This window comes from Bradyrhizobium sp. USDA 223, assembly GCF_044909005.1.
In the GTDB taxonomy this organism is placed as follows: Bacteria; Pseudomonadota; Alphaproteobacteria; order Rhizobiales; family Xanthobacteraceae; genus Bradyrhizobium; species Bradyrhizobium yuanmingense.
On sequence record NZ_JBIYDR010000001.1, the window covers coordinates 3,342,807 to 3,400,477 of the forward strand.

45 protein-coding genes (2 of these 45 cut by a window edge) are annotated in these 57,671 nt (G+C 63.9%); 13 read left to right on the forward strand and 32 right to left on the reverse strand.

Features of this window, described 5'->3' with window-relative positions; all coding sequences use genetic code 11:
* The 9 genes from ABIA40_RS15515 to ABIA40_RS15555 form a co-directional block, all read right to left on the reverse strand.
* Positions 1–8,541: the 5' portion of an amino acid adenylation domain-containing protein gene (locus ABIA40_RS15515; RefSeq protein WP_404541860.1), read on the reverse strand. 1,188 nt of this gene lie to the left of the window's left edge; 8,541 of the gene's 9,729 nt are visible here — the first part of the coding sequence; its start codon is at positions 8,539–8,541; its stop codon lies off the left edge, out of view.
* Between the two features lie 64 nt (positions 8,542–8,605).
* Complete coding sequence (locus ABIA40_RS15520) at positions 8,606–9,574, reverse strand: TauD/TfdA family dioxygenase (RefSeq protein ID WP_404541862.1); 969 nt, start codon at positions 9,572–9,574, stop codon at positions 8,606–8,608.
* Positions 9,543–10,298: a thioesterase II family protein gene (locus ABIA40_RS15525; protein ID WP_404541864.1), complete on the reverse strand. Its 756-nt coding sequence runs from the start codon at positions 10,296–10,298 to the stop codon at positions 9,543–9,545. Before ABIA40_RS15525 ends, ABIA40_RS15520 begins: the two co-directional genes overlap by 32 nt.
* Before the next feature lie 21 nt (positions 10,299–10,319).
* Complete coding sequence (locus tag ABIA40_RS15530) at positions 10,320–10,550, reverse strand: MbtH family protein (protein ID WP_128262328.1); 231 nt, start codon at positions 10,548–10,550, stop codon at positions 10,320–10,322.
* A gap of 376 nt (positions 10,551–10,926) precedes the next feature.
* Positions 10,927–13,266, reverse strand: coding sequence for a TonB-dependent receptor (locus tag ABIA40_RS15535; protein WP_404541866.1), 2,340 nt, complete (start codon positions 13,264–13,266; stop codon positions 10,927–10,929).
* Positions 13,267–13,516: 250 nt separating this feature from the next.
* Positions 13,517–14,665 carry an amidohydrolase gene (locus ABIA40_RS15540; protein ID WP_404541868.1) on the reverse strand — a complete coding sequence of 383 codons (1,149 nt, stop codon included), beginning with the start codon at positions 14,663–14,665 and terminating at the stop codon, positions 13,517–13,519.
* Between the two features lie 281 nt (positions 14,666–14,946).
* A complete protein-coding gene (locus tag ABIA40_RS15545; protein ID WP_404541870.1) occupies positions 14,947–15,378 on the reverse strand; it encodes a RidA family protein in 432 nt (143 codons plus the stop codon).
* A gap of 18 nt (positions 15,379–15,396) precedes the next feature.
* Positions 15,397–16,575, reverse strand: coding sequence for an acyl-CoA dehydrogenase family protein (locus ABIA40_RS15550; RefSeq protein WP_271540750.1), 1,179 nt, complete (start codon positions 16,573–16,575; stop codon positions 15,397–15,399).
* Positions 16,576–16,592: 17 nt separating this feature from the next.
* The gene (locus ABIA40_RS15555; RefSeq protein ID WP_271540751.1) at positions 16,593–18,911 is read right to left on the reverse strand and encodes a bifunctional salicylyl-CoA 5-hydroxylase/oxidoreductase; all 2,319 of its coding nucleotides are present in this window, start codon (positions 18,909–18,911) and stop codon (positions 16,593–16,595) included.
* Between the two features lie 281 nt (positions 18,912–19,192).
* Here ABIA40_RS15555 and ABIA40_RS15560 point away from each other — a divergent pair, with 281 nt between their 5' ends.
* On the forward strand, positions 19,193–19,699 hold the full coding sequence (locus ABIA40_RS15560) for a MarR family winged helix-turn-helix transcriptional regulator (RefSeq protein ID WP_128262334.1): 507 nt from the start codon (positions 19,193–19,195) through the stop codon (positions 19,697–19,699).
* A 12-nt stretch (positions 19,700–19,711) separates the two neighbouring features.
* Here ABIA40_RS15560 and ABIA40_RS15565 read toward each other — a convergent pair whose 3' ends face one another.
* Genes ABIA40_RS15565 through ABIA40_RS15595 form a run of 7 tightly spaced genes read right to left on the reverse strand, consistent with a single transcriptional unit; the run spans position 19,712 to position 27,099 of the window.
* A complete protein-coding gene (locus tag ABIA40_RS15565) occupies positions 19,712–21,367 on the reverse strand; it encodes an ATP-dependent acyl-CoA ligase (RefSeq protein ID WP_404541872.1) in 1,656 nt (551 codons plus the stop codon).
* 18 nt (positions 21,368–21,385) lie between these two features.
* Positions 21,386–22,543, reverse strand: coding sequence for an ABC transporter substrate-binding protein (locus tag ABIA40_RS15570; RefSeq protein ID WP_404541875.1), 1,158 nt, complete (start codon positions 22,541–22,543; stop codon positions 21,386–21,388).
* 57 nt (positions 22,544–22,600) lie between these two features.
* The gene (locus ABIA40_RS15575; RefSeq protein ID WP_404546251.1) at positions 22,601–23,383 is read right to left on the reverse strand and encodes a cyclase family protein; all 783 of its coding nucleotides are present in this window, start codon (positions 23,381–23,383) and stop codon (positions 22,601–22,603) included.
* 34 nt (positions 23,384–23,417) lie between these two features.
* On the reverse strand, positions 23,418–24,659 hold the full coding sequence (locus ABIA40_RS15580) for an SDR family NAD(P)-dependent oxidoreductase (protein ID WP_404541877.1): 1,242 nt from the start codon (positions 24,657–24,659) through the stop codon (positions 23,418–23,420).
* Complete coding sequence (locus ABIA40_RS15585; protein WP_271540754.1) at positions 24,656–25,834, reverse strand: thiolase family protein; 1,179 nt, start codon at positions 25,832–25,834, stop codon at positions 24,656–24,658. Before ABIA40_RS15585 ends, ABIA40_RS15580 begins: the two co-directional genes overlap by 4 nt.
* A gap of 22 nt (positions 25,835–25,856) precedes the next feature.
* Positions 25,857–26,285 (reverse strand): organic hydroperoxide resistance protein, encoded by a 429-nt coding sequence (locus tag ABIA40_RS15590; protein ID WP_333919222.1) that lies wholly within the window; start codon positions 26,283–26,285, stop codon positions 25,857–25,859.
* Between the two features lie 31 nt (positions 26,286–26,316).
* The gene (locus ABIA40_RS15595; protein ID WP_404541879.1) at positions 26,317–27,099 is read right to left on the reverse strand and encodes an aspartate/glutamate racemase family protein; all 783 of its coding nucleotides are present in this window, start codon (positions 27,097–27,099) and stop codon (positions 26,317–26,319) included.
* Between the two features lie 635 nt (positions 27,100–27,734).
* Here ABIA40_RS15595 and ABIA40_RS15600 point away from each other — a divergent pair.
* Genes ABIA40_RS15600 through ABIA40_RS15615 form a run of 4 tightly spaced genes read left to right on the forward strand, consistent with a single transcriptional unit; the run spans position 27,735 to position 32,446 of the window.
* The gene (locus ABIA40_RS15600) at positions 27,735–28,883 is read left to right on the forward strand and encodes an ABC transporter substrate-binding protein (RefSeq protein ID WP_271540755.1); all 1,149 of its coding nucleotides are present in this window, start codon (positions 27,735–27,737) and stop codon (positions 28,881–28,883) included.
* A 43-nt stretch (positions 28,884–28,926) separates the two neighbouring features.
* Positions 28,927–29,970 carry a branched-chain amino acid ABC transporter permease gene (locus tag ABIA40_RS15605; RefSeq protein WP_271540756.1) on the forward strand — a complete coding sequence of 348 codons (1,044 nt, stop codon included), beginning with the start codon at positions 28,927–28,929 and terminating at the stop codon, positions 29,968–29,970.
* Positions 29,967–31,736, forward strand: coding sequence for an ABC transporter permease subunit (locus ABIA40_RS15610; protein WP_271540757.1), 1,770 nt, complete (start codon positions 29,967–29,969; stop codon positions 31,734–31,736). The genes ABIA40_RS15605 and ABIA40_RS15610 overlap by 4 nt, the downstream gene beginning before the upstream one ends.
* Positions 31,733–32,446: an ABC transporter ATP-binding protein gene (locus tag ABIA40_RS15615; RefSeq protein WP_109144179.1), complete on the forward strand. Its 714-nt coding sequence runs from the start codon at positions 31,733–31,735 to the stop codon at positions 32,444–32,446. The genes ABIA40_RS15610 and ABIA40_RS15615 overlap by 4 nt, the downstream gene beginning before the upstream one ends.
* A gap of 245 nt (positions 32,447–32,691) precedes the next feature.
* On the opposite strand, the gene ABIA40_RS15620 is transcribed toward ABIA40_RS15615, so the two are convergent.
* The 10 genes from ABIA40_RS15620 to ABIA40_RS15665 form a co-directional block, all read right to left on the reverse strand.
* Positions 32,692–33,363 (reverse strand): ABC transporter ATP-binding protein, encoded by a 672-nt coding sequence (locus ABIA40_RS15620; RefSeq protein WP_404541884.1) that lies wholly within the window; start codon positions 33,361–33,363, stop codon positions 32,692–32,694.
* Positions 33,360–34,103, reverse strand: coding sequence for an ABC transporter ATP-binding protein (locus tag ABIA40_RS15625; RefSeq protein WP_128262344.1), 744 nt, complete (start codon positions 34,101–34,103; stop codon positions 33,360–33,362). Before ABIA40_RS15625 ends, ABIA40_RS15620 begins: the two co-directional genes overlap by 4 nt.
* On the reverse strand, positions 34,103–35,059 hold the full coding sequence (locus tag ABIA40_RS15630) for a branched-chain amino acid ABC transporter permease (RefSeq protein ID WP_225131369.1): 957 nt from the start codon (positions 35,057–35,059) through the stop codon (positions 34,103–34,105). The genes ABIA40_RS15625 and ABIA40_RS15630 overlap by 1 nt, the downstream gene beginning before the upstream one ends.
* Positions 35,059–35,958 (reverse strand): branched-chain amino acid ABC transporter permease, encoded by a 900-nt coding sequence (locus tag ABIA40_RS15635; protein ID WP_036013410.1) that lies wholly within the window; start codon positions 35,956–35,958, stop codon positions 35,059–35,061. Before ABIA40_RS15635 ends, ABIA40_RS15630 begins: the two co-directional genes overlap by 1 nt.
* 71 nt (positions 35,959–36,029) lie before the next feature.
* The gene (locus ABIA40_RS15640; RefSeq protein ID WP_404541887.1) at positions 36,030–37,475 is read right to left on the reverse strand and encodes an ABC transporter substrate-binding protein; all 1,446 of its coding nucleotides are present in this window, start codon (positions 37,473–37,475) and stop codon (positions 36,030–36,032) included.
* Positions 37,476–37,660: 185 nt separating this feature from the next.
* Positions 37,661–38,281 (reverse strand): hypothetical protein, encoded by a 621-nt coding sequence (locus tag ABIA40_RS15645; RefSeq protein WP_404541889.1) that lies wholly within the window; start codon positions 38,279–38,281, stop codon positions 37,661–37,663.
* 98 nt (positions 38,282–38,379) lie between these two features.
* The gene (locus tag ABIA40_RS15650) at positions 38,380–38,817 is read right to left on the reverse strand and encodes an acyl-CoA thioesterase (RefSeq protein ID WP_404541891.1); all 438 of its coding nucleotides are present in this window, start codon (positions 38,815–38,817) and stop codon (positions 38,380–38,382) included.
* A complete protein-coding gene (locus ABIA40_RS15655; protein ID WP_404541894.1) occupies positions 38,817–39,725 on the reverse strand; it encodes a fumarylacetoacetate hydrolase family protein in 909 nt (302 codons plus the stop codon). The genes ABIA40_RS15650 and ABIA40_RS15655 overlap by 1 nt, the downstream gene beginning before the upstream one ends.
* A 45-nt stretch (positions 39,726–39,770) precedes the next feature.
* On the reverse strand, positions 39,771–40,877 hold the full coding sequence (locus ABIA40_RS15660; protein WP_404541897.1) for a cupin domain-containing protein: 1,107 nt from the start codon (positions 40,875–40,877) through the stop codon (positions 39,771–39,773).
* Between the two features lie 271 nt (positions 40,878–41,148).
* On the reverse strand, positions 41,149–42,165 hold the full coding sequence (locus ABIA40_RS15665; RefSeq protein ID WP_271540765.1) for a carbon-nitrogen hydrolase family protein: 1,017 nt from the start codon (positions 42,163–42,165) through the stop codon (positions 41,149–41,151).
* Between the two features lie 127 nt (positions 42,166–42,292).
* Here ABIA40_RS15665 and ABIA40_RS15670 point away from each other — a divergent pair, with 127 nt between their 5' ends.
* The 4 genes from ABIA40_RS15670 (at position 42,293) to ABIA40_RS15685 (ending at position 47,147) form a co-directional block, all read left to right on the forward strand.
* Entirely contained in the window at positions 42,293–44,452 is a 2,160-nt protein-coding gene (locus tag ABIA40_RS15670; protein WP_404541900.1) for a thiamine pyrophosphate-dependent enzyme, read from the forward strand.
* Positions 44,449–46,014: an indolepyruvate oxidoreductase subunit beta family protein gene (locus ABIA40_RS15675; protein ID WP_404541902.1), complete on the forward strand. Its 1,566-nt coding sequence runs from the start codon at positions 44,449–44,451 to the stop codon at positions 46,012–46,014. The genes ABIA40_RS15670 and ABIA40_RS15675 overlap by 4 nt, the downstream gene beginning before the upstream one ends.
* Before the next feature lie 156 nt (positions 46,015–46,170).
* Complete coding sequence (locus ABIA40_RS15680; RefSeq protein ID WP_404541905.1) at positions 46,171–46,665, forward strand: MarR family winged helix-turn-helix transcriptional regulator; 495 nt, start codon at positions 46,171–46,173, stop codon at positions 46,663–46,665.
* A complete protein-coding gene (locus ABIA40_RS15685; protein WP_036013385.1) occupies positions 46,665–47,147 on the forward strand; it encodes a MarR family winged helix-turn-helix transcriptional regulator in 483 nt (160 codons plus the stop codon). Before ABIA40_RS15680 ends, ABIA40_RS15685 begins: the two co-directional genes overlap by 1 nt.
* Before the next feature lie 10 nt (positions 47,148–47,157).
* On the opposite strand, the gene ABIA40_RS15690 is transcribed toward ABIA40_RS15685, so the two are convergent.
* The 6 genes from ABIA40_RS15690 to ABIA40_RS15715 form a co-directional block, all read right to left on the reverse strand.
* Entirely contained in the window at positions 47,158–47,886 is a 729-nt protein-coding gene (locus tag ABIA40_RS15690) for an SDR family NAD(P)-dependent oxidoreductase (protein ID WP_271540769.1), read from the reverse strand.
* Between the two features lie 32 nt (positions 47,887–47,918).
* Positions 47,919–49,535 carry an ATP-dependent acyl-CoA ligase gene (locus tag ABIA40_RS15695; RefSeq protein ID WP_271540770.1) on the reverse strand — a complete coding sequence of 539 codons (1,617 nt, stop codon included), beginning with the start codon at positions 49,533–49,535 and terminating at the stop codon, positions 47,919–47,921.
* 7 nt (positions 49,536–49,542) lie between these two features.
* Positions 49,543–50,019, reverse strand: coding sequence for an aromatic-ring-hydroxylating dioxygenase subunit beta (locus ABIA40_RS15700; RefSeq protein WP_404541907.1), 477 nt, complete (start codon positions 50,017–50,019; stop codon positions 49,543–49,545).
* The gene (locus tag ABIA40_RS15705; protein ID WP_404541908.1) at positions 50,016–51,356 is read right to left on the reverse strand and encodes a Rieske 2Fe-2S domain-containing protein; all 1,341 of its coding nucleotides are present in this window, start codon (positions 51,354–51,356) and stop codon (positions 50,016–50,018) included. Before ABIA40_RS15705 ends, ABIA40_RS15700 begins: the two co-directional genes overlap by 4 nt.
* A 17-nt stretch (positions 51,357–51,373) precedes the next feature.
* Positions 51,374–52,324 carry a PDR/VanB family oxidoreductase gene (locus ABIA40_RS15710; protein ID WP_404541912.1) on the reverse strand — a complete coding sequence of 317 codons (951 nt, stop codon included), beginning with the start codon at positions 52,322–52,324 and terminating at the stop codon, positions 51,374–51,376.
* 268 nt (positions 52,325–52,592) lie between these two features.
* Positions 52,593–53,537 carry a LysR family transcriptional regulator gene (locus ABIA40_RS15715; protein ID WP_271540774.1) on the reverse strand — a complete coding sequence of 315 codons (945 nt, stop codon included), beginning with the start codon at positions 53,535–53,537 and terminating at the stop codon, positions 52,593–52,595.
* Between the two features lie 229 nt (positions 53,538–53,766).
* On the opposite strand from ABIA40_RS15715, the gene ABIA40_RS15720 reads away from it, so the two are divergent.
* The 4 genes from ABIA40_RS15720 to ABIA40_RS15735 all read left to right on the forward strand — a co-directional run.
* Positions 53,767–54,699, forward strand: a complete 933-nt coding sequence (locus tag ABIA40_RS15720; RefSeq protein ID WP_404546253.1) for an MBL fold metallo-hydrolase — start codon at positions 53,767–53,769, stop codon at positions 54,697–54,699.
* Positions 54,700–54,712: 13 nt separating this feature from the next.
* Positions 54,713–55,708 carry an alpha/beta hydrolase gene (locus tag ABIA40_RS15725; RefSeq protein WP_404541914.1) on the forward strand — a complete coding sequence of 332 codons (996 nt, stop codon included), beginning with the start codon at positions 54,713–54,715 and terminating at the stop codon, positions 55,706–55,708.
* A gap of 196 nt (positions 55,709–55,904) precedes the next feature.
* A complete protein-coding gene (locus tag ABIA40_RS15730) occupies positions 55,905–57,155 on the forward strand; it encodes an ABC transporter substrate-binding protein (protein ID WP_036013367.1) in 1,251 nt (416 codons plus the stop codon).
* Between the two features lie 124 nt (positions 57,156–57,279).
* Positions 57,280–57,671, forward strand: the 5' portion of a protein-coding gene (locus tag ABIA40_RS15735) for an AraC family transcriptional regulator (protein ID WP_157282395.1). 433 nt of this gene lie beyond the right edge of the window; 392 of the gene's 825 nt are visible here — the first part of the coding sequence; it begins with the start codon at positions 57,280–57,282; the stop codon falls past the right edge of the window.

Genomic DNA, 57,671 nt, shown 5'->3' on the forward strand with positions numbered 1-57,671 from the left:
CAGCGGCACCAGCCATCGCTCGTGGGCGATGTCGAAATTGATCGATGCCGTCTGGAACTCGCGGTCACGCGAGGTCATGCGGTACAGCCGGCCGATGGCTTCGCAATGCATCGCCAGCGGTCCGCGCGCGACCGCCACGCCTTTCGGCGCGCCGGTCGACCCGGACGTGTAGATGACATAGGCCAGGCTGTCCGGATGGATTTCGATGTCGAGGTTCCCGCCGTCCTCGCCGGCGCACGGCGATGGTTCCTCGATGCAGAGCGCCTCGACCCCGGCTTCGCGCAACACCGGTACAAGCGACTCGAGCAGCGCGCCTTGCGTCAGGACCAGCGCCGCGCCGCCGTCACGCAGCATGTAGGCAAGCCGCTCGGCCGGATAATCCGGATCGAGCGGCAAATAGGCGCCGCCCGCCTTCAAAACCGCGAGCAGCGCGATGATCATGTCCGGGCTTCGGCTCAAGGCAATGCCGACCAGCCGATCCGGACCGACGTTCCAGAGGCGAAGGCGTCGTGCGAGCGCGTTCGCACGCGCGTTCAACTCGCCATAGGAGATGCGCTGGTCGCCGCAGACGATGGCAATGGCAGACCGCGCCTGCGCGGCCTGCGCTTCGATATGCATCACGACGTCGGCGCAGGATGATGCGGAGGTCAGCCGCGCTGCGCCACTCCATTCGAGAGCTCGTCGCGCGTCCTGCTCGACTGCCGCAGAGAGAGCACCGAGCGCACGTTCCGCATTCGCCGCGATCCGTTCCAGCAGGCCGTGGAGAATGTCGCGGAGGCGCAGGATCGCCGCCTCGTCGAACCGGCACCGGTCATAGTTGAATTCAATGTTCAGCCGATCGCCTGCAGCGAACACCGCGACCGCCAGCGCATAGCTCGTCGGCGTCACATGCGCCACACGTCCCAGCCGCGGACCACCTTCGCCGCCTCGCAGCACCCCCTCGTCGATCGGATAGTTCTCGAACACCAGGATACTGTCGAACAGCGGCTGCCCGGCACGGCCGGCGAGACGCTGAATGTCGTAGAGCGGCGTCCAGCCATGCTCGCGCAGCGCCAAATTCTGTTCCTGCAACTGGCGCAGCCAATCGCCCACGATAGCTTGTGGGCTGGTCGCGTCGACGATGGGAAGCGTGTTGATAAAGAGACCCACCATCTCCTCTGAACCGGACAATTCGGCCGGACGACCCGAGATCGTCACGCCGAAAGAGACCGCCGACTGCCCTGAATGACGCCGCAGCAGCTGTGCCCACGCGCCCTGGATGAGCGTATTGAGCGTCACCCGTTCGCGCTTTGCAAAGGACTTCAGCCGCTCGGTCAGCGCTGCGTCCACCGCAAGCCCGACGCTGGCATGGCCTTCGGCCAGGGATGTCTTGGGGGGCGCCAATGTGTTTGCGAGCAATGTGGGCACCTCGAGCCCTGCCAAAGCCTCCCGCCAGAACCGCTCGGCGCTTTCGCGATCGCGATCCTGCAACCATGCAATGTAGTCGCGATAGCCGCCCTGCACGGCCGGCAGCGGGCGGCCGCTCACCTGCTGCAACACTTCCGCCACCAGCCGGGCCGAGCTCCAACCATCGACGAAGATGTGATGATGGGTCCAGATCAGCCAGTGCCTGTCGTCGCCGAGACGGATCAGACGGATACGCTGAAGCGGCGGCTGCGAAACATCGAAGCCCATCTCGCGCTCACGCCGGGATATCTCCGCCAGCGCGGCTTGCAGATCCGCAGGCGCGCTGCCGCGCCAATCCTCCTCGACGAACGGCACCGTCACATGACGATGCACCATCTGCTGCGCTGCGCCCGACAGGTTCTGCCAGACAAACCCCGTCCGCAGGGCCGCATGCCGGTCGCTGACCATCTGCCACGCGGCCTTCAGCTTGCCGGCATCGACGCTGAACAGCTCGAGCCCGACCTGATTCACATAGGCGTCGTTGGCACCATCGCGCAACGCATGAAACAGCATGCCCTGCTGCATCGGCGAGAGCGGATAGATGTCCTCAATGCCGCGAAGATCCAAGTTCGCAGCCAACCGATCGAGGTCGGCTTGACCGAGCCCAGACAGCGGGACATCCGATGGCGTGAGGCCGAACGTTCCATTGCAGCAATGGGCGATCAGTTCGCGCAGTGCGTCTTTGTAATGTGCGGCGAGCCGCTCGACCGTCGCGTGCCGGTAGCGCTTGCGTCCGTATCCGAGAGATAATTCCAATCGGCCTTCACGCACGAGGCCAGTGATGTTCAGCCAGCCGCGCATGGGTGCCGTGGCGCTACGCGAGGGACCAGCACTCTCCGCTGCGAAGGAGAAGTGTTGGTTGATCCCTATGTTGGCGTCGAAGCGGCCTAGATAGTTGAAGACGATCTGCGGCTCCGCCAATTGCGCCAGAGCATAGCGCTGCTGCTCGGAGCCGAGATGGCGCAGTACGCCATAGCCGATCCCGCGGTTCGGAATCGCGCGAAGCGTCTCCTTCACCGCCTTGATCAGCGACGCCTCGTCGCCTGCATCTTTCAGCCGGACCGGAAAGGCCGTCGTGAACCAGCCGACGGTGCGGGACACATCTGCATCCGGGAAGATCTCCTCGCGGCCGTGGCCTTCGAGCTCCACGGTGATCTCGTCGTGCTGGCTCCAGCGTGACACCGCACGCACGAGACCGGCGAGCAGGAGATCGTTGACCTGGGTCCGATAGGCAGCCGGCGCCTGTTCGAGCAGCTGTGACGTCAGGTCGGCATCCAACACCAAGGACACCTCGCCGCCATCACCGACGCGATCGACATCGCCATGGTCGTCGTTGCATGGCAGGCGCGCTCCGGCACCACGATCCAGCCAATACGGCAATTCGGCCGCGATCTCCACCGTTCCCGCATAAGCATGCAGCCGCTCGCTCCACGAGGCAAAGGAGTCGCTCTTCGGCGGCAGCGCGACGGGACTGCCACGCTGCAGCTGGTCATAGGCCAACGCCAGGTCTTCCAGCAGGATACGCCAGGACACGCCATCGACGACGAGATGATGGATCGCAAGCAGCAAGCGTTGGCTACCGTCCGCCAGGTCCATGCCGACCGCGCGCAGCAGCGGTCCGGAAGACAGTGAGAGGCTTTCCTGCGCGGCACCGGCGAGCGCCGTGACCTCCGTCGCGCCGCCAACGCCCGCGTGAATCCATAACAGTTCGGATGACCCCGGTGCCGGCCCCTGCTCCGCCCGCCAGGCGCCATCCACCTGCTTGAACCGCAAACGCAGCGCATCGTGATGGTCCGAGATGGCCGCAAGCGCGCGCCGCAGCGTCTCCCAATCGACCTGCATACGGGGCAGCAGCAGAACCGCCTGGTTCCAGTGATCCCGGTTGGCAATGTCCTCGGCGAAGAAGCGCGTCTGAATCGGCATCAGATGGGGCATGCCAGATGCGGTGTCGCCGACTAACGCCTTCGCCGCCGGTCTCTCCTTCTTGGTCGTCCCCTCCGATATCACGGCGACCGTCGCCAGCCCGGCAACCGTCTGCTGGCTGAAGATCTGCTTCGGAGTCAGCCGGATGCCGCGCTTGCGCAAGCGGGCGATGATCTGCAGGCTCAGAATCGAATCGCCGCCGAGTTCAAAGAAATTGTCATTGCGGCCGACGCGCTCGCGAACGAGCACCTCGCACCAGACCGCCGCGATCGCAATTTCAATATCCCCCGCAGGCGCGGCATAGCCGGCCGGCGCCCCCTGTTCGGCCGGTTCGGGCAAGGCGCGACGATCAATCTTTCCATTGGGCGTCAGCGGCAATTGCGCCAACATGACGATGTGTGACGGAACCATATAGTCCGGCGCGATTGCAGCCAGCTGTTGCTTGATCGCATCGGCCTGTGGAGCGGCGCCGCTCTCAGCCACGCAATAGGCGATCAGCTCCTGGCGTTCACCCGCACCGATTGGCCGTGAAACGGCCACTGCGTCACCGATCCCCTGCAGCGCCTTGATGACGCGCGCGACCTCGCCCAACTCGATGCGATAGCCGCGCAACTTGATCTGGTCATCAGAACGACCCAGGAATATCAGCCGACCCTGGCGGTCGCAGCGGACACGATCCCCGGTTCGGTAGAGGCGCTCGCCCGCGGCGCCGAACGGATCCGGCACGAAGCGTTCCGCGGTCAGGCCCGCCGCGCCGCGATAGCCCCGCGCCAGCCCAGCGCCGCCGACATAGAGCTCGCCAACGACACCGAGCGGCACCTCGTTCAAGGCGTCATCGAGGACATGGACGCGCAGATTGGCAAGAGGCAGACCGATCGGAACCTTACCGTCCCCGCGGCCTGCCGCGCACTCATGCGTCACCGCACCGACGGTCGTTTCCGTGGGCCCGTAATGATTCAGGATCCGGCATTCCGGCCGCAAACGCCGGACGTCGTCCAGCAGCGCGCCATCGCACGCCTCGCCGCCCAGGACGAGCGCATCGCGGGGGAGCAGATCGGCCGAGCGCGAGGCCTGAAGTAGCCCTCGCAGATGGCTCGGGACGATCTTGAGAATGTCGACCTCGCCCTCGCGCATCGCTTGCGCAAATGCATCGGCGTCGAACACGGCCTCCGGTGACAACAGATGCAGCGTGCCGCCGGATGCGAGCGCACCGAAGAGGACAGTGTGGCCGAGGTCGGCCGCCACCGTCGAAACCATCGCCATGCTCGCCGACGGCCGCGGCTTCAGGCGCTGCAGCAGAGCTTGCACGTAATTGGCCAAGGCCCCGTGCGAGACGCTGACGCCCTTAGGCGCGCCGGTCGATCCGGAGGTATAGATGACGTAAGCGGTCTGCGTTGGATGAATGGTCGTGTCGAGCGGCAGGCTCGACACCTCGGCGCGCGCCGCTTCCGCCTCCGCGTCGAGCACCAGGCAGCCCAGCTCGCGCGCATCCGCCAATTTGTCGCCCGCCGCAAGCATGATGTCGATGCCGCCGTCGGTCAGGATACGGCGGACGCGCTCCAACGGCCATTTCGGATCGAGCGGGACATAAGAGCCGCCCGCCTTCAGCACACCGAGCAAGGCGATGACAAAGGCCGGAGAGCGCTCGATCCACAGCGCAACCGGTGTCTCGCGTGCCACGCCCTTGGCGATGAGGGCGTGCGCGATACGGTTTGACCGCTGCTCGAGCGCCGCAAAGGTCAATTGTTCCCGGCCGCATCGAATGGCGATGGCGGTCTGTCGATCCGCGGTCGCCGCGCGATGAAGGCTCACCACATCGGCGAAGCCGAACGCCGCAGCCTCACGAGGCACGGTCTGCCGGTGTCCGTCGTCGATGACGAAGTCCGATATCCGCCGCTCGGCATTGTCGGCAATCTGGCGCAGCATCGAACCGAATTGCGTCGCCAATCGCGCGATAGTCGGACGATCGAACAGATCGGTGGCGTAGTTGAACGTGACCTTCATGCCGACGCCATCGATGACGTCGAGGGCGAGATCGAAATGCGAACCAGCGAGATCGACAATGTCGATGTCGGCAGCGAGCCCCTCTACACCGGAGAAACCGCCCGGCGCCGTCATGTAGTTGAATTTCGCCTGGAACAGGGGATTTTGCCCACCGCTGCGTTCGGACTTGAGGCCGTCGACCAGCATTTCGAACGGAAGATCCTGGTGCGCCAGCGCCTCGACCACCGACTCCCTGACCTGACGCAACAGGCTCGTGAAGCTCGCTTCGGCGGTCATCTCGGCCCGCAGCACCAACGTGTTGACGAAACATCCGATCAGTCGTTCGAGCTGCGTATGCCGACGCCCAGCGACCGGCACGCCGACACGCAAATCGCTCTGCCCGGTGTAGCGATGGAGCAGCGCGTAATATGCGCCGAGCAGTAGCATGAAGACGCTGACGCGCTGCTTGCCGGCGATCTCCCGGAGCCGGGACGCAAGCACGGCGTCGATGGCCAGACCGATCGTATCGCCGGCATGGCTCTGGATCGTCGGGCGCCGCCGATCATGCGGCAGCGCCAGCACCGGGTGAGCATCGCCGAGCTTGGCGCGCCAATAGGCGAGCTGCCGATCGCCCTCGCCGCCCGCAAGCCAGCTTCGCTGCCAGGCTGCGAAATCAGCATATTGAATTGACGGAACCGGCGGCACGCCTGCGCCTTGACCAGTACCGGCTCGATAGAGAGCGGCCAGCTCTTCGAGCAACACATCAAGCGACCTGCCATCGACGATGATGTGATGGGCCAGCAGCAGCAATTCATACGCATCGTCCGCGAATTGAAGCAGCACGGCGCGCAACAATGGCCCGTTCACGAGATCGAACGGCTTCCCGAGCTCGGATCGCCTGATCGTCTCCGCACGCTCGGAGCGCTCCCGCACAGAATAGGAGCGGAGATCCTCGTGCCAGACGCCGATGCTCATGACATCGTGGATGAGCTGCGTTCCGCGACCGTCCCTGGCGATGAATGTAGTCCGCAAAATCTCGTGACGACGGACGATCTCGCCGAGAGCGCGCGATAGTACGGCATGATCGAGCCGTCCCTTCAGACCGATTGTGCTCGCAACGGTATAGGCTGTCCCAGCAGGGTCCATGTTCCAGAGGAACCAGAGCCGCTCCTGCGCGTGCGACAGCATCGCGCGATCGGCCGCGACGGCCCATGGGATCGGCGGGAGCGCCCGGCCAGCCCCGGTGCCCGCCAAAACATCGATCCGGCCAGCGAAGGCCGCAAGCGCCGGCGCGTCAAAGAAGGTGCGCAGCTCTACTTCCACGTCTAGGCGGTCGCGGATCGCCGCGGCAACTTGGCCAGCCGCGATCGAGTTTCCGCCCAGCACAAAGAAATCGTCCTCGCGATGCACCGCCGCGACGCCAAGTGCGTCGCACCAGATCGAGGCGACGGCGCGCTCGGTATCAGTCGCCGGCACCGTCAGGGATGCAGTGCCGCGGCGACGCCCTCTCTCGAACACCGCGAAGCTGTCGAGCGTGTTGTCGGCGAGACGCGTTGCGCAGGCCGACCGCTGCAGCTTGCCGCTCGTGGTCAGCGGCATCGCTTGCGGGTTCAGCAGAACGATCACCGCCGGATATTCCTGAGCCTGCCGGAGGACGGCTTCGCCGATCGCATGTGCGAGCGCTTCCGGGTTGCTGCGCTTGAGCACGGCGCGGCTGAACTCCGCCGCCACTCCGATGGCCTCACGCCCATCGACCTCGACGGGAAAGGCGGCAACCCGTCCGCTGCGGACGGATTCGACCTCGGCTTCGACCGCCTGCTCCACGTCCGTCGGATAGACGTTCTGCCCGCGAACGATCAGCAGGTCCTTGAGACGACCGGCCACCACGAGCGCACCGTCGCGAATGAAACCGATGTCTCCGGTCCGAAGCCAACGCGCGCCATCTCGCTCCACGAAGGCTTGATGTGTGGCCTGGGCATTGTTCCAATATCCATGCGCGACGCTGGGACCCGCGGCCCAGATCTCGCCTACCTCATTCGCCTCGGCCTCGGCGGAGCCGTCGATACGCATGATGCGCACGGCGTGACCAGCGGCAGTTCGACCGCATGCCACGAGGTCCGTGCCTTCGCTGGCGCTCGCGATGCGGCCGGCAGCGAGTTCCGCGGTGTCGAGCGTATAGCTGACGGTCTCGGCGGTGATATCGCCGGCCGTGACCAGCAGCGTCGCCTCCGCAAGGCCATAGCAAGCCGTCAACGCCCGTCGATCGAACCCGGCCCGCGCAAACCGATTGCCGAACTTCTCGAGGGTCGTCCGGCGGACAAACTCCGAGCCCGAGAACGCAAACTTCCACCGGCTTAGATCCAGCCGACTGATGGTCTCATCCGAAATGCGGTCGGCGCAGAGCGAGTACGCGAAGTCGGGACCCCCGCTCATCGTGCCGCCGTGGCGGTCGATGGCCTCGAGCCAACGTCGTGGCCGCTCGAGGAAATTCCGCGGCGACATCAGGACGCCGGTAAAGCCCGTGAACAACGGATTCAGGAGCCCGCCGATCAGTCCCATGTCGTGATAGAGCGGCAGCCAGCTCACGAAGACATCGTCCAGCGTTCCGCCAGCGGCCGCTTCAATGGCGCGCTCGTTGGCCGCCAGATTGCCATGAGAGACGCAAACGCCCTTCGGCTGCGAGGTCGAGCCGGATGTGTACTGGAGGAACGCGATCGCATCGGCGGCAGGCCTCGTCTCGCACCAGTCCGCCGCGCGATCGGGCGAAATCGTGTCCACCGCAACGATCTGCACGTCGGCGAGCTCGGGCAATGCCGCGTCGAGACCGCGCAGCCCGGTCTCCACCAGGATGAAGCGAGGCGCGGCATCCCGCAGGATACTGTTGAGTCGTCCTGCATAGCGCTCGGGACCGCCCTCAGGCGGAAAGGCCGGAACGGCGATCACGCCCGAATACAGGCAGGCATAGAATGCGACGGCATAGTTGATTCCGCTCGGAAGCAGAATCACCGCCCGTTCGCCCGCCCCGCCCACCTGCTGAAACCACGCCGCAAGTGCCCTGATCCGAGCGTCGAGCGCAGCGAACGTCAGCTCGCCGGCGACGTCGTCGCCTTCGAGGAACCGCAACGCCACCTGCTCCGGTCGCAAGGCAGCGTGCTCGCGCAAGCGTTCGACGAGGTTGGATCTGTCCATGTTCTCGAATTCCTGTCCGGCCGCGTGCCGGAAATACCCGCCGCCGAATGAGACCTGCCGCCGATCACCCTTGCCGATGAGCTTCGGCCATAGCGACGATCACCTTGCGCGGCCCCTTGAACGGGGCCCGCGCGTGCGCGGTCAGCATGTTGTCGAGCATCACGACGTCGCCGGCCTGCCAGGGAAAGCTGATCTTGTGCTTCTCGAGAACGGTCCGGACCGTTGACAGCGTCTCATCCTCGATCGTCGAACCGTCGCCGTAGAACACGTTGCGCGGCAGATCGGCTTCGTCCTCGACCACGTCGAGCAGACTCTCGCGCACCTCCGGCTCGAGATTGGAGACGTGGAACAAATGCGCCTGGTTGAACCAGACCCAGTCACCGGTGATCGGGTGCTGCGCCGTGCCCTGACAGATCTGGCGCGTGCGGAGCTCGCCGTCTTCCTTCCACTCGCATTCGATGTCGTGGCGAGCGCAGTAAGCCTCCACCTCCGATCTGGAGTCGGTGCCGAACACCTGCTGCCAGTCGACGTCGAGCCCGTTGCCGTAGTTCCGCACATACATCACGCCCTTCTCGGCGAACCGCTCGCGAATGGCCGGCGGCATGTCGCGATAGATGGCGCGGCTGTCGGCGATCGGCGTCTCGCCGCCTTCCAGCGCCGGCTGCATGCAGTAGAACCAGATCTTCATCGGCCAATCGCGGGTATAGGCCTGCTCGTTATGCAGCGGGATATGCTGGTGCGGCGGATACTCCGTGGACGTGTAGACGCCTGAGGTCACCTGCGAACGCGGCGTCGACCCGAACTCGTAGGTCAGCAGCGGATGACCGAAATCGGCCGCGAAGGCCCGAAACGCATCGGGACCATCGAGTGAGAAATCGCGAAACACGATGCCGCCACTGTCGGTCAGGTACCGGTCGATCGTCGCACGCAGCACGGGAAGAGCTTCGCCGAGCGGCCGCCCGGCCTCACCTGCCCTAAGCAGCATGGGAAGAGTCTTGCCGTCAATGAGTGGCTGGACGGAGAACGCGCTCATGATCCTCGCTCCGATGCGAAGCAATCGATCGCCCCGATTGCCGGGCCAGCGCCCAGCCGATCCGGTCGATCAGTTCGGCCTGCTCTGTGTGAATGAAGAAGTGATGCCCGGGCAGAATATCGAGCGTGAATGACGCCGAGGTCTCCTGCCGCCAAGCCCCGAGTGCTTCGCGGCTGGTCTCGTCGTCCGCTCCGCCAAAAACGTGTACGGGGCACGGCAATGGACGCCGCGGCCGGTAGACATAGGCCCCGCACATCAGAAAGTCTGCGCGCAGCACCGGCAGCGCGGATCGCATCAACTCGGCATTCGACAGCGCCTCGTCGGGCGTGCCCTGAAGATTACGCAACTCCTGCATCAGCGCTTCGTCGCTCAGGGGATGGCGCCACTTGCTGCCGTCCCGAACCGCCGGCGCTTCCGCACCCGAGGCGAAGAGAATGGCCGGCGCAGGCACTCCGCGATCGAGCAGGCCATGTGCGAGCTCGAACGCGATCACGGCACCGAGGCTATGCCCGAACAACACGTAGGGCCCGTCGAGCTGCGCGACGAGTTCGCCAGCCAGCTGCGCTGCCAGCACCCGCGGATCGGTCGCCAGCGGCTCGTCCGTGCGCGCGCCGCGCCCGGGCCATTCCACCGGCCGAACGTCGATCCATGACGGCAGCAGCCTTCGCCACCGCGCATAGAACATGGCACTGCCGCCGGAGTAAGGCAGACAAAGAAGCCGCATCGGAAGACCTGGCACCGCCGCCTAAGACGACTGCTGAGACGCCGCGTCGTCGTCCATGAACTTGCGCAAGCTGAGCGGACGCATGTCGGTCCACACCTGCTCGATGTGGTCGAGGCATTCCTTCTTGCTGCCGGTCTTCCCCACTGCCTTCCAGCCGGTCGGAATCTCCTTGAACGTCGGCCAGATGGAGTATTGCTCTTCGTGATTGACGACGACGGTGAAGGTGACGTCGTCTCTGTCGAACACCATCATGGCGCGATCCTCTCTTCGGAAAGCGAAAGCAGTAATGTTTGAGTAGGTCAGAAGCAGACGATGGTCAAAGCAATATCGACGTGACTCTTTTTAAGACCTCAAAACTGGCGACGCACGGACACAATGCAACCTCCGCGCTTGCGGCCCAACACACGGGAAAATATTGCGATTTCAGGAGGCGCCGCAGATTGCTGCAATTCTAACCGCGCAAGGAGGAACTTTCCCGACACTGCTTGATCTCACATCTTGTCGCGTGCGGCGCTTAGTTGTGCTGTCATCAAACCCAAGACGTGCAACTTGTTAGTCATTGACCCAACGAAAAACCGCCGCGGACGAGATCCGCGGCGGCACGCAGCAGAGCACTAAGGACTAGCTTTCAAAAATTGAACGTCGTCGATAGGAGGTAGGTGCGCGGGGCACCGAGTGACACAGCGCTACTCACGGTGCGATAGGAGTTCCAATACGCCTCGTTGAACACGTTCTCAACGCTTGCGCGAATGACTATCGGCTTGCCGTTCCAAGGCGACAGGAAGGTGTAGCGCGCGCCAAGGTCGACCCGCGTCCACGCAGGAAGCTCCTGGGTGTTAGCATCGTTGGCGTAGCTCTCGCTGGTATAGATTACACGGCCGGTCATAGTCAGCCCAGGCAAGAATGGGGTATCCCACTCGGCACCCATGTTGACGTTAAACGCTGACACGCCCACCGGAACCTTTCCATTGTAGTTGAAAATGATCGTTCCCGCGGACACTGCCTGTCTGACGACCTCACCGTCGATGAAGCTCAAGCCACCGAGCACTCGGAACGTCGGCGTCACTTCTCCGAAGGTCATCAGCTCGATGCCGCGGTTGCGCTGCTCGCCGGAAAGTCGCCTCGCAGGGAGCGCCTGCCCCGGCACCGCGACGGAGATGATGTTCGGACTGGTGATGTCAAATGCGCTCGCCGTGAAGCCGATCCGACCCATATCAACCTTCAGGCCGACTTCCTTCTGCTTGGTTTGAGCGGGAGGAACAATGTCGCCCACGTTCGAATACACCTGGGCTCCGACAACAACTTCCGGCGCCTTTAGACCTTCGATGTAATTTGCGTAGAGGGAGATGTTCTCCACCGGCTTGACAATGACCGCATAGCCGGGGCTCCAAGTCGGCACCTCGACACTCGACTTGGCTGAGGTCAGCAGGTTCAAGCTGTCTACAGCTGCTGTCTGCCGCCTTGCGCCGATTACGAGCTGCAGCCTGTTGTCGAGCATCGACATCGTGTCAGCGATACCGACGCTGGTAAGCTTCGTCTGCGTCTGCAGATTTTGGGCGACAGTAACAAAGTTTGGAAAAGGAATCGGGAGCGGATTGTACAGGTTTGAACTGATAGCAGTACCGGCCCTGCCGAACGAGCTGTAGTCCCGCTCGAAAGCAGAGTAGTTGACCGTCAACAGATGATTGATGGGGCCGGTATCGACCGAGGCGCGCAGCCCCGCCTCGCCCGTATAGTTGTCATAGACATCACTTCCACTGAAAGGAACGGCCGACCAGTTACCGTTTGCGTTCGTGATACGTGGCGAAGGGTAAATGTAGTCAATCTCGCTCTTGTGATATCCGACCGCACCATAGACAGTCACGGACTCCGTTAGGTCGACTTCGCCCCGGGTCAGTGCGAAGGAATCTCGCGGCTTCCAAGTTGCCCAGTCCGGCATGTAGTTCGCTCCGGGCTTTGGAAGTGCGGGCACCGGAATTGTGGTCGCAAAGGGAGGGCTGGTGGTGAACGTTAGAAATCGCAAGGGCGGCTTGAGATTCTCGGCCTGATAGCCCAGATCGGTGGAAAAGCGGACACGCTCGCCGCGGTAGTCCAGATTGAGCACCGCGTTTCCAAACTGGTCGGTTTGTCGGTCATACGCTGTCGATCCACCCCGTCCCATGCCGTTGAAGCGGACTCCCCATTCCTTATGCTCGCCGTATCGTCGGCTAATATCGGTTTGCAGTCCGAATTGAGACTTTGAGATATACAATGCGGTGAGCTGAGTGATGTCGAAGTCGGGAGCTCGCTTCGTTACCAGATTGATGCTGCCACCATTGGCCCCTGCGGGCGGCATCCCTCCGAGAAGCACGCTCGGCCCCTTCAGAACCTCAACACGTTCAAGGAAATTGGCGGACGTTGAGTAGAACGGTGCCATTCCGTAGAGACCATTCATCGAATAGTCGCCACTGTCGTGCCAAAAGCCCCGGATGTACACACCATCAATGCCGTTGCCAGCGGGCGTCTTCGTTCGGACCGAGGGATCGTTGAACAGAACGTCCCCTACTGTGCGCGCTTGCTGGTTCTGTATCAACTCCGCCGTATAGCTCGTCTGGTTGAATGGCGTGTTCATCACACCGCGATTGCCGAGCAGACCGAGGCTTCCGCCGGTTGCGACTTGGCCGCCTGCGTAAGCGGGCGGCACCGTGCCGACCGTACCGGTCGAAGGCACCACATAGGGAACGGGTGCAGCCTGGCGCGGAGCCGCCGCGGCGACGGATCGCTGTCCACGCGAGGCGCGCGTCGGCTGTGATCTCTGGACCGGCTGACGAACTCTCGGCTTGGGGGCATCCACGGTCACGGGCGGCAGATTGGATTGCGCAACCGCACGCTGAAGGTCACCCGAAGATTCCATCGACAGCGCGAGATAACTCACCGCGCCCAACGATAGTGTACGCACGATTTTCCTGGCCGAGAGTTCACGCGTCATTCCTGCGCCCCAATTCCACTTGCAAGCACGTCCCCGTCGCTTCCTAACATACGACTGTGCTGCGAGAAGAAATTGAGACCTAGAAATTATCTAAGGTTGCACGACAAAAACCGTCGTGATCGGAGAAGCGATTTCCTGTTTCGAACTTCACTGCAAATTTTCGAATGCTTCTAGTTTCAAATCGTTCTAATCGCCGATCCAACGTGTGACACGCAGGCGATCCGCTGTCATTCCGTCCGGAATTCTCGATTTAGCCAAGTAGGTTGCGTATGGTGCGAATGAATATTCTTGCACCAATTTCTATCAACTGATCCGGAAAGTCGTAGTTCGACTCATGCAACCCGGGATGCTCTTTGCCGGCTCCCAGGAAGAACATCGCCGACCTCGAACGGAAGCCAAAACGTCCGAAGTCCTCGGAGCCGCGCAGTGGGAGGCCCTCCGCCGAATGTCGCACCCCCTCTGCGTCCAGCGCATTTCTAAGATGGGCAACAGCATCGACGTGGTTTGCGCAATGATTGAAGACGTCGCGATAAGCGATTTCCGTGCTCAGCCCCTCACCGGCCGTCACGCGTCGAACCAAGTCTTCCGCCTCCAGGCGGAGCCGTTCCATCATCACGTCGGTGCATGTTCTCAGTGTCGCCCACAACTCGCCGAAGCCCGGCGCGATACCGAACGCAGGCTCCCCAAGTCTTGCATGGGTGACCGTCAGCATTGAGAAGTCGTCGTCCAGCTCCGTACCGTGCCCAAGTGCGGGAATCTCCAGCAGGAGCCTGGCGAGTGCGTCTTTCGGGGAGATACCGAGCTCCGGATTCGACGCGTGCGTGGTTCGTCCTGATAATCTGATCTGCATTCCTTGCGAGGCGCAATTCACCAAGCCCTCGGCAAGGGAGACCTGTCCAAGACCGAGCCCGGGAAGGTTATGCAGCGCGAAGACAAAGTCGGGCCGCACCTGCTCAAACTTCGCATCAGCCAGAACGGCGGCCGCACCGGACCCGTCCTCCTCGGCCGGCTGAAACAGGAGCGCTACGCGACCTCGGCTTGGACGTTGCTGGCTCAGATTTTGCGCTACGGCCGCCAGAATTGCCATATGACCATCATGACCGCAGAGATGGGCACTTCCTGCTACCGGTGATCGATGCTTGAGTTCTGATTTTTCCTGAATCGGCAGTGCATCCAGTTCGGCCCGAAGCATAATCGTCGGGCCAGACTCACGTCCATCGTAGATTCCAAGCACGCCGTGACCACCGAGGCCCGAAACGATCCTGTCGGCACCCGCCGCCTGAAGACGGGCCCGCACGGCTTCCGCGGTTTTTGCCTCTTGTCCCGACAGTTCCGGCACGGCGTGAAGATGGCGTCGCCATGCCACCAATTCATTCAGATCGTTCTCGGTCAGGAACATTGGGCTTCTTTCTCACTCATGACCGGCGGCGAAACGCCTGTTGTAGTCGCTGCACTGCTCTCGTCAATTCGATCGCGCGGAAGCCGAGCTCAGTATCACGCCTCAGACCGTCTGCTCAGATTTGCAGTCGATAGATTTTTGTGCATCTCCCGGTGCACACATCGTGCACACGCCGCCCCTTAGCGTTGAAAATATCGAGCTCTCGCTCCAATCCATCACGGGCGCCGTGGAGAGCTTTCCATCGTCGCGGTCTCGCCTCGGGCCTGCGGCCGACGCCTTCGTCAGCGCGGGACGACGGCCGTCGCCTCGATCTCGACACGCGAGGATGGCTCGACGAGACGCACGATCTGCACCAGCGCCATGCTGGGGTAATGGGCGCCAATGACCTCGCGATAGACTTTGCCGAGCGCCTTCAGGTTCGACACATATTCGTCCATATCCACGACGTACCAGGTCAGGCGCACGAGATGGTCCGGCCGCGCGCCGCCCTCTGCCAGGATCGCGACGATGTTTTCGAGCGTCTGGCGGACCTGCGCAACGAGTCCGTCGGCAAATCGCCCGGCGGCGTCCCAACCGACCACACCACCCGTCACGATGAGTCGTCCTTCAGCCATGACACCGTTCGCATACCCCTTCGGCTGCGGCCAGCCGCTGGGCTGAAGCAGTTGCAGATCACGCGCAACGGGGGCTTCCGGCTTGCTGATCGTGCTCATGCGTAGTTCTCAATCCTCTCAGCGCGGCTTCAACAGCTCGCGGGCGACAATCAATTTCTGGACCTCGGTCGCGCCCTCGTAGATGCGCAGCGCGCGGATTTCGCGGTAGAGACCTTCGACGACCTCTCCCTTGCGCACGCCGCGGCCGCCGAACATCTGGACGGCACGGTCGATGACGCGCTGCGCGGTCTCGGTGGCGGTCAGCTTCGCCATGGCGGCTTCGCGCGTCGTCGGAAGCTTCTGCACATCGCGGCGCCAGGCCGCGCGGTAGGTCAGCAGCGCCGCCGCGTCGGTGTCGGTCGCCATGTCGCCGAGCGCGGCCTGGGTCAGTTGAAGATCCCCCAGCGTCGCACCGAACATGTTTCGGCTGCGGGCATGCGACAATGCCTCGTCGAGCGCGCGACGGGCAAAGCCGAGGGCTGCGGCGGCGACCGATGCGCGGAAAATATCCAGCGTCTGCATCGCGAGCTTGAACCCGCCCCCGGGCGCGCCGAGCCTACGGCTGGCGGGAATCCGGCAATTGGTGAAGCGCAACGTCGCCAGCGGGTGCGGCGCGATGACGTCGATGCGCTCGGCAATGCTAAAACCGGGATCATCCGGAAAGACGACGAAGGCCGAAATGCCGCGGGCGCCCGGCGCCTCGCCCGTTCGAGCGAACAGCGTATAGACGTCGGCAATACCGCCGTTCGAGATCCAGGTCTTCTCGCCGTCGATGACGTAGTTGTCGCCGTCGGCCCGCGCCGTACATGACATCGCCGCGACGTCCGACCCCGCCTCCTTCTCGGAGAGCGCGAAGGCCGCGAGCCATTCGCCGGAACGCACCTTCGGCAGCACGGCCTTGCGCAGCTCTGCCGAGCCACCCAGAGCAATCGCTCCGGAGCCAAGCCCCTGCATGGCGAAAGCAAAATCCGCGAGGCCATCGGCATAGGCCAGCGACTCGCGCGACAGGCAGATCGAGCGGGAATCGATCGACGTCGCATCGCCATCGGGCGCCGCGACCGCGCAATCGAGCAACCCCGCCTCGCCCATCGCACGCACAAGCTTGCGACAGGCACCATCCACATCATTGTGATCGATCTTGTGAAGGGCTCCCGACTGCACGAAGCGATCGAGCGCCTCGCCGATCGCAAGATGGGGGGACTCGAAGAACGGCCAGTCGAGCCATTCGCGCCGGATCATCTTTACCACGGAGTTCATCCGATCCCCTCCTTCGCTCACTGCGCGGCCACGGCAGCAGCACGCGCCAGATTGGCTTCGTATTGTCCCTTGGCGGACAGATACTGCTTCGGCCAGTTGACCGCTGTGATGCCGATGCGCGCGGCTTCGTGCAGCGTCCAGGCCGGGTCGGCGAGATGCGGCCGCGCAATCGCGCAGAGATCCGCGCGGCCAGCCGCGAGAATCGAGTTGGCGTGATCGGCCTCGGAGATCGCACCGACTGCAATCGTCTCGATGCCGACTTCGTTGCGGATCAGATCGGCGAATGGCGTCTGGAACAGGCGGCCGTAGATCGGCCGTTCCTCCTTCCAGACCTGTCCCGAGGAGCAATCGATCACGTCTGCTCCCGCCTCCTTGAACATCGCAGCGAAGATCGCGGCGTCCGCCGGCGTGTTGCCGCCTTCGGTCCAGTCATGGCAGGACAGCCGCACCGACATCGGCCGATCGGATGGCCATGCCGCGCGCATCGCCCTGAACACCTCCAGCGGAAAGCGCGCACGAGCTTCGTGGCTGCCGCCATATTCGTCGGTCCGCCGGTTGGTCAGCGGCGAGAGGAAGCTCGACAGCAAATAGCCATGGGCGCAATGAAGCTCGAGCCAATCGACCTTGGCGTCGGCAGCACGGTGCGTTGCGGCGACGAAATTGTCGCGGACGCGGTCCATGTCGCTGCGGTTCATCTCCCGCGGCAACTGGCTGTGCGGCAGATAGGGCAGCGCGGAAGCCGAGATCAGCGGCCAATTGCCCGAAGCCAGCGGCTGGTCAATCCCCTCCCAGGCGAGCCGGGTCGATCCCTTCCGCCCGGCATGGCCGAGCTGGATGCCGACCTTGGCGTGTCCGACGCTATGGATCAAATCGACCAGCCGGCGCCATTGTGCCGCTTGCTCATCATTCCAGAGCCCGAGACAGCCCGGCGTGATCCTGGCATCCGGCGAGACGCAGGTCATCTCGGCAAAGATCAACGCGGCGCCGCCCATGGCGCGCGCTCCGAGGTGGGCGATGTGGAAGTCGTTGATGAGCCCGTCCTTCGCCGAATACATCGCCATCGGTGAAACCATGATGCGGTTCGCCAGCGTGAGGCCGCGCACGCGGTGCGGCGTCAGCATCGGCGGCGGTACCCGTTCGCCGTCCTTGACGACGATGCCCGAGCGCGCGGCAAACCATCGCTCGAATCCTTCCAACCAGGCACGGTCGCGCAGGCGCAGGTTTTCATGGCTGATGCGCTGCGAACGCGTCAGCATCGAATAAAAGAATTGCGGCGGTTCGAGCGTATCAGCATAGCGCCGGCCGACTACTTCGAACCATTCCATGGCATTGCGCGCGGCGTTCTGGATGCGCGCCACGTCGACGCGACGCACTTCCTCGTAGGCCTCCAGCACGGTCGGGATGCCCTCGCGTCCGTGACCATGGCGATCGAACTGGTTGGCGAGCTCGATGGCGTCGTCGAGCGCGAGCTTGGTGCCCGACCCGATGGCGAAATGCGCGGTGTGCGCGGCGTCGCCCATCAGCACGACGTGGGAGCGGCCGTTGAACACGTTCCATTTGCCGCAGATCAGGCGGCTGAAATTGAGCCAGGCCGAGCCGCGCAGATGGCGGGCGTTGGTCAAAAGCTTCGCACCGTCGAGCGTCTCCGCAAAGATCTTCTCGCAGAAGTCGATCGACTCCTGCTGATCGAGCTCGCCCAGCCCGTGAGCATTGTAGGCTTCTTCCGTGGTCTCGACGATGAAGGTCGAGGTCTCCGCATCGAACTTGTAGATATGTGCCTGGAACCAGCCGTGCTCGGTCCTCTGGAAATCGAACGTGAAGGCGTCGAACGCCTTCTTGGTGCCGAGCCAGATGTAGCGGTTCGGCCGGATCACCATATCCGGCTGGAACTGTTCGGCATAGCGGGCACGAATCCTGGAGTTGACCCCGTCGCAGGCGACGATCAGGTCGGCGTCGGGAAATTCGAGATCGGACTCCACCTCGCGCTCGAAGGCGAGCTCGACACCCAGAGCCTCGCAGCGCCTCTGGAGAATGTTGAGCAGATGCTTGCGACCAATGCCGATGAAGCCGTGGCCGGTAGTACGCTGGCGCGTCCCCTTGAAGACGAGCTCGATGTCGTCCCAATGATTGAAGGCGTTCTCGATCTCGGCCGCGCTCTCGGGGTCGGCAAGGCGCATCGCAGACATCATGGCATCGGAGAACACCACCCCCCAGCCAAACGTATCGTAGGGCTTGTTGCGCTCGACGACCGTGATGACATGCTCCGGATGTCGACGCTTCATCAGGAGGCCCAGATAGAGGCCGGCCGGCCCGCCGCCGATACAGACTATGCGCATGATCCCTCGCTTTCGCGCGTTGCGCCGAGCTCTCACCCAATTATTTTAAGTATAAAATATTTCCTCGATGCGTGCATTGTCAAGACGGTTCTGCAAAGACGTTGGAGGCAAGCCCCTCACCGCAGCACCGATCATGAAATTCAGTGTAAATCGGATGCACGGCGGCGCCGATTCCGGATCCTTCGGAGGCAGCCTTGAATTTACTTTTGGCACGAACTATCTTGCCGACGTCCACGAGAGCTGCGCCAGCTTTCATGAGCCACGAAGCCCGGGAGATTCGATTGGCACTCGCGAAGGAGTCCACGCCTGTTTCGGCCAGGAATGAGACGGATCAGGAGGCCGAGTACAGGGCTCAGACACGCCTTTGGCTCCGACTGCTCGCCTGCACGTCCCTCATCGAAGGCGAGTTGCGGCGCCGGTTTCGCGAAGAGTTCGACTTCACGATGCCCCGCTTCGACGTTCTCGCCCAGCTCGACCGCGAACCAAGCGGACTTGTGCTGGGAGAGCTGCCCAAGCGCCTGATGGTCTCGGCCGGGAACCTCACGCCAATCGTCGACCGCCTGGTCGCAGATGGATACATCACCCGCACGGCGTCGAACCTCGACCGGCGCGTGCAGATCGTCTGTATGACGGTCGAAGGCCGCAAGATCTTCAGGCGAATGGCCAAGAGCCACGGCGCATGGCTTGCCGAGCTGCTGGCGGATTTCCCGGCAGACCGGTTCGATGGATTGATCGGCGAACTCGACGAACTCAAGGCCGCCGTCAGGGACGCCCTGCAAAAACCTTAAGCGAATACGATGTCAGCGTCGTACCTTCACTCCGGCCGCTTCGCGATCCCATGTATCCGTCGTGACGCCGGCATCGCGCAGTACGCCCTTCTTGATCTTGCCGTTCTCCGTCAGCGGCATCTGACTGAGGATTCGCACATAACGCGGAATAGCGAAATAGGCGATCCGCCCTTCGCAATGCCTGACGATGTCGACGGGCTGTAGCAAGTGGCCCGGTTCCAGCAGAATCGCAGCAGCAACTTCATCCTCACCCAACTCCGATGGCAGCGGGTAGATCGCGCAGGCAGCGACCGCGGGATGCGCCTGGATGGCCTGCTCGACTTCCCACGAGGACACGTTCTCGCCACGCCTGCGGATGGAATCCTTCATGCGATCGACGAAGCGATAATGCCCGTCGGAATCGCGAACGACCCGATCGCCGGAGTGGAACCAGAGATTTCGCCAGGCCTCCACGGTCTTCTCCGGCATGCCGAAATAGCCGGACGCGAACGCAAAGGGTTCTCTCGCGCGAAGCACGAGCTCGCCGGCCTCTCCATCAGGCAGCGCGGAATCATTCTCGTCGACGATCCGCGCCTCGATGCCATCGGCCAGGTACCCCATAGTCCCCGCCCGATCCGACGGGATCGTGCCGGCGAACACAAAATTCGTCTCGGTCGACCCGTAGCCGTCGACCAGCGGTACGCCGAAGCGCTCGCGGAACGGGCCGTGGATTTGCGGCGGCACGCCGCCGCCAAGCGCGACACGAAGACGATGCATTGACTCGTCTGCGCTCTTCGGCTGCGCCAGGAGCATCGACGCCATCGCACCGAGCAGATAGCCGACCGTCGCATTGTGGTGTCGCGCGGCAGCCCAAAAGCCGGAAGCAGAGAACTTCGACTCGAGCACGTACGTGCATCCGTTCAGCAGCGCCTGATAGAACGCATTCAGCGCGTTGGTGTGGAACAGCGGCAGCGTCGTGAACAGCACATCGCCCTCGCGGATTCCGAGCGCGCGCGCCGAATAGATGCCCCACCAGAACAGCTGCGCCTGCGGACAGCACACACCCTTCGCAGGCCCCGTGGTGCCCGACGTATAGAGGATCGCAACGGTGTCACCGGGACGGACGGCGCCCGCCGGGGCTGCGGCGCCAAGAGGCGGCAGCGGGACCGCGGAAATCCTGGCACCGACCGCGTCGGCGCCAGCTCCGATGATCCAGGTCCGAGGCGGCAGCTCGACATCCGCCTCGACACTATCGACCGCGCTGGCGAACTGAGCCTCGACGACGAGAAGCGCGGGTTGCGAGTTGCGGAAAATGTGTGACAGCTGGAAGCCGCGCAACGCGGTATTGATCGGGACGGCGATCGCCCCCAGCCACGCACAGCCGAGATAGACCTGCAAGAACTCCGGACGGTTCGAGCACATCAGCGCGACCCGGTCGCCCGGCTTGATCCCGGCATCGACCAGCGTCTGGGCCGACGCAGCCGCAATCGCCGCAGCCTGCGCAAAGGTCCAACGCGTCTCCCCGGCCACGAGCAGAAGGCGGTCGCCGTAACGCTCCGCCTGCCGCGTGAGCATCGTCGAGAGGATGCGCTCAGACGGCGGAAACGACGCCATCGCGCGCGCCCAGGCAGGCGTCACGTCCTCACCGCCGACCACCTCGCTGATGTTCGCCAGCGCATCTTTCTCCATTGCGACCGTGCTCGCACCTCAAGGCAACAGCTTGTACTTGCCGTCCTCGATCTGAACCATGATGCGCGAGCGATCGTCGACCCCATGCCGGTCCGCCGGCGTGTAGGTGTAGACGCCCTGCGTCCCGACCACCTCTTTGGTGGTGAACAGCGCCTGGCGAATCGCGGTACGGAACTCAGGTGAGCCTGGTTTGGCACCGGTTTCCAGCGCACGCTTGGCGGCGTCGGCGAAGATCAGCCAGCCGTCGAAGGAATAGGACGAGAATGAATCCGTCGGCGCCTCGCCGTTGGCCTTTTCGAAGGCCGCGCGGAAATCCAGGGCGACCTTCTTTATCGGATTGCTGGCCGCAAGCTGCTCCGCCGCGGTCACAGGTCCCGTCGGGCACATGATGCCGTTGGCGGCCTTGCCGGCCAGACGAAGGAAATCGGCGCTGATCAGCCCGTGATTGCCATAGAGCGGTCCCTTATATCCCCGCTCGGACAGCGCGATGACCGGCAGCGCGCCTGGCGTGCCGGTGCCGCCGAGCATGATGGCGTCGGGACGCGCGGCGAGTGCGCGCAGCACCTGAGCCGTCACCGAGGAGTCCGACCGGGCATAGCGTTCGTTGGCGACGACCTTGATGCCAGCGGCCTTCGCACTCTGCTCGAGCGAATTGTACATGAGATCGCCGAACGCGTCGGAGAAACCGATGAAGGCGACGGTCATCAGGCCCTTGGCCTTCATGTGGTCGACGATTCCTCGCACCAGAAGCGGCGTCGGCTGCGGCGTCTGCACGACCCAGGGACCGCCGTCGCCTGACGGCACCGGTGCGATCGGCGACACCGCGATCATCGGAATCTTCATCTCGATGGCCGCGGTCGCCATCGCGAGCGTCTGGGGAGCGCCGGACGTGCCGATCAGGATATCGACCTTCTCCTGTTCCACCAGCTTGCGCGCATTGCGTGCCGACGCGGTCGGATCGGAGCCGTCGTCGAGCTGGATGACCCGCAGCTTCTCGCCGCCGATTTCGCCGATATAGACCTGACCTGCCGCGATCCCCTTCGCGTTGGGAATACCAATCGATGATACCGGCCCGCTGAGGCCGGTGACGAATCCGACGAGGATCTCGGCCTGCGCGAATTGCGGAACGGCAAGCAGCAATGCAGTGAAAGCCACCAGGCTCTTGATCAAGTTCATGGCACCTGTCTTACGTGAGAATTTCTTGGTCTGATTGGCGAGCGCCATGGATTGGGCTCAGGTCGACGACGCCAGAGCGATGACTCGAAGCGGGCTGCCGGAACCGTTCTGGATCTTCAGTGGCGAGGCCACGATGACGGCGCCGGTGGCCGGAAGCTGATCCAGGTTACACAGGCATTGCAGGCCGTAGCGGCCCGCGCCGTGCAGAAAGTGATGCGCGGGATAAGGCGGCTCGAAGTGCCCGGCCTGCCCCGCATCCGTGCCGATGGTTTCGGTGCCGAAACCGATGACACCGCGCTCCTCCACCAGCCACTTCATCACCGCCGGGTTCGGGCCCGGCGTATGCGCGCCGTCGTCCCCGAGATTGGAGTAATCGCGCCAGCCTTTCTTCGACCAGTCGGTCCTGAGCAGCACCCAATTCCGCTCGGGGATACGGCCGTGCCTGGCTTCCCAGGCTTCGACAATCGGGACGGTCAGCAGGAAATCGGGATCCTGCGCTGCCTGCGCCGAGCAGTCGATGACACAGGCCGGTGCAATCATGTCCTTGGCGGGCATCGTGTCGACGGCATTGTTCGGCAGGTTCTTGCCGGTGAACCAGTGAATCGGCGCGTCGAAATGCGTGCCGGTGTGTTCGCCGAACGTAACGTTGTTCCAGTACCAGGCCGGGCCGCGACCATCGTATCGCGATATTTCCTGGATGCGGACAGGCGCGGCCTGACCGAACTCCGGCGGGAGGACGATGACCGGAAAGTCCGGACTGAGTGTGAAGGTCAGATCGACGACGCGCACCGCGCCGGAAGAAATCGCACTCGCCAGCTCTAGGAGACTCTTGCTTTGCATGGTCACGTCCTCCAGCTCGGTTGAAATCCGCTTGCTATCTGTCAAGCTCGCGCTCGAGCGCTTTCGGATTGGCCGCGAGACGTTGTCGGATCTCCTCGGCGACATCTCCGACATACATCTCTTCGAGCCCGCTCTTGAGGCCCGAGACGATCGCCTGCGCGATCACGCGCGGCGCGACCTTCGGCGGCGGCACGGTCTGGAACCATTCGGTGTCGACAGGGCCGGTGAACAGGTTCATTACCCGGACGCCGCCGGGCCGCAACTCCGCGCGCAAGCAATGCGACAGCGACAGGCACGCCGCTTGCGAGGCCGAGTAGGCGCCGAAGGCGGGCCAGTTCGCCAGTGCATAGACCGAGAGAATATTGACCCATGCGGCACTGCTGTTGATGCCGTCGGCACCGCGCATCCGCATGGTGGGGCCAAAGGCTTGAGCGAGATTGATGAAGCCGAGATAGGCCTGATCGATCTCGTCCCGTGCGATGCTCGTGCCTCTGCGATCGAGCAGGCCGCCCGGCCGGACATATTCCGTCGTGTTGACGAGAATATCGACCTTGCCGCCGATATCGGCCGCAAGATCGCTAGCCGATTTTTCGTCAGCCGCATCGAGAGTCACGATCTCGATCCCCTCCTGGCCCCGCAGCCGCTCCTCGCCGGCGAACGGCCGCCATGGTTCGGCAACGCCGACGAACACCGTCTTGGCGCCCGCCGCCGTCAAGGCGGCGACGGCTTCCTGACCGATGACGCTGCGGCCGTTGGTGACGAGCGCGCGACGAAATTTCGGATCGGCCGTCATCTCCCGCCACTGCTTGTCGTCTGCCATGTTGGGAGTCTCCCCTTCGGGACGGGCAAAGGCCACCGCCTGGCCGCTCTTGTCGAGTTGCAGCGACATGCTGACGGCCGCGCCCTCTGCGCAGTCGGCATGAAGATGTGCGACGATCGTCGGACCGCAATCCATCTTGACGAGGCCGATCCGCCACGGCGCCCGTTCGCGGAAATAGACGTCGCTCGGCACCCGTGCCGTTGTCTCGGCAAGCAGTACACCTCGCCGCGGCGCATCGACGAAAGCGAGGCCGGCCGAAAGACAAGACGGGCAGGCTTCGCGCGCCGGATAGGCAAAGGCGCCGCAAGCCTCGCAGCGCTGCAGCATAAAGCGGCCTTCGGCGGCCGCACGCGTGAACCCGTGCGACATCCTGCTGCGCGGTCGTGGTGGCGAGGCCGGTAGCCGCGTCCGCAGCAGCGGGTTCTTGCGCCGGGGGGGCTTGATCGGCTCTATCATCGCGAAGGTCCAGCAAGGATCGCGGCACCCGAGGCGAGACCACGATCATAGTTGATCATACCGAACCCGGAGGCCAGAGCGAGGCTCGCATTCCTGACTTGCGTGGGACCGGCACTGCCCAGAACCTGCCGCAGCCCTTCAACGAGGCCGAGATAGGCGCCGGCGGCACCGGCCTGCCCGACCGAGAGCTGTCCGCCCGAGGTATTGTGCGGGAAGTCGCCGTCGATGGTGAGATCGTGTTGGCGCACGAACTCAGCGCCCTCGCCCTTCTTGCAGAATCCGAGATCCTCGAACTGCATCATCGTGATGACGGGATAGTCGTCATAGGTCTGCACGACATCGAGATCGTCAGGCTTGACGCCGGCCATCGCATAGAGCTCGCCGACATCCATCGCCCAGCCGCCGCGCACCTGCATCGGATCGTCGGCAAAGGCATTGTGCCGCTCGATCGTCGAAAGGAGTCGCGCGGCGGGCAGCTTCAGGGATGAAGCCGTCTCATCGCGCATCACGAGGAAAGCTTCCGCGCCCGCACAGGGCATCACGCAATCAAACAGGTGGATCGGATCGGAGATCGGCCGGGCCGCCAGGTATTGCTCGAGCGTGAGCGGCGCCTTCATGAGCGCATGCGGGTTGCGCAGGGCATTGGCGCGCTGGGCGACAGCGATCTTGCCGACGTCCTCGCGCGCGACGCCGAACATTCGCATATAGTTGCGCGCAATCAGCGCAAAGCTGGCATTGGCGCCGCCCGCGCCGTAAGGATAGACGGCGTCCTGATTGAACCGCGAGAAATTCTCCAGCGTCAGCCTGAACGAATCGACGTGATTGGTGTCGCCAGCGACGCACCCCACGATGTCGGCATCGCGCGCCTGAACCGCGCGCGCGGCCTTGCGCAGCGCCGCGATGGCGCTGGCGCCGCCGAGCGGGATCGTGTCCAACCACCGGACGCAGAGCCCGAAATGCTGCGTCAAGCCGACGCCACTGTCCGTGCCCATGGTGAAACTGGAGACGCACAGGCCGTCGATATCGGAGGCCTTGATGCCGGCCTGCGCGACGAGCGCGCTCAGCGCCCGCCCGATCCACCATTGCGCGCTCTCGATGGAGTAGCGCACATAGGGAATCGTGACGGGAGCCGCGATCACCACGCCGTCATATGGTGCGCGCAAGGTGTTGGTCACCGACCGTCCTCGTTCATCCGCCTCAGACCACCGTCAGTTTCACGTCAATATTGCCGCGGGTTGCGTTGGAATAGGGGCAACGCTCATGCGCACCGGCAACGACCTCTTCGGCCACGGCCTTCTCGACACCGGGCAGGTTGACTTTCAGCTCGACAGCGAGGGCATATCCGACGGGCACCGGCCCCATCGCAACCTTCGCAGTCACGGAGGGCTCGGCAGAGGGCACTACCTTCCGCGTGCGCGCGACGAGCCTGACCGCGCCGAGAAAGCAAGCGGCATAGCCGGCCGCAAAGAGCTGCTCGGGATTGGTGCCTTCGCCACCGGGACCACCCATCGATTTCGGCAAGGACAGGGACACCGAGAGCAGACCGTCAGCGCTGGCCGCCTTGCCATCCCGGCCTCCGGTCGCCGTCACCTCGGTCTCGTACAGGATCTTTTCGGGGGTCATCATTATTTGTTCTCCAGGAACGGTTTTTCGAGCACTAGCGGCTGTTACGGGCAAGTAGCGCGCGGAAGTCATCGCGGGCCTGGGCGCTGGCCCGCCTGAAGCTCGGCCCGCGGCTGGGCTCGGTGCCATTGAGCTTCCGGAGCTGCACCCACATCTCGGCACTCTTGAGCGCCACGGCCGCGCAGTTGACCACCGGAGCGTAGCCGACCTTCAGGCCATGCTCCCGCCCGATCAAGAGGCCTGGCAACACGCCGGCCGGGATCACGACATCCGCGCCGCGTTCCACCAGCGGGAGCGCGCAGGCGACGAAATCCTTGACCATGCGGGCTTGCGCGGCAGCGTTTCCGGCGAACGCATCGGCGAAATCATCCGGCCTGCAGCCAAGGCCGGTCACATGGACGACGCGATCGCCGAGGCCGTAACGCTCAGCCTGCTCATAGTGCAAGACCTCGAAGACGGGATCGAGCGTCACAAGACCTAGCCGCCGCCCGAGTTGAGAGGCCGCCAGCAACGTCGCCTCGCCAGTCCCGATCACGGGAATGTCGAGCGCCGAGCGCAACTCGTAGAGTCCGGGATCCTGGAAATGCCCCATGACGAAGGCGTCGAACCCACCCTCCTCCGCTGCGATGCCGTTGTCGATTGCCTGGACCGCACAGCGCAATTCCGCGAGCCGTCCGAACTCGCGGTCCGGCGGACTGATGCCCTGGACGTGGACCGCCGTGCCTGGCGCAGCGATGTCGTTCAGGTATTCCGACAGCCGCGCCATGTAGGGCGCATTCACGCTCGCATCAACAAAGCTCTGCCAGAAGATGCGCATCGTCCTTCTCCTCAAGCGGTGATCGGAGGATCGGTCGTCGGCTGCCGATGAATATATTTCAATCATAAACTAATTGACGCGTCAAATGCGCGCGGCCGCGACGGTGACCAGTGCCGTCGGGGCCAAGGCGAGCACAGCGTTTTTGATCGGTGGAATAGCGCAGAAGCGCCGCACACTGACGAAATTGTATGCAACAACATTTTCTTCTGACAGCCCCGTGACACGTGTTGACGGCGCCACCGGAGTTACTTTAGGCTTTAAGTAATTCCTCGCCGGTCAAGGACCGGTGGCCATGACAATGATGTTGCAGGGCACCGATTTTGAGAGACTCGATCGTGTGGACAGTCGCCGTGCTCGAACAGCCGGCCTTAGCAGCAGCATCGCCGGTCGCGCATCGCGGCGGCATCGACGACCTTTCATCGCTCCGGAAAACGCCCGCTTGCATGTGCCGGTGGGCCTATCGTTCGCGCGGCACGCAACATCATGACTGCTGAGCGCCGGGCCAGCACACTCTCTTCGGTCGCGCCCGGTATTTGGCGCCGCAGCAATGTTTTCAATCGGTCGGTTCGTCGTTCGGTGACCCCGCGCGGCAGCATCGAAGCATTCCTATCCAGCATCAACGGAGGAGAACGCATATGCGCAAGGCTCTGAGTTTACTTGCACTTGCTGCCGGCATCGTCACAGCCCCCGCCGCGCGGGCCGATATCACCATCGGCTTCGTCACCTCGCTCAGCGGCAACGGCTCGTCGATCGGCATCCCCTACGGGCGCGGCATCAACGCGGCCTATGAATACAAGAAGACCGTCAACGGCGAGACCATCCGCCTGATCCAGCTCGACGACGGCTCCGACCCGTCGGCCGCGACCCGCAACGCCCGCAAGCTGGTGGAAGAAGAGAAGGTCGACCTCCTGATCGGCACGGCGACGGCGCCCTCGACCATCGCCATGGCGGCAGTGGCGAGCGAATTGAAAGTGCCGATGATCGCGGTTTCGCCGATCGGCAAACTGCCGGAAACACCCGAGCAGTGGGTGGTGTCGGTGCCGCAGCCTGCATCCCTCCTCGTCAAGATCATCGCCGATCGCATGAAGCGCGATGGCATGAAGAACATCGGCTATATCGGCTTCTCCGACGCCTGGGGGGACCTCGTCTACAACGGCGCCAAGGCGGCGGAGGCCGCCGGCGACGTCAAGATCCAGACCAACGAGCGCTATGCGCGCACCGACACTTCGGTCACCGCGCAGATCCTCAAAGTGCTTGCGGCGCGGCCGGACGCCGTCCTGGATGGTGGCTCGGGGACCCAAGGTGCGCTGCCGCTCCTCAGCCTCGCGGAGCGCGGCTTCAAGGGAAACACCTACGGCACGGTGGCGCTCGTCAATCCGGACTTCGTGAACGTCGGCGGCAAGGCGGCCGAAGGCATCCAGGTCTCCGCCGGCCCGGTCATCGTGGCCGAGCAGCTGCCCGACGAACACTTCGCCAAGAAGATCGCGCTGGATTTCCGCAGCGTCTACCAAAAGGTCCATAACATCCCCACCACGGACGGCTTCTCCGCGTACTCGTTCGACGCCTGGCTGATCTTCGCCAACGCAGCAGAGCGCGCGCTCAAGACGGCGAAGCCCGGCACGGCGGAATTTCGCGCCGCCCTGCGGGACGCGATTCTCAGCACCAAGGAGCTGCCCGGCGTGCACGCCATCTACAACTTCAAGCCCGGCTCGGTGACCGGCGTCGATGAGCGCGCGCTGGTCGTGGTGCGCCTGACCGGCGGCGCCTGGAAATACGCGCCGTAGTCGGACAGCGGCAGGCCACCAGAACAAGGGGACGGCGTTCTCAATGACGAGCGACATCGCAGCCATTCTTGCGATCGACGGGATCGCCACCGGCGCAGTCTACGCGCTGGTGGCGATCGGGACCGTCCTCATCTTCACCGTGACACGGGTCATCTTCATTCCCTTTGGCGACATCGCGGCCTTCACGGCGCTGACGCTGGCGGCGCTCGACGCTAAGCGCTTTCCGGGCACGGGCGCGCTGGTCCTCATCCTTGCGTGCCTCGCAACCCTGATCGAAATCGTCTCGCTGCTGCGCAATGGCGAGCGTCAGCTGCTTCCGCGCGCTCTCTTCTTCTATCTCGCATTGCCGCTGGCCGTTGTTGGTCTCGCCTGGCTGACCATGCGCGCCGATCCGCCGCTCGCCATCAGGCTCGTGCTGGCCTTGATGCTGATCACCCCCATCTCCCCGCTGCTGGACCGGATCGTCTTCCGTCCCATTGCGGACGGAACGGTGCTGCTGCTCCTGACCGTCTCCGTCGCCCTGCACTTCGCGCTGGTCGGCCTTGGGCTGCTCTTCTTCGGTCCCGAGGGTGTCAGGACCGAGCCGCTGACGTCATTGTCGACCGAGCTTGCGGGCGTGCTGATCTCGGGCCAGACCATGCTGATCGTGATCGCAGCCCTCGTCTTCTCTGGCCTGCTCTATCTCTTCTTCGACTTCACGCTGGTCGGTAAATCGCTCCGCGCCACGGCCGTGAACCGGACCGGCTCCCGCCTGATGGGCATACGTCCCGCCCGCGCCGGCACCATCGCCTATCTCCTGGGCTCGCTGATGGCCGGCGTCTCCGGAATCCTGATCGCGCCCGTCAACACCATATTCTACGATTCCGGCTTCCTGCTCGGCCTCAAGGCCTTCGTCGGCGCCATCGTCGGCGGCATGACCAGCTATCCCGGCGCGGCCATCGGCGCGGTCGGCGTCGGTATCCTCGAAAGCTTCGCATCCTTCGAGAGCAGCGCGCTGAAGGATGTCATCGTGTTCTCGCTTCTGATCCCCATCCTGATCTGGCGATCCCTCGCCTCGCTGCATTCCGAGGAGGAGATCGAGGAATGACGCGCCTTCACGTTCAGCTCGCGGCGGTGGCGGCGGTAGCGTGCCTCGCGCTCGCGCCATTCGTCCTCAACCCCTTCAGCATCACGCTGATGAACTATATCGGCATCTATTCGCTGGTCGCGATCGGCCTTGCCCTGCTCACTGGCGTCGGCGGCATCGTGTCCTTCGGACAGGCCGCCTTCGTCGGCGTCGCGGCCTATGCCACGGCCTGGGTCTCTGCTCTGAATGGATATTCGCCGTGGCTCGGCCTCGTGTTCGGGGTGGCGCTGACCTGCGGTGTCGCGACCGTCCTCGGCGTCGTCACCTTGCGGCTCCAGGGCCATTTCCTGTCGCTCTCGACCGTCGCCTGGGGGCTCGCCATCGGCTTCCTGTTCGGCAATGTCGAGGGACTCGGGCGCTTCAACGGCATCTCGTCGATCCCGCCGATCAGTATCGGATCATTCGCGCTCGTCTCGAGCGCCCAGATCTATTTCCTGATCTGGGGCATCGTCGTCGTGGTGCTTTTCCTCGGCTACAATCTCCTGGACTCCCGGGTCGGCCGTGCCATGCGCGCGCTGCGCGGCGGCAATATCCTGGTCGAAAGCCTCGGCATCAACGCGTTCCGGATCAAGCTCGTGACGTTCGTGATCGCGGCCTTCCTCGCCTCGCTCTCCGGCTGGCTCTACGCCCATATGAGCCGCTTCATCAGCCCGGGCCCGTTCGAGGCCGGCATGGGCATCGAATATCTGATGATGTCGATGGTCGGCGGCGCCGGCAGCTTGCTCGGCGGCGTCGTGGGCGCCGCTATCGTCACCCTACTCAAGAACAGCGTGCAGGACTATCTGCCGCTGATCGCCAAGGGCGCGTCCGGCCAGCTCGAGATCGTCGCCTTCTCCGCGCTGTTCATCCTGTTCCTGCAATGGGCGCGGCAGGGCATCGTGCCGTTCGTCGCGCGCTACTTGCCGAAGATCAAGCGCGAACGGCCGCCAGCCGCCCCGCCACTGCCCCGCCGTCCCCAGCCGAAACCGGGCGAACTGCTTCTGAAGGTCGACGGCGCCGAACGGCGGTTCGGCGGTCTCGTCGCCGTCAACAATGTCAGCTTCGAAGTCCGCTCCGGCGAGATCCTCGCCGTCATCGGCCCAAACGGCGCCGGCAAGAGCACGATGTTCAACTGCCTGACGGGCGCACTCAGGGTCAACAAGGGCGAGATCGTCTTTGCCGGACGCGCCATCACGCGCGATCCACAATCCCGCATCGCGAGGGACGGAATCGCCAGGACCTTCCAGCATGTGAAGCTGCGGCCGCGCATGAGCCTGCTCGAGAACGTCATGCTCGGCACCTACGCGCGCACCAGCACGGGCCTGTTCGCCGGCGCCCTCCGCCTCAACCAGCGCGAGGAAGCCAGCACCCGGCACGAGGCCTTGAAGCAGCTCGAGCGCGTCGGGCTCGGCGACAAGCCGTTCGAGCTCGCGGGCAATCTGCCGCTCGGCAACCAGCGCATCCTGGAGATCGCGCGCGCGCTCGCCGCAGACCCGGCGCTGCTGGTGCTGGACGAGCCCGCCGCGGGCCTGCGTCGCCAGGAGAAGCTCAGGCTTGCGGAGCTGCTCCGCTCGCTGCGGTCGGATCATCTGACCATCCTGATCGTCGAACATGACATGGAGTTCGTGATGTCGCTGGTCGACCGCATCGTCGTGCTCGACTTCGGCTCCAAGCTCTGCGAGGGCGCGCCTGCCGCGATCCGGAGCGACGAACGGGTTCAAGAGGCCTATCTCGGAGGCGTCGCGTGAGCGAGATGTTTTCCATGACGGATGTGACCGTCTGCTACGACAATGTCGAAGCGGTCCGCAACGTCTCGCTGTCGGTCGAGGAAGGCCAGATCGTCACCGTGATCGGCCCGAACGGCGCCGGCAAGACCACGCTGCTGATGGCCGCTATCGGATTGCTCGCCTCCCGCGGCCGCCTCGTCTTTCAGGGCAACGACATCGGCAGGATGTCCGTCGAGGACCGCGTCGAGCGTCGGCTGTGCCTCGTGCCGGAGAAGCGCGAGCTGTTCTCCGACATGTCGGTCGCCGACAATCTCCTGCTCGGCTCCTACAGCCTGCGCGACCGCTCGGGCGTCCAGAAGACGCTGGACGAGGTCTATGATCGCTTTCCGCGCCTGAAGGAGCGGCAGCGCCAGGCCGCCGGCACCCTCTCCGGCGGCGAGCGCCAGATGCTGGCGCTCGGGCGCGCGCTGATGGCCAAGCCGAAGCTGCTCATGCTCGACGAGCCGAGCCTCGGCCTCGCACCGCTGATCGTGCGCGAGATCTTCCGCACCATCGCCTCGCTGCGCGATCTCGGCGTCTCGATCCTGCTGGTCGAGCAGAACGCCCGCGCCGCGCTGGAGACGGCCGACTACGGCTATGTGCTCGAGACCGGCGAGATCGTGCAGTCCGGCCCCGCCAAGGATCTCATCCACGATCCCCGGCTGATCACGGCCTATCTCGGCGGACACTAGCGCCGGCCCTGGATCAGGCCCGCTCGCTGAAAACAGAAACGTCGAAAACAACCCCATGCACAGTAGCCGGTGACAGCGATTTCAATGACTTGGCGGCGAGCCTTGCGGATTTTACGAAAACAGGTTGTTCCGTCGGGCAAAACAGGGGCATAATGCCATCATCGCCCCAATTCCAGTTGGTGCGAGTTGAGCAGCTCGTGGAGCTTGGCTTGACCGTCTGTTTCGCGCGCCGAACCGGGCGAGCGCTACGCAAGGAACCGGCTTTCGATTTCGCCGCGCTCGATCGTCAGCGTCACGTCGGCGAAAGTCTCGAGCAGCTTTGGGTTCGACTCGGTGATCAGCAGGGTAATGTCCCGGTCCTGCGAACGAAGCCGACGCAGCGCTTCGGCGTACCTCTGCGCCAGCACAGGGGCGAGTCCCTGGAACGGCTCGTCCAGAATGACGAGGCGGGTGCCTAGCATCAGGGCGCGCCCGAGGGCGACCATCTTGCCTTGGCCGCCCGAGACGGAGCCCGCCGGGCGACTCGCAAGTTCCTTGAGTTCCGGCAGGACGGAGTAGGTTCGCTCCAGCCGCCGGCGCGCCTCGTCCGCGCCAAGTTTAGCGACGCGACCGGGCAGAAGAATGTTTTCTTCCACCGTAAAGGCCGAGAAGAGACGACGGTCCTCGGGGGCGTAGCCGATGCCTAAGAAGGGCCGGCGATGCGGAGGAACATGCCCCAGGTCCTGACCGCCCAGGCGCACGATGCCGCTCGCCTTCGTGAAGCCCATGATGGTCCGTACCGTCGTGGTCTTGCCGGCGCCGTTTCGCCCGATGAGCGCGGCGGTCGCGCCCGGCGGCAGCGAGAAGCTGACGCTGCGCAGCACCGGCGCATCGGCGATCGCGACGTTGACGTTCTCGAAGTCCAGCATCGCCGTCATATGCCGATCACCTGTTCGCGGACCTTGGGATCGGCCAGAACCTCCGCGGGCGTGCCGACCTTTTGGATCTTCCCGACGTTCCACACCGCGACTCGGTGGGCATAGCGCTCCACCATGTCCATGTCGTGCTCGACGAAGACCGAGGTCACCTTCTCCTTGGCGAGCGCGGACGTCAGGATGTCCATGATCTCCAGCTTTTCGGCGGAGGCGACGCCCGAGGTGGGCTCGTCCATCAGCAGCAGTCTGGGCTTTAGCGCCAGCGCCAGAGCGATGTCGACCAGCTTGCGTTGTCCCTCGGGGAGCTCCCTCGCCTTGCGAGACGCGTACGACTTGACGCCGACGAGATCCAGAAGGCGTTCCATTTCAGGCAGCTCAGGCAGGGCGGAAAGAGCCGTGAAGCCGGAAGGGCTTCCCAGCCGCGAGGCCGCGGCGATCAGCATGTTCTCCATCACAGTCTGATCAAGAAAGAGCTGCGGTATCTGAAAGGCCCGCGCGATGCCGAGCTTGGTGATCGTGCGCGGGAGCTGCGCGGTGATTTCCTGGCCAAGGAAGGTGATGGTTCCGGCCTGCGGCCGCAGATAACCCGTCGAGATGTTGAGGAAGGTGGTCTTTCCGGCGCCATTCGGTCCGATGATCGCGAGGTTCTCGCCTTGGAGCACATCCAGATCGATACCGTCGGCGGCGACGACACCACCGAACCGGATCTTGATGCCCTTCGCGGAAAGGAGGACGTTGGCCATCAATGTCCTCCCTGCTTCGCCTGGCCGTAGCGCTGCCTGAGACCGATCAGTCCGTTAGGCGCATAGAGAATGATGACGATCAAGACCGCGCCGAGGATCAGCTGCCAGGTGTCGGCCAGGTGGGCCGCCGCATAGAAGCGCACGCACTCGAACATCGCCGCGCCGGCGAACGCTCCGAAGGCGTGGGCGCTGCCGCCGAGGATCGCGATGAAGACGAACTCGCCCGACTTCGTCCAGAACCCGAACTCGGGCGTGGCGATCTGCTGGATGATCGCCACCAGCGTGCCGCCGATGCCGCCGAGAAAAGCCGAGATTACGTAACCTATCAGAAGCACGCGCCGTGCGGACGTCCCGAGATACTCGAGCCGGGTCTCGTTCGATTTGACGGCACGCAGCATGTGTCCGAGCGGGCTATCGAGATAGCGTTGCACGCCGTAGAAGGCGACGACCGCGATCAAGAGGCTCACGTAAAGAATGACGTACTGGAAGGTTTCGGGCGTAAACGACAGCCCCAACAGGGCCGGACGAGGGACCCGGATGCCGTCGGCGCCGTTGGTGTAATGAAACATCTTCTCCAGCAGCGACCACAGCACCATCGAAAACGCCAGATTCAGCATTCCAAAAAAGATCTCCCGGTAGCGCACGACGAAGAGCCCGACGATGAGGCCGAAGACGGCGGAGGTTATGCCGCCCAGCGCGATGAAGAGCACGATGTCGCCGCCACCGACGTACTTGCCCCAGAACGCCGCGGTATATGCCCCGGTAGCGAAGAACATTGCATGTCCGAACGACACCTGTCCCGCCTGCAGCAGAAGAATGATACCGAGAACGACGATGCCCTTCGCTAGGATCAACGCGAACAAGGTTGCCCAGCTCGCTACAAAAAGGGGCGCGACGGCGCTGGCCAGAAAGAAGATAGTCGCGATCGTGGTGACCGGCTTGATGCGACCGCTCATCATATTTTCCTTACCTGCACGGCGCCGAACAGGCCGAACGGACGCACCAGAAGCACCAGCACCATCAGCAGATAGGGAACGAGAACTTCGAATTCCGGCTGGAGATAGATCACGAAGGCACGGGTCAGGCCGATCATCAGCGCGGTGAGCGCGGTGCCCTCGATCTGGCCGAGACCAGCGGTCGCAGCGACGGCAAAGGAAAGCACGATCATATCGGCGCCCATACCGGGGACCAGCGAGGTGGTCGGCGAGGCCAGCGCTCCTCCCAACGCGGCCAGACTCGCTCCGATGACGAAAGTGACGAAATATACGCGTTTTGCGTCAATCCCAATGGCCGTCGAAGCTTCGCGGTCCTCCGTGACCGCAAGGATCACCGCTCCCGACAGGGTCCTGCGCAGGAAGTAGCGGAGCCCGAACAGCGTCGCCAATGCGACGCCGGGCAGCAGAATGACCTGGTATGACGTGTAGCTGACGCCGAACACGGCGATGTTGGGAAGTAGTCTCAACGGCTCCGCGGCGAAGATGGGCTGCACGCCCCAGATCAGACGCTGCAGGTTGTCCATGATCATGAAGGCGGCGAAAGTGATCAGAAGCTGGAGGACGTCCTCCTGTCCAGAGAGCGGTCGCAGCAGAAACCGTTCGATGAAACCGCCGCACACGACGCCGATCACGATGGAGGCGGCCAGCAGCGCGGGATAGGTGAGCCAAGGCGAGATCGGCGCGATTGCAAGGCTGAACGTCGCAGCCAGGTAGGCGCCGAACGCGTACAGCGAACCGTGCGCGACGTTGACCACGCGCAGCACGCCGAAAATCAGGCTGAGCCCGACAGAGACCAAGAACACCAGTGCGGCGTAGCTGATCCCATCGAGGATCGCCAAGATAGCAAGTGTCGAGTTCATGATGGCCTTCGAAAAAGGTCCGTCCTCCGGGACGCGGCTCGGAGGACGGGGATCAAAAGTCGAGCGTGCCGTTACTGAGCTTTGAAGGTCGGCACGTCCATCTTGACGAAGTCCGGCTTGAGCGTCTTGAGCCACTCAACCGACCGTACGCCCGCCGGGTTGGTGATCATCTTCGGATCGAAGATCATCATGTTGTCGAGCAGCTTGAAGTCGTACCCCGGAACGGACTTGGTGACGCCGACCAGCTGAGCTTCGAGACCCTGGTTGTCCTCGGGCCGCAGCGTAATCGGACGGCCGAAGCCGGTGGCGAACTCAATACCCGCCGTCGCGTCGACGACCTGTTCGCGCGTGGGCCAGTTGCCGCCGTTGGACTTGATCGCCTTGTCGTAGGCGGTCTGCAGAGCCTTGAATGCCTGCGCCATGTGATAGACCGGATAGATCGGCCATGCACCGGTCTTCGCCTTGAAGGCTTCATTAAACGCCTTGAAGGCCGCGTCGTTCTTCTTCTCGGGATGCAGGAACCAGTGGTCTCCGCGCGCGCCGACGATCAGGCCTTCGGGCAAGTCCTTGCCCAACCGCTGGATCGATGATTCGCCGATCCCGAGCACGAAGGTCGACTGCTGCAACAGGCCGCGTTGACCGGCCTGGCGGACCAGCGTGTCGAGATCTCCGCCCCAAGACGTGGTCAGAACCACATCCGGCCGCAGCGCCAACAGACGGGAGACTTCAGTGGAGTAGTCCGGTGCGCCGAACTTCGGGAAGAGCTCCGCGACGACTTGCACGTCCGGCTTCATCGCCTTAAGCGCGGTCGAAAAGATCTCCCAGCTCTCCCGACCCCATGCATAATCCTGATTGACCACCGCGATCGTCTTAAAATCGGGCTTGGTCTTGAGCAGGTAAAGGAGCACGGCCAGCATTTCCGGCGTGCCGTTCGCCTGAGTCCGGAAATTGTACCGGTACTTCTTGGTTTCGAGGATGGAGGCCGCACCGCAGTCCCACATGAAATTCATGACTTTGAGGTCTTCGGCGACGGGCACCAACTGGGTGCAGCTGCCCGACGAGATCGAAGCAAACGTGGCATCGACCTTTTCGTCCTGCACAACGCGTCGGTAGTTCGAGACGAGCGCTTCGCCTCCCGCGCCTTCGTCGATGAAGGAGAGCTTGACCGGCACGCCGCCGATGCCGCCCTTCTTGTTGAGGTCCTCCGCGATCATCTCCGCCGCGGCCTTCGCCGGCACACCAAAGACTGACGCGGGGCCCGACAGGAACGTCGTGATGCCGATTTTGAGCTCCGACGGCTTGTTCTGCGCAAGCGAGGTGCCCGTAAAGGCCGCAACTACAAGCCCGGCCGCAACCGCAGCCTTGAGAAACTGCATTGAAAATCCTCCCTGTTTTATTGTTGCGCCCGGTTTCAGCCGCCGTGCGCTTCTTCTTGCAACAACGCTACTATAATTGTCGCGTGTTGCCAGCCCTCTTATGCCATTCGCGAGCGAACCCGGTTCGATGCCCTCGCCCATATTGTCGGCTGCGCATCGATTGGAACGGCCCCAAATGGTCGATGCCTCCAATTCCAGCGCGCGAAAAAACAAACACCGACCGCGCTATGCGCTTTGGGCCCATCGCGACATACTGCGCCGCCGCACGAACTCGGTCGCTATAGGAGCAAAGCAGACGTTGCTTTTGACCGCATCACGCCGCCGGGTTATGGGTACACGGCCGAGGACCTCGCCGCCACCACCCTGGTCAGCATCGGAAAATGCTTGTTGCCGCCTGCGAATGGCGGGAATTTCACGAAGTCGGCACGCATGTGCTTGATCACGTCGGAGCCGAGTGCGTGCGCGAGGGCTTGCGGGCTGTCGAACACCAGCTTGTTGCGTTGCATGTGCTCGACGCGCCGCGACGGTAGCCGGTCGACCCAGTCGATGCGGGTGTAGATCTCGATTTGGCGAACGTTCGGGAAGGTCCGCATGATCGACGGGTGGTGCTCCAGATAATGCAGGTTCCAGGCGTTCATATCCTCGGCCGGGCCGGGATAGTGCACGAGGTAACTGCACGGGGTCGTCGTTCCCGCCGGATGCTCTGCGACATCGACCGGAAACGGGCGCGTCAGCATCACCTGGTGTGCGACATGGAGTCCGGCGAGGCCGGATAGCCCGGCCCCTGTCGCGAGGCTGGCGAGGACGCCGCCGCGGTCCATTGCCGCCTCGCAGGCAAACAGGTCGGGAAACCGGAGTTGCAGCGCAAAGGCGGGGCCGGCGCCGTCGGCCTTGTAAGGATGGTCGACCGACTGTTCGAGCGGCGCGAACAGCAGGGCCTCGGTCATGCCTGGGATCGATCCGACGCGCTCCGCCACAGAGGTAACCTCATCGGGACGAACTCGCCGTTCGCCCGTGGAATCGGAGAATGTCATGAACAGCGAGATCACGCGGGCGTTGCCTCGGTCCCCTCGCCCACACTCACATGCGCCATCAGTGCGAGGCGAATGTCATCGGGCCATGGGATCGCATGATGATCGATCAGCGAGGTCGCAGCAAGGATCTGGCGCGCGCGCCAGCGCGGGCCATTCGCGCCGGAAATGACATGCTCGAGATGGAGAGATGACCCACCGACCCTGATGATGCGCAGGTTGAATGTCAGGAGATCGCCGAACATCGACGGCCGGGAGAAATCGCAATCAAGGTGCACCGTGGGCGTTCCGATCTTCCGGACTGTGATCAGCTCCGGCCATGGAAAGCCGATCCGCGCCCAGAAATCTTCGACGACGCCATTGAGAATGTTCAGATAGGACGGGAAGTACGCGATCCCCGAGGGATCGCAGTCTCCGAACCTGAGCACGCGATCGAACGAAAAACTCGTCATCAGATCGCAACAACGGGGTGGCGGATGACGCCGACGCCGTCGACGCCGGCCTCGACCACGTCGCCCGGCCAAAGCCATTCCTGCGGGCTCATGCCGGCGCCGACGCCTTCAGGCGTACCCGTGGCGATGATGTCGCCCGGCTCGAGCGTCATGCCCGACGAAATGTCCGCTATCAGCACCGGAATGTCGAAGATCATGTATTTGGTGTTGGAGTCCTGCTTCATGACCCCGTTCTTGGTCAGCCACAGCCGCAGATCGTGTGGATCAGGAATTTCGTCCGCGGTCACGATGCACGGGCCGAACGGCGCATAAGTGTCCATGCCCTTGGAGAAAATCCACTGTCCGGCGCGGCGATTGTCGCGCGCGGAAATGTCGATCATCACCGAATAACCGAAGACGTGGTCCATCGCCCTGTCGGTCGTGATGCGCGTTGCGGTCTTGCCGATGATGACGGCGAGCTCGACTTCCCAGTCGAGCTGCTGCGTCATCTTCGCATTGTGCTGGATCGCCGCGCCCGGGCCGATCACGGAGGTCGGCGGCTTGGAGAAGACGACCGGCTGCTTCGGCAGGTCCTTGTCCGTATCCAGGCTCTTGGCGGATTCCGCCACATGCGCCCGGTAGTTCAGCCCGATGCCGAAGATGTTTTTCCGCGGCCGCGGGATCGGCGCCTGCAGCTTGACATCCTCGACCGCGACCGCCGAGCCGGCCGGGAAGCGGCCGTTGGCGTCCGCCAGTGCATCCCTGAGCGCTGGCAGCAGGGTCACGCTGTTGTCGATGAACGACAGCATGTCACCCGGCCATGTCACGCCGCTGGACGCACCAAGGTGCTCGACATCGACGACCAGTCCATTGACCAGGGCTCCAAGACGGGCACCGCTGGAGCCCAAGGTGTAGGTGACGAGACGCATGAAAGCTTCTATCCGGCTGTTCTGGTTGAATTCTGCAAGGGCATGTCAGGCCGCAACCGACTGGTAACCGCCATTGTCGCCATAGGCCTCTTCCCGATAGAGCCCGAGGCCTTCGATGACGGGCAGGTCGTTGAAGCAGAACAGGCAGGCATCCTCGCTCGCTGAGGCATTGCCGTGCTCGTGCCAGGCCCAGGACGGAACGCAGAAGATGTCGCGCTCCTCCCATTCGAGCCGCTTGCCGCCGATGATCGAATAGCCGCGCCCCTTGGCGACCTGGTAGATGAAGCTGCCGGTGTGCCGATGCGACTTGGTCTTCTCGCCGGGGCGCAGCAGCTGCATGCTGGCACCGATCGTCTGCATCACGTGCCCGCCGGTGACCGGGTTGACGTAGTTCATGAGGATGCCGTCATAGGGCGAGCCATCGGTCGCGACCGCATATTTCTGCAAGGACTCATAGGTCGGCTCCCACTCATATTTGAACATCGGCGAATAACCCTTCGACCAGCGCGAGTCCGCCGGCCGCAGACCGGGATTGCCCCAGGTCCGGGTCATGTCGTCCACGGGATAGCCGGACGGCTCCTGCTGGATGTTCGGATGCACGACGAAGAAATTGGCTTCCAGCGCGTTGACGAGAGGGATGTCCAAGCCGTCCTGCCAGATGCAGACCGAGCCGTTGCCTTCGACGCCATGCTCGTGCCAGGTGCCGTTCGGCGTCAGCACGAAATCCCGCGCGCCCAGCGTCATCTTGTGACCGTCGACGATGGTATAGGCGCCCGCGCCCTCCATGATGAAGCGTAGCGCCGAGGCAGAGTGGGCATGGGCCGTGGCGACCTCGCCGGGATGCATCACCTGCAATCCGGAATAGAGCCAGCCGACCGCGGCCGACACGTCGCGCCGCCCGGGATTGTTGAGATAGATCACCCGCCGGCCGGCTTTCTCGGGCGAGACCAGCTCGACCGAGCGCAGCACGTGCTCGCGCAGATCCTTGTAGCGCCAGAGCACGGGAACCGAGGCCGATTGCGGCGCCCACGGCTCGATCTTGTTGGCGACCGTCCAGAGCGCTCCGGCTTCGTACCTTTCGAGATCCTTGTAATAGGCCTCGAGCTCGGGGGTGTCCTCGACATTGGCCCGGCCGATCACGTTCTCGCGCATCCTATCCTCCAAGTCCTGTGTCGTGGCGTCGCCTAGCGCATGATGAATCTGGGTCGAGTTGATCGGGCCGCGGGAGTGCTTCGCCTCTCCCGCTTGCGGGAGAGGCCGACGCGCTCGCAGAGCGCGGCGGGTGAGGGCTCTCGCCGCGCAGGGGCATCCTCCGCAATGCTCGACAACCCCGACGCGGAGACACCCTCTCCCCAACCCTCCCCCGCAAGCGGGGGAGGGAGCGCACCTTCTTTGCGGTTGGCAGCCGGGCCCAATCTCATCATCATTCCGATCTCAGCGGGATCGGCACAAAACCCTGCTCCGCGGCATCGCCCTCGCTGTCCGCGAGGCCCAGCGGCGTCAGGGGACGCCGGTTGACCCGCAGATCGAAAATGTCGAACCGGTTATAGTGCCCGACGATGTCGTGCATCTGCTTCGGCTGGATACAGCGCTCGAGGTCGATGTCGGCATAGACGATGCCTTCATCGTCGATCAGGGGATCGCCGACCACGCGCCCGTCCGGGCCGATGATGCCGGAGAATGCGCTCGACTTCCGTTGCAGACGTGCGCGTGCGTCGGGAACGACGGTCTCCATCGCCGCGATGATCTCCTCCGACACGGTCGAGCAGGAAACGATCGTGAAGATCTTACCCTCGAAGGAGTGGGCAATCGCGCGCAATTTGATCGCCTCCGCCATGTCATAGTCGGGGGGCGCGACCGGAAGCGAGATGTAGCTGGCGACGTGCACGAGCTCGCCCTGCCCGAGCAGCGCAAAGCGAGCCAGCGTGTTGGTGTTCTCGCCGCAGGCCAGGCCTCCGAGACGCCCGATCTCGGTATCATAGACGCGCAGGCTCGATCCGTCACCGCCGGTCCAGGTCAGCTTCTCTGCCCAGGTCGGCACCAGCTTGCGATGCTTGCCGAGTAAGGCGCCGTCAGGCCCGATGAATACCAGCGTATTGTAGATCGCGCCGAGCGAGACCGGGCTGCGCTCGTTCACGCCGAGCACGACGTGGCATCCCGTATCGCGCGCGGCCTTGCGGACGACGTCGACCTCCGGCCCCGGCACCAGCACCGACGCCTTGGCGAGCTTCTCAAACCATGCACTGCCGGTAACGGGATCGGTGATCCAGTTCCAATAGGGATAGCCGGGAACGAACACTTCGGGGAACGCGACGAGCTTCGCCCCATTGGCTGCGGCCTCACGGACCAGTGAAGCCGCCTTCTCCGCGGTCGCGCTCGCGTTGAGATAGACTGGTGAAGCCTGGACGGCGGCGGCTTTAAAGCGAGGCAGCTTCAGCATCAGCCCTACCCTGTCGCTGGCTCATCACCGCCTTGTCGGAGGGAGCATCCGCAAGCGTGATAGCATGGCGCGGCGTTGACTTACTTCACATGTAAACGTATGCTATCGCATATTTCTGGAGGGTGCAATGGCTGAACGGTCTTTTGCTCGCGAGGTCGAGGATCTCAGGCTCGGCGATGGCGACACGTTCCGCGGCGAAGGCATCCTCGCCATCACCAAGGCGCTGCTGCAATCGGGCGTCGCCTATGTCGGCGGCTACCAGGGCTCGCCGATCTCGCATCTGATGGACGTGCTGGCCGACGCCAAGGATGTGCTCGACGATCTCGGCGTCGTATTCCAGAGCTCGGCCAATGAAGCCGCCGCCGCGGCGATGCTGTCCGCATCGGTGATGTATCCCTTGCGCGGCGCGGTTGCGTGGAAGTCGACCGTCGGTACCAACGTCGCCTCCGACGCTCTTGCCAACCTCGCCTCGGGCGGTGTCACCGGCGGCACCATGATCATCGTCGGCGAGGACTATGGCGAAGGCTCCTCCATCATGCAGGAGCGTACCCACGCCTTCGCGATGAAGTCGCAGATGTGGCTGCTCGATCCCCGCCCCGAGCATGAATGCATCGTCAATCTGATCGAGAAGGGCTTCGAGCTCTCCGAGGTCTCCAACACGCCGGTCATGCTGGAGGTGCGCGTGCGCGCCTGCCACATGCACGGCAGCTTCGCCTGCAAGGACAATGTCAGGCCGGCGCACACCATCAGGGACGCGCTCAACAATCCCAAGCGTGACGTCAACCGCATCGTGCTGCCCCCGGCGGCCTATGAGCACGAGCAGGAGAAGATCAAGACGCGGATGCCCGCGGCTGTCGGATTCATTCGGGACAACAAGCTGAATGAATGGATGGGGCCGAAGCGGGGCAAGGTCGGCATCATCATGCAGGGCGGCATGTACAACAACGTGATCCGCGCGCTGCAATATCTCGGGCTGTCGGATGCCTATGGCAACACCCAGATTCCGCTCTACATCATGAACGTCACCTACCCCGTGATCGACACTGAGGTTGCGGAATTTTGCCTCGACAAGGACGCCGTGCTCATCGTCGAGGAAGGCCAGCCGGAATATCTGGAGCAGGCGATCAATACGGTCTTGCGCCGCAAAGACATCCAGGCGCGCGTTCACGGCAAGGACGTGCTGCCGATGGGCGGCGACTACACCGCGCAGGTGCTGCTCGGCGGCGTCAGGGAATTCCTGGAGAAGACCGAGCCGCGGCTGCTCGGCAACCGGCCGCCGGCGCCGGACGCAGCGCCCGTGCTCAATCACCCCGCGGTCGAGAAGCTCAAGCAGGTGGTGCCGGCGCGCCCGCCCGGGCTTTGCACCGGCTGTCCGGAACGGCCGATCTTCGCCGCCATGAAGCTGGTCGAGGAAGAGCTCGGCCAGCACCACGTCTCCGCGGACATCGGCTGCCATCTGTTCTCGATCCTGCCGCCGTTCAACATCGGCGCGACCACGATGGGCTTCGGCCTCGGCCCGGCCTCGACCTCGGCCTTCAACGTCAAGGCGGACAAGCGCTCGATCGCGGTGATGGGCGACGGCGGCTTCTGGCACAATGGACTGACCAGCGGCATCGGCAATGCCGTGTTCAACAAGCATGACGGCGTGTTCGTCATCGTCGACAATTACTACACCTCGGCGACGGGCGGTCAGGACATCCTGTCGTCACGCGCGGTCAACAAGCGCCGCAAGACCAACAATTCCATCGTGCAGGCGGTGAAGGGCATCGGCGGCCAGTGGGTGCGCCAGCTCGACCGCACCTACGACGTCGGTAAGATGCGTGACACGCTGAAGGAAGCGCTGACGACGAAAGAGGAAGGCCCGAAGGTCATCGTCGCCTCCTCCGAATGCATGCTGAACAAGCAGCGGCGCGTGAAGCCGCAGATCAACAAGGCGATCAAAGACGGGACGCGCATCGTCAAGGAGCGCTTTGGCGTCGACGAAGACGTCTGCACCGGCGACCATGCCTGCATCCGCCTCTCCGGCTGCCCGTCACTGTCGGTGAAGCAGCTCGACGACCCCCTGCGCGACGATCCGGTCGCGGCGATCGACAATTCCTGCGTCGGTTGCGGCAATTGCGGCGAAGTCGCCGAGGCCGCCGTGCTCTGCCCCTCGTTCTATCGAGCCGACGTCATCCATAATCCGACTCGCTGGGACATGTTCAAATCCAAGCTCGCCATGAGCGTGATCGGCTGGCTGCAGCGTCGGCGCGACCGCCGGCGGCCGGCGCTCGAGGCACTGGCATGAGGGACGAGACGGTCCGGCTGGCCCTCCCCGCCGCAGGCGAAGCGACCGAGCGGCCGATCTCGATCGCGATTGTCGCGATGGGCGGTCAGGGCGGCGGCGTCCTGACCGACTGGATCGTTCAGCTCGCCGAGAACCATGGCTGGGTCGCGCAGTCCACCTCGGTGCCCGGCGTCGCCCAGCGCACCGGCGCCACCATCTACTATATCGAGGCGATGCCGCCGCTCGACGGCCGCAAGCCGATCCTGTCGCTGATGCCGACCCCGGGCGACGTCGACGTGGTGATGGCGGCCGAATTCATGGAGGCCGGGCGATCGATCCTGCGTGGCCTCGTGACGCCGGATCGCACCACGCTGATCGCGTCCAACCACCGGTCGTTCGCGATCGGCGAGAAGATCGCCCCAGGCAACGGCATCGCCGACGGCGGCGCCGTGACCGGCGCCATCGGCATTGCGGCGAAGACCGAGATCATCTTCGATCTGAACGCGCTGGCGATCGCGCATGGCAGCGTCATCTCGGCCGCGATGTTCGGCGCGCTCGCAGGCGCAGGCGTGCTGCCGTTCAGCCGCGACAGCTATCTCGACGTCATCCGCACCGGCGGCAAAGGCGCGAAGGCCAGCGTCGAGACTTTCGAGGCCGCCTTCGAGCGGGTCAAGACCGGCCCGACCGAAGTTGCGGTGCCCGCGCCAACCAAACCGGCCGACGATACCCCCTCTTTGGCGACGCCCGATCCGCAGCTCGGTGAGCTTGTCGCAAGATTGAATCAGGAGTTGTCCGAGCCTGCACTCGGCATGGCTCGTGCAGGCTTGCGGAAGGTCATCGACTTCCAGGACATCGCCTATGGCGGCGAATATCTCGACATCCTCAAGAGGTTGCACGCAGCCGACCGAAACGCCGGCGGTGGCGCACATGCCTATGCCTTCACGGAAACCGCGGCAAAGTACCTCGCCAACGCCATGACCTATGACGACGTCATCCGCGTCGCCGACCTCAAGACGCGCGCCGGCCGCCGCGCGCGCATCGAGAGCGAGCTCGAGATGTCGAACGGACAGGTGCTCCAGACCACCGAGTTCATGCATCCCCGCATGGAGGAAGTGATGGGCATGCTGCCGGCAGGCTTCGGCCGCTGGCTCGGCGCGCGGCCGCGCCTGCTCGGCTGGCTCGATCGCCGCGTCAACCGGGGACGCCGGGTGCGAACCTACTCGCTGCCCTGGTTCCTGGCCCTCTATGTCGTCGGCGGGATGCGCGGCCTGCGCCGCCGCTCGCTGCGTCACGCCGTCGAGACGGCGCATCGGGATTCATGGCTCAAGGCCGCGACCGAGGCTGTCGGCACCAATTACCAGCTCGGTGTCGAGATCCTGCAATGCCGACGCCTCGTCAAAGGCTATTCAGACACTCACAGCCGGGGGCTGTCGAAATTCGACAGGACGCTCGCGGCGATCAAGCTGGTGGAGCGCCGCGAGGATGCCGCCGACTGGGCGCGCCGCCTGCGGGAGGCCGCGCTGAAGGACAGCGCAGGAACGGCGCTCGACGGCGTGATCCAGACCATCAAGACTTTCGCATGATTCCACGGGCGCCGGACACAGGCTTGGATTGCCGTTCGCCCCGCAGGAGGTCAGGATCGGACGGCTTGACTACGATTCTCAGGTTGTTAATCGGAGCGAACGACCCGCGGTAATTCCCTTCACTCGACGAGACATTCTGTACTCGATGGTCATGCGATGCCGGCAGCACTCAAGGAGAACATTGTTCCCGTCCCTGGGCAGATCGAAACCCGGCTCTGGCTCCAATTGCTGTCGCTGCACGGTGAGCTGTTCGCCTCGCTCAATTCGATGCTGAGTTCGGAGTTCGGCCTGTCGCTGGCAAAATTCGACGTGCTGGCCCAGCTCGATCGTTACCAGGATGGCCTGGCGCTCGGGCAATTGTCGCAAAATCTGAAGGTGACCGGCGGCAATGTCTCGGGGCTGGTACAACGTCTTCTCGCCGACGACCTCATCAGCAGGGAGATGTCGAGCGAGGACCGGCGGTCCTTCATCGTGCGCCTGACGCCGAAAGGCGAAGCGCTGTTCCGGAAGGCGGCCGAAATCCACAAGAAGCATCTCGCCAAACGGCTCGAGAACGTCTCGGCCCGGGAGCTGGACGCCGCGTTGTCCGTGCTGAAATCGCTGTCCTCGAAACTTCACACCGAGAGCAAGAAGCAAAGTCGCAAGAGATAATGGCCAGAGAATCCAAGAGCAGATGGAAGTCGGGTCCGCCGAGGACGAGGGACCAGCTGCAAACCTACATTCCGTATCTGTTCAACCGGCTCGCCAATCGCTGGAACCTGGATCAGAACCGCGATTTGAGCGAGCACGGCATCAACAACGTCGTGTTCCGGACGCTGTCGGTGCTGTTCATCTACAAGACCCTTACCGTCAACGAGGTCGCCGTTCTCGCGGTGACCGAGCAGTCGACGGCGAGCCGCATGGTCGAGTCCATGGTGTCGTCGGGCCTCGTCAAGCGCGAGATCGCCGAGGAGGACCAGCGCCGCCGCGTCGTCGGCCTGACGCCGGAGGGCGAAGCGCTGCTGCGCAAGATCTGGCCGATCATGGCGAACAATTACGACAAGCTGGTCGCGGGCATCGAGCCCGACGACATCGAGGTCTGCGCACGGGTGCTGGCCAAGATGGTCGAGAATATCCGCCAGAACCAGATCTAGAGCGCGCGCGTCAAGGCCCGAGGCCGACGAGGCTGGTGCCGCCGCAGACATAGAGCACCTGGCCGGTGACGAAATCGGAGTGCTCGTCGAGGAAGAACGAGATTGCGTGTGCGACATCCTCGCGCGAGCCGAGCCGCCCGACCGGAACGTTGCGCGCCATCCGCTCCTGCTGCTCGGAGCCCTTCGGGATGATGCCCCAGAAATTATCGGTCAGGATCGGCCCCGGCGCGACGACATTCACGGTGATGCCGCTCGCGGCAAGCTCCAGCGCCCAGGTCCTTGCCATGCCGTGCACGCCGGCCTTGGTGGCCGAATAGGCCGAGCGCGTCACTGCCCCCATCGCGGCGCGCGAAGAGACGAACACGATGCGCCCGAAGCGGCGCGCACGCATCCCTTCCAGCGCCGCCTGGGTCAGGAGCATCGGCGCGCCCAGATGCAACTGCGCGAGCATCAATATGTCTTCCGGCTTGGCGTCGGGCAGCAGGTTCGGCAGGATGACCCCGGCATTGTGGACCAGGCTGTCGACGGCGTGATCGCGGCAGATCTCCTGCGCGATCGCACGCGTCTGTTCGATATCGGTGAGGTCGGCGCGATAGGCCGCGAGCAGATCATGGGTCCAGCCGGGCTGCTCCAGCCCGATCGAGACCACGCGCTGCCCGCGCGCGACGAGCTTCTTCGCCAGGGCCTCGCCGATCCCCGAATTGCCGCCGGTGATGAGGGTGGTGCGGATCTCGCTCATGATCAGACCCTTCTTTGATCAGACCTTCTTGATCAGACTTGCCGCTTCTTGAGGTCGCGCAGGTCGAAGAACGCGCCTTCGCGCATCAGCTTCCCGACAAAATCCTTCAACCCGCCGCGCTGGATCTTCTCGGTCGCGGTCAACGGCAGGCTGTCGGCGAAGCAGATCCAGCCCGGCGCCTTGTAATAGGCCATCTGCTCAAGGCTCCAGCGCACGATCTCTTCGGCGAGCGCGCGGTCCGCGCCGGCCTTCTCAGCGATGATGACCGCCGCAACCTCGTCGCCGCGCACCTGATCCGGCGTCGCCGCAACCGCGGCCTGCCGGATCGCGGGATGGCGGTTGAGAACGGATTCGACCTCGACCGCGGCGATGTTCTCGCCGGAGCGACGGATCACGTTTTTCTTGCGATCGACGAAGTGCAGGTCGCCGTCCGCATCGCGCGACACGATATCGCCAGTGTGCAGCCAGCCGCCGGCCCACGCCTCGATGGTGGCAGCCTCGTTCTTGAGATATTCGCGGAAGAAGCCGTAGCGCGGATCAGCGCCGGCGCGCCGCACCAACAGCTCGCCGGGCACATCGAGCGGGGCATCATTGCCGCCGTCATCGACGATCCGAACCTCGATCTCGGGGGCCGGGCGACCAAAACAGCTGGTGCCGATCTTGCGCGGCTCGACATTGGCGGCGATGACGCCGCCGCTGCCGGTCTCGGTCATCGCCCAGGCCTCCAGCAGCGGGAAGCCGAAGCGCTGCTCGAACGTGGCATGCAGCAGCTTGTCGACGCCGGCGCCGAAGCCGAAGCGCACGCTGTGCGCGCGGTCCAGCTCCGATGGCGGCGCACTCATCAGCATCGAGGGCATCACGCCGAGATAATGCAGGCAGGTGGCACGGCTGTCGCGCACCGAGGCCCACCAGCTGCGCGGGTGGAAGCGATCGAGCATGGTCAGGCAGCCGCCGACCGACAGCATCGCCATCAGAGACACCGCCATCGCGTTCATGTGGAACAGCGGCAGCGGCGTGATCATACGCTCGCCGTCTGGCTTGAGGTCGATCAGCCCGCCGACGTCGCGATACCAGTTTCCGCAATGCAGGAAATAGGTGTTGGTGAGGACGCAGCCCTTGGGCTGGCCCGTCGTCCCCGACGTATAGAGCAGCGCGCATTCGCTTCCCTCGCTTGCCGAGGTCGAGGGCCGCGCACCGCCGAAGGGCGCGGGAACGTCGTCCTGATCGTCCACGACAGGGATCGGCCGGCCGGCCTGACGCGCGGCCAGCGCCACCTCCTCGCGCCGTTCGGTGAGGACGAACGCGGCATTCATCTCGGAATGCCCGATGATGTATTCGAGCTCGCTGAGACGGAGGTCCGGATTGATCGGCACCACCGAGACGCCGAGCGCATTGAGCGCGAACCACAGCTCGATGAAGACGGGCCTGTTCTGGAGCAGCAGCCCGACCCGGTGGCCTTCGCCGTAGCCGCGGCTCGCAAACGCTACGCGACGGCGCTCGACCCGGTCGAGCATCGCGCGGTAGGAAATCTCGCCCGCCGCAATGCCGTAGATGCCTGCGGTCTCCGGCAGCACGTTGAGGAAGCCCGCCTCGCCACGGCGGAGCGCGGTCTCTTGAAAACGGGCATGGACAGTGGTCGCCGCGGTCAAGGCAGTCTCACATGAAAAGCTGGATGTTGCCGAACGGCGCATCGAAATTGACGAGATCGACCCGCTTGAGCTTGATCTTCAGGGCATCGCCGACCTGCACGAGCTCGTGCGAGGCCCATCCCGAATAGCGTTCCAGCATATCGCCGCGCGTCTCGGTGTAGATGTAGGAAGTCCGTGCCTTGAACAATCCGGCAGCAGGATCGCAGGCGACGATCCGCGGTGCCTGGAGCAGATGATGGCAACGGCTCTTCGGCTTCTGGCTGAAGGTGCGCTCGCCGGCGAGCCGCTCGACCCGCACCTTCAGGAGCAAAAGATCCTCATACATCAGTGACGGCTGCAGCACCGGATCCTGCTGCTGCCATTCCAGCGGCATCCAGTAACGCCCTTCGGGGTGAAACAGATCGAGCCAGGCCTGCCACTCCATCGTGTCGAGCAGCTCGGCCTCGCGATAGATGAAGTCCGTGATGGTCTTCTCGCCGATCATTCCGCAGCCTCGATGCGCTCGCCCATGCCCATGGTGATGAATTTCGCCCAGGCGTGAAACTGGTTCCGCATCTGCCGCTCGGACGTGCCGTTGATCACCGCCGTGACGTTCTGCTCTTCGTGGCCGTCGTAGAGCCGCCGCAGATTGACCCATTGATTGCCGTTGGACTTCAGTCCTTCCTGCGCCCGCTCATACATCTCGAGGTCGTCGTGGCCGACGATCGAGGTCGGCGCGTTGATGAAGCGGTTGTACATCAACGCGCGCTCGTAAAGCTTGTCGGGGGCGCCGACCAGGCGATAGACCCAGCTCTCGACCAGCGTCTTGTCGACCGCGATCGGGATGAAATTCCGCAGGATCTGGACAGCGCCCTTCACCATGATGTTCGGGAAGTAGACGGTGTTGTGCCTGACCTCGCCAAGGATCTCATGCGCGCGCTGCTCGCCATAGGCCGCGACCATCTGGTCGAGATAGCCCGGGATATCAGAGTAGTTCGAATGGATGGAGTTGGCGACGCCGGTGTGGCCGTGGCCGTTCGGCCAGATCCGGATGCCGCTCTGCTCGTAGAACTCGTACGGGCTCATGAAGGGGCCGTAGAGCTGCACCGCCATCGGCGTTTCCGTGGAATCGCCCTGCTCGCGCTTCCAGACCTTGACCGCGGTGCCGGCCGAGCTCTCATGCGCCACCATCGGATGGCAAGTGTCGGTCTGGTTCTCGACCAGCATCTTCCAATTGCACGTGTGCATGTAGCGGATCGGCGTCGCCTGGACCGCGAGCTTGCCCTCCGGCGAGCGGTCGATCATGTTGTCAATGGTCGAAAGACTTTCGCCGAAATAATCCTCAAAGGAGACGCCGTCATCGCTCAAGCGAGCGAAGATGAAATCGCGGTAAATGACGACGTTCCTGACCTTCGACAACCCTTCATTGGCCTGGGTGTCGCCGAAGCCGGTGCCCTCGTAGCCCTTCTTCAGCGGGATCGCGAGCAGGGAGCCGTCAGTCTTGAAAGACCAGGCGTGATAAGGGCAGCGGAAGAACTTTCCGGTGTTGCCGCAGGGTTCGGACGCGATCTTCACGCCTTTGTGCGGGCAGCGATTGTAGAACACATGGATGGAGCCGTCGGTATGGCGGCTGGCCATGACCGGCTGTCGGCCGATATTGGCCGTGATGAAATCGCCGGGTTTTGCAAGTTGACTCGCGTGGCCGACATAGACCCAGCTGTTGGGAAACAGGTGCTCCATCTCGAGCTCGAAGATCTCGGGGGCGACATAGACGTCGCGATGCACCTCGGCCTCGCGCACCAGCGCCGCAATCGCGCGGGCATTCCCGCCGTATCTTTTCATGGCGTTCCTCGCCTCCCCTAGAGATCCAGCACCAGACGTTCCGACTTCGCACGTGACACGCAGATCTGCATGACCTTGTTGGACGCTCTCTCCTCGTCGCTGAGGATGACGTCGCGATGATCGGGGACTCCCGCGATCACGCCGCACTGGCAGATGCCGCAATCGCCGCGCCGGCAATCGTAGAGCACGTCGAAGCCGGCCGCCTCCAGTGCCTCGATGATGGTCTGCCCCGCCGCAACGCCGACGACCTGCCCGGTCGACTTGATCTCGACCTCGAACGGCCGGTCAGGCGACGACGGCTGCTCGGATTTGAAGAGCTCGTAGTGAACGCGGTCGGCTGACACACCCGCGGCGGCCGCAGCCGCCTTCACCGCCTCGATCATGCCCGAAGGGCCACAGACATAGACGTGGGCGTTTGCTGCGGCACCGCCGAGCGCCGCGGCAATGTCGAGGCGGGATTCATCGCTGTCGTAGTGGACAGACAGCCCTCCGGCGCAGATCTCCTGCAATTGCGGCAGGAACGCCAGCAATCCCTGCGTGCGCCCCGCATAGTGCAGGCGATATGAGCTTCCCCGCGCCGCCAGCTCCGCCGCCATCGACAGAACGGGCGTGATGCCGATGCCACCGGCGAACAGCAGCGCCGGCGCTGCTCCCTCGTGCAGGCGAAAATTGTTGACCGGCGCGCTCGCCTTCACGACGTCGCCGACCTTGAGCGCGTGCATGAACTGCGAGCCGCCGCTCGAGGCCTCCTCGCGCAGGACACCAAGCGCCAGCGCATCTTCAGGAAGTCCCGGCAACGCCATCAGCGAGTACGGCCGGTCTCCGCCATTCGGGAGCGCGACGCGGAGATGCGCGCCTGCCTGCCATTGCGGCACGACGCCGTCCTCCACACCAAACACAAGGCTCCGTATGAACGGCGTCTCCGCGACATACGACCTGACCTTGAGCTTGAGCGGATGCACGTCCATTCAGGCATCTCACGGATTATATGAATTTGCATATTTTTAGACATGTAATAATTCGCTTGTCAATCGTCAGCGTGGGGCAGGGACGAAAGCCGGCGATAATGCCGATCCGGCAATACTTCGAGACACCTGCCCATCTCGGCACGCAGCTCAGGAAGGCGGCAGGCGGCATACCGGACCCGACGAATGCAAGCTGGCCGACCTCATTTCAGAAATCAGAACTTACAGCCTGAGCAGCGCCCGCTCGTCCCGACGTGAGGGCCCATCGCGATCAAGCAGCAGCCGCCTGGTATAAGCACTCGCGAAGCCAGGCGTGGCCCTTGTCCTCCTGATTGCGCGGATGCCACAGCGCGACGATGCGAGCGGGCGGCAGATCGAGCGGCGGTGGCGTGAGATCGAGCTCGTGGGCGAAGCGGATCAGGAAGCGCCGCGGAAGGGTGCAGATGCAGTCGCTGTGCGCAAGGATGACCGGCGCCAGCGCATAGGTCTGGATCGAGACGGCAACGCGCCGGGAGCGGCCGAGCACCGCCAGCGCGTCGTCGACCAGGCCCGAGAAACCGCCGCCATCGGCGGAAATCAGCAGATGGTCAAGCGCGCAAAAGCTGTCGAGATCGAGCGGGCCGTTGCCGCGCGGATGACCCTTGCGCTGTGCGGACAGGAAGCCGTCCTCGAACAGCGGCCGCTGCATCAGCTCGCCATGTGCGCGGTCGGCTCCCGTCACCAGGATGTCGATCTCTCCCCTTTCGAGCTGATCCACGACATCGCGCGCGGGGTGAACGAGGGCGAGCCGCGCCCGCTCGGCCATCGCGGTCAAGCGCGCGACCAGGCCGGGCGCCAGCGTCACGGCCGGGTTCTCGTGGATGGCAACGACGAAGGTGCGCTGGCTGCGGGCGGGGTCGAACACGGCCGGTCCCTCCACCATGCGACGAAGCTTGCCGAGCACGTCCGCAAGCGCCGTCTGCAACTCCACCGCCCGCGTCGTCGGCACGACGCCGCGCCCGCTCGCGGCGGATACGAACAGCGGATCGGCAAAGATCTGCCGCAGCCGGTTCAGCCGCGCCGAGAGCGCAGGCTGCCCGATATTGAGCCGGGAGGCCGCGCGCGTCACGTTCCGCTCGCGCAGAAGAGCCTCCAGAGCCAGCAACAGACCAAGATCGATCTCGGCGAGATCGTTATCATCGGCCGGCCGACCCCGGCCGTGTTCCGCATCCTGCATCGGTGGCACCTCCGTCTGGGGCATGTCGCGACCGCGACGAGCCGCGATACGAGGGTTAGGGCCAAAACGCCGGCGTGAAAAGCTGGGCCAGCTTCCTTTCCGATATCGACCATGTCGATGGGACCTATCGAGCCCGCGACTCTCCCCAAGGCCCGGCTCGCTTCGTACCTCACCGTCACCGCGGCCCGGGCAACCAGCCCTACGCCACGGTCCAGTGGAGGACATCTTGATGATTCACGCGGCCAAGACCTATCAGATCGGCGAAGCATCCATCACGCGGATCGACGAGTTGCGGCTTGCCGCATTCAAGTTCGACGCGCTCTATCCGGAAGGCGAGCCGCAGGCGCTGGGGCGCCATCGCGACCGCCTGGAGGCGGGCTCGTTCGATGCTGCGACAGGCACCTTCATCCAAAGCATTCACAGCTGGCTGGTCAAGACGCCGCACCACACGATCCTGATCGACACGGCCACCGGCAACGACAAGCACCGACCGGAGATTCCGCCGCTTCACCGGCTCAACGAGCCGTTCCTGGCGCGGCTCGCCGCAGCGGGTGTCACGCCGGAGCAGGTCGATTACGTGCTGCTCACCCACGTGCATGGCGATCACGTCGGCTGGAACACCCGCCTCGTCGACGGACGCTGGGTCCCGACCTTCCCGAATGCGACCTACGTCTTCTCTGCGATCGAGCAGGCCTATGGCGAGAGCCTCGCGACGGGCACAGAGCCGACCGGAACGGCCCGCCCTGCCCCGTCCCTCGGCCCGGCGCTGCGCAAGCCGGCCGACCGTGTCTATGACGACAGCGTCCGGCCGGTGGTCGAGGCCGGACTTGCCAAGCTCATCGCGGTGGACGGACGCGAGGTACTCGAAGGCATCTCGTTCGTTCCGACACCCGGTCATAGCGTCGATCACGCCTCCATCCGCCTCGTCTCGCGCGGCGAGGAGGCGCTGTTCGCCGGAGACGTGATGCACCACCCGCTCCAGGTCTATGAGCCTTCGCTCAATTCCTGCTTCTGCGAATTCCCGGAAGCCGCGTTGCGCTCGCGCGCCTTCGTGCTGGAGAATGCTGCCGAGCGGGTGACCATCTTCACCACCCATTTCGCACAGTCATCGGTCGGCCGCGTCAGCCGCACCGGAGGACACTTCACCTGGCAATTCGTCTGAACGGAGAGCGATCATGAACCAGCACGCCAGCGCGCGCGTCGACAGGCCCGAGATCGTGGTCGAGGATCTCATGATCCCGAGCGACACGGCCGGAATTTCGCTTCACCTGCGCAACAAGCGCCCCGTGGCGCTCGAGACCTTCTCCGCCGAGCGAACCATCCTGATGATGCACGGCGCGACCTATTCATCGGGAAGCCTTTTCGATACGCCACTCGACGGCCTCTCGTTCATGGATCATCTCGCCGGCCATGGGTACGACGTCTTCGCGCTCGACGTGCGCGGCTATGGCCAATCGACCCGCCCGTCCGAGATGGACGCGCCGCCGGAGCAGTCCGAACCGCTCGTGCGCACCGAGGCCGGCGTGCGTGACCTCGCCAGCGCCGTCGCGTACATCCTCAAGCAACGCAGGATCGCGCGCCTCAATCTGGTTGCCATGTCCTGGGGCGGCTCGGTGGCCGGCGCTTACACCGCAGGCAACAACGACAAGGTCATCAAGCTCGCGCTGGTCGCGCCGCTTTGGGTGCTGCAGGGTCCGGCTCCGATCGATGCAGGCGGGCGCCTCGGCGGCTATCGCAACGTTCCGGTGCTGGACTTCAGGACGCGCTGGCTCTCGGCTGCGCCGGAAGCGGCACGATCGAGCTTGATCCCGGCGGGCGGCTTCGAGCGCTGGGCCAATATCTCGCTCGCGACCGACCCGTTAGGCAGCGCGCAAGCGCCTCCCATCATGCGTGCGGTCAACGGCCCGATCCTGGACATCCGCGAATACTGGGCCGCCGGCAAGAGGCTCTACGACGCCGGCGACATTCGCGTGCCCGTGCTCCTGGTCCACGCGGAATGGGATCAGGACGTGACCATCGCTTCGGCGCAGGACCTGTTCCTTTCGCTGAAGCATGCGCCATATCGGCGATGGGTCGAGATCGGCGAAGGCACGCACATGGTGCTGCTGGAGAAGAACCGTCTGCAGGCGTTCGATGCGATCAACCAGTTTCTCGGCGAAGATTACAGCTAGCGCGGCGTCCTGCTGCACCGCGAAAATCACTCGCGCCGCAACATTCAAAAATGAGACTGCCAGTCAAGCCGAACGAGGCCGCGATGGGTGCAGCGCATCCGACTTCGGTTAGCTTTCCTCCAAAGCCGCGGGCTTCGAGAGCCACGGGCACCATACGGTTCGTCGCGGCAACAAGCGATGACACAGGGAGGAGCACATGTCGAAATGCAGCATCGGACTGCTCGCGTTGAGCAGCCTGTTTCTTTCGGGCGCGGCGATCGCCCAGGAAAAGATCAAGGTGGGCGTGACCGCAACGCTCGAGGGCACCTACACGGTGCTCGGCGAGGACGGCATGCGCGGCCACCAGACCGCGCTCAACGTGCTCGGCAAGAAGGTCGGCGACAAGGAACTCGAATTCATCGTCGCTTCAACCGATGCAACGCCGGACTCCGCCGTGCGCGCCGTGCGCAAGCTGATCGAGCAGGACAAGGTGCAGATCCTGCTGTCGCCACTCTCCGGCGACGAAGGCATCGCGGTGAAGAATTTTGCCAAGAGCCATCCCGGGCTGACGTTCATCAATGCCGCATCCGGTGCACAGGAAACGACCTATGTCGACCCGGCACCGAACTTCTTCCGCTACAACATGGACGGCGCGCAGTGGCAGATCGGCCTCGGCAAATACGCTTATGAAGAGAAGAAGTATCGCAAGATCGCGACCGTCGGCGAGGACTATTCCTTCATCTATACCCAGGTGTTCGGGTTGGTGCTCGAGTTCTGCGGCATGGGCGGACAGGTCACCAACCGGCAATGGGTGCCGCTGGGAACGAAGGACTTCGCCTCCGTCATCGCTGCCCTGCCCGACGACGTCGACGCCATCTATCTCGGGCTTGGCGGCGCCGACGCCGTCAACTTCCTCAACCAGTATCAGCAGGCCGGCGGCAAGGCGCATCTGATGGGCGGTTCCATCATGATCGACCAGACCATCCTGTCGTCGAAGGGCAACGCCAAGAACGCGCTGATCGGAACCATCGCGGCGAGCGGCCAGGCCGACACTTGGGAGGATCCGGGCTGGCAGAAGTTCGTGAAGGCCTATCAGGACGCCTTCCCGCCCAACAAGCGCTTCCCGAGCCCGTCGCTGCTCGCCACCAACTACTATAATTCGACCATGGCGCTGATCCTCGCACTGCGTCAGGTTAACGGCGATCTCTCCAACAACCAGGCCAAGTACAAGGAAGCGCTGGCGAAGATCGAGCTCGACGCACCGAACGGCAAGATCAAGCTCGACTCCAACCGCCAGGCGATCGGCACCAACTTCGTCACCGAAGTCGTCGACGACGGCAAGGGCGCGCTGTTCAGCAAGGTCGTGAAGGTGATCCCCAACGTGAACCAGACGCTCGGCTACGACCCGGCCGTGTTCTCCAAGATCGGGCTGCCGAGCCGCACCGTGCCGGAATGTAAGAAATACTGACGCATCACGTCAGGCAGACGCAACCGGGGAGCGACTCGCTGACGCGGTCGCTCTCCGCTCTTGCAATCTCGGCGGTGTTGTTGAAGGCTGGCCGAAAAGACAAGAATGCTCGGGAGGGGAAGGCATGAGCCGTGCGCTCGCCGTCTTCCACGGCCGCTTCGGCCGGGCGACGGTTTATCAGTTGAACCGGCCTTTCAATATCCACGCCCATCGCGAAGGTCATCTGATCTTCCATGTCGGCGGCATGTCGGCATGCATCGACGTCTCCGACGGGCATTACGATCTCACCGAGACGTCGGTCGTCGCCGTCAATCCCTGGGAGCCGCACAACTTTCTGCCGACCGATCTTGACGGCGGCGCCATCTTCTTCGTGCTCTACGTCAACGCCGAATGGTTTGCGCCGGATGCCTCCGGTTCCGACCGGTTGCGCTTCGGCCGCACCCAGTTCAAGCGCACGCCAGCACTCGACAAGCACATCAGGCGGACCGCCGCGCTCGTGTGCGGCGCACCATCGCT

Coding starts and splice junctions, on each gene's coding strand:
- ABIA40_RS15520 (WP_404541862.1), bottom strand. CDS start 9,574: ATGAGCGCGTTCTCCGTCCAGCCACTCATTGACGGCAAGACTCTTCCC.
- ABIA40_RS15525 (WP_404541864.1), bottom strand. CDS start 10,298: ATGCGGCTTCTTTGTCTGCCTTACTCCGGCGGCAGTGCCATGTTCTAT.
- ABIA40_RS15530 (WP_128262328.1), bottom strand. CDS start 10,550: ATGATGGTGTTCGACAGAGACGACGTCACCTTCACCGTCGTCGTCAAT.
- ABIA40_RS15535 (WP_404541866.1), bottom strand. CDS start 13,266: ATGACGCGTGAACTCTCGGCCAGGAAAATCGTGCGTACACTATCGTTG.
- ABIA40_RS15540 (WP_404541868.1), bottom strand. CDS start 14,665: ATGTTCCTGACCGAGAACGATCTGAATGAATTGGTGGCATGGCGACGC.
- ABIA40_RS15545 (WP_404541870.1), bottom strand. CDS start 15,378: ATGAGCACGATCAGCAAGCCGGAAGCCCCCGTTGCGCGTGATCTGCAA.
- ABIA40_RS15550 (WP_271540750.1), bottom strand. CDS start 16,575: ATGAACTCCGTGGTAAAGATGATCCGGCGCGAATGGCTCGACTGGCCG.
- ABIA40_RS15555 (WP_271540751.1), bottom strand. CDS start 18,911: ATGCGCATAGTCTGTATCGGCGGCGGGCCGGCCGGCCTCTATCTGGGC.
- ABIA40_RS15565 (WP_404541872.1), bottom strand. CDS start 21,367: ATGGAGAAAGATGCGCTGGCGAACATCAGCGAGGTGGTCGGCGGTGAG.
- ABIA40_RS15570 (WP_404541875.1), bottom strand. CDS start 22,543: ATGAACTTGATCAAGAGCCTGGTGGCTTTCACTGCATTGCTGCTTGCC.
- ABIA40_RS15575 (WP_404546251.1), bottom strand. CDS start 23,383: ATGCAAAGCAAGAGTCTCCTAGAGCTGGCGAGTGCGATTTCTTCCGGC.
- ABIA40_RS15580 (WP_404541877.1), bottom strand. CDS start 24,659: ATGATAGAGCCGATCAAGCCCCCCCGGCGCAAGAACCCGCTGCTGCGG.
- ABIA40_RS15590 (WP_333919222.1), bottom strand. CDS start 26,285: ATGATGACCCCCGAAAAGATCCTGTACGAGACCGAGGTGACGGCGACC.
- ABIA40_RS15595 (WP_404541879.1), bottom strand. CDS start 27,099: ATGCGCATCTTCTGGCAGAGCTTTGTTGATGCGAGCGTGAATGCGCCC.
- ABIA40_RS15600 (WP_271540755.1), top strand. CDS start 27,735: ATGCGCAAGGCTCTGAGTTTACTTGCACTTGCTGCCGGCATCGTCACA.
- ABIA40_RS15605 (WP_271540756.1), top strand. CDS start 28,927: ATGACGAGCGACATCGCAGCCATTCTTGCGATCGACGGGATCGCCACC.
- ABIA40_RS15610 (WP_271540757.1), top strand. CDS start 29,967: ATGACGCGCCTTCACGTTCAGCTCGCGGCGGTGGCGGCGGTAGCGTGC.
- ABIA40_RS15620 (WP_404541884.1), bottom strand. CDS start 33,363: ATGACGGCGATGCTGGACTTCGAGAACGTCAACGTCGCGATCGCCGAT.
- ABIA40_RS15625 (WP_128262344.1), bottom strand. CDS start 34,103: ATGGCCAACGTCCTCCTTTCCGCGAAGGGCATCAAGATCCGGTTCGGT.
- ABIA40_RS15630 (WP_225131369.1), bottom strand. CDS start 35,059: ATGAGCGGTCGCATCAAGCCGGTCACCACGATCGCGACTATCTTCTTT.
- ABIA40_RS15635 (WP_036013410.1), bottom strand. CDS start 35,958: ATGAACTCGACACTTGCTATCTTGGCGATCCTCGATGGGATCAGCTAC.
- ABIA40_RS15640 (WP_404541887.1), bottom strand. CDS start 37,475: ATGGGCGAGGGCATCGAACCGGGTTCGCTCGCGAATGGCATAAGAGGG.
- ABIA40_RS15645 (WP_404541889.1), bottom strand. CDS start 38,281: ATGACCGAGGCCCTGCTGTTCGCGCCGCTCGAACAGTCGGTCGACCAT.
- ABIA40_RS15650 (WP_404541891.1), bottom strand. CDS start 38,817: ATGACGAGTTTTTCGTTCGATCGCGTGCTCAGGTTCGGAGACTGCGAT.
- ABIA40_RS15655 (WP_404541894.1), bottom strand. CDS start 39,725: ATGCGTCTCGTCACCTACACCTTGGGCTCCAGCGGTGCCCGTCTTGGA.
- ABIA40_RS15660 (WP_404541897.1), bottom strand. CDS start 40,877: ATGCGCGAGAACGTGATCGGCCGGGCCAATGTCGAGGACACCCCCGAG.
- ABIA40_RS15665 (WP_271540765.1), bottom strand. CDS start 42,165: ATGCTGAAGCTGCCTCGCTTTAAAGCCGCCGCCGTCCAGGCTTCACCA.
- ABIA40_RS15670 (WP_404541900.1), top strand. CDS start 42,293: ATGGCTGAACGGTCTTTTGCTCGCGAGGTCGAGGATCTCAGGCTCGGC.
- ABIA40_RS15675 (WP_404541902.1), top strand. CDS start 44,449: ATGAGGGACGAGACGGTCCGGCTGGCCCTCCCCGCCGCAGGCGAAGCG.
- ABIA40_RS15680 (WP_404541905.1), top strand. CDS start 46,171: ATGCCGGCAGCACTCAAGGAGAACATTGTTCCCGTCCCTGGGCAGATC.
- ABIA40_RS15685 (WP_036013385.1), top strand. CDS start 46,665: ATGGCCAGAGAATCCAAGAGCAGATGGAAGTCGGGTCCGCCGAGGACG.
- ABIA40_RS15690 (WP_271540769.1), bottom strand. CDS start 47,886: ATGAGCGAGATCCGCACCACCCTCATCACCGGCGGCAATTCGGGGATC.
- ABIA40_RS15700 (WP_404541907.1), bottom strand. CDS start 50,019: ATGATCGGCGAGAAGACCATCACGGACTTCATCTATCGCGAGGCCGAG.
- ABIA40_RS15705 (WP_404541908.1), bottom strand. CDS start 51,356: ATGAAAAGATACGGCGGGAATGCCCGCGCGATTGCGGCGCTGGTGCGC.
- ABIA40_RS15710 (WP_404541912.1), bottom strand. CDS start 52,324: ATGGACGTGCATCCGCTCAAGCTCAAGGTCAGGTCGTATGTCGCGGAG.
- ABIA40_RS15715 (WP_271540774.1), bottom strand. CDS start 53,537: ATGCAGGATGCGGAACACGGCCGGGGTCGGCCGGCCGATGATAACGAT.
- ABIA40_RS15720 (WP_404546253.1), top strand. CDS start 53,767: ATGATTCACGCGGCCAAGACCTATCAGATCGGCGAAGCATCCATCACG.
- ABIA40_RS15725 (WP_404541914.1), top strand. CDS start 54,713: ATGAACCAGCACGCCAGCGCGCGCGTCGACAGGCCCGAGATCGTGGTC.
- ABIA40_RS15730 (WP_036013367.1), top strand. CDS start 55,905: ATGTCGAAATGCAGCATCGGACTGCTCGCGTTGAGCAGCCTGTTTCTT.